General features: G+C 66.2%; 54 protein-coding genes (2 of these 54 cut by a window edge). 22 read left to right on the top strand and 32 right to left on the bottom strand.

Features of this window, described 5'->3' with window-relative positions; genetic code table 11:
* On the bottom strand, positions 1-503 hold the 5' end (the start) of the coding sequence (locus FHW58_RS16110) for a TonB-dependent receptor (protein ID WP_179674126.1). The gene continues 2,578 nt to the left of window position 1, outside the view; 503 of the gene's 3,081 nt are visible here — the first part of the coding sequence; it begins with the start codon at positions 501-503; its stop codon lies beyond the left edge, outside the window.
* Between the two features lie 332 nt (positions 504-835).
* Here FHW58_RS16110 and FHW58_RS16115 point away from each other — a divergent pair, with 332 nt between their 5' ends.
* Positions 836-1,432, top strand: coding sequence for a DUF1640 domain-containing protein (locus tag FHW58_RS16115; protein ID WP_179674127.1), 597 nt, complete (start codon positions 836-838; stop codon positions 1,430-1,432).
* Between the two features lie 6 nt (positions 1,433-1,438).
* On the opposite strand, the gene FHW58_RS16120 is transcribed toward FHW58_RS16115, so the two are convergent.
* The gene (locus FHW58_RS16120) at positions 1,439-2,725 is read right to left on the bottom strand and encodes a BNR repeat-containing protein (RefSeq protein WP_179674128.1); all 1,287 of its coding nucleotides are present in this window, start codon (positions 2,723-2,725) and stop codon (positions 1,439-1,441) included.
* 69 nt (positions 2,726-2,794) lie between these two features.
* On the opposite strand from FHW58_RS16120, the gene FHW58_RS16125 reads away from it, so the two are divergent.
* Entirely contained in the window at positions 2,795-3,259 is a 465-nt protein-coding gene (locus FHW58_RS16125) for a hypothetical protein (RefSeq protein ID WP_179674129.1), read from the top strand.
* On the opposite strand, the gene FHW58_RS16130 is transcribed toward FHW58_RS16125, so the two are convergent.
* Genes FHW58_RS16130 through FHW58_RS16140 form a run of 3 tightly spaced genes read right to left on the bottom strand, consistent with a single transcriptional unit; the run spans position 3,260 to position 6,467 of the window.
* Entirely contained in the window at positions 3,260-4,483 is a 1,224-nt protein-coding gene (locus tag FHW58_RS16130; RefSeq protein ID WP_229265346.1) for an ABC transporter permease, read from the bottom strand.
* A gap of 5 nt (positions 4,484-4,488) precedes the next feature.
* Positions 4,489-5,232: an ABC transporter ATP-binding protein gene (locus FHW58_RS16135; protein ID WP_373996685.1), complete on the bottom strand. Its 744-nt coding sequence runs from the start codon at positions 5,230-5,232 to the stop codon at positions 4,489-4,491.
* On the bottom strand, positions 5,229-6,467 hold the full coding sequence (locus FHW58_RS16140) for an efflux RND transporter periplasmic adaptor subunit (protein ID WP_179674130.1): 1,239 nt from the start codon (positions 6,465-6,467) through the stop codon (positions 5,229-5,231). The genes FHW58_RS16135 and FHW58_RS16140 overlap by 4 nt, the downstream gene beginning before the upstream one ends.
* A 126-nt stretch (positions 6,468-6,593) precedes the next feature.
* Between FHW58_RS16140 and FHW58_RS16145 the strand changes: the two genes are divergently transcribed.
* Both FHW58_RS16145 and FHW58_RS16150 read left to right on the top strand, forming a co-directional pair.
* Complete coding sequence (locus tag FHW58_RS16145; protein WP_179674131.1) at positions 6,594-9,995, top strand: MHYT domain-containing protein; 3,402 nt, start codon at positions 6,594-6,596, stop codon at positions 9,993-9,995.
* Positions 9,995-10,990 (top strand): two-component system response regulator, encoded by a 996-nt coding sequence (locus FHW58_RS16150; protein WP_179674252.1) that lies wholly within the window; start codon positions 9,995-9,997, stop codon positions 10,988-10,990. Before FHW58_RS16145 ends, FHW58_RS16150 begins: the two co-directional genes overlap by 1 nt.
* Here FHW58_RS16150 and FHW58_RS16155 read toward each other — a convergent pair whose 3' ends face one another.
* From FHW58_RS16155 to FHW58_RS16190, 8 genes are all read right to left on the bottom strand, one after another.
* A complete protein-coding gene (locus FHW58_RS16155) occupies positions 10,991-12,211 on the bottom strand; it encodes a pyridoxal phosphate-dependent aminotransferase family protein (RefSeq protein ID WP_179674132.1) in 1,221 nt (406 codons plus the stop codon).
* An 87-nt stretch (positions 12,212-12,298) separates the two neighbouring features.
* Positions 12,299-13,657 (bottom strand): HAMP domain-containing sensor histidine kinase, encoded by a 1,359-nt coding sequence (locus FHW58_RS16160; RefSeq protein WP_179674133.1) that lies wholly within the window; start codon positions 13,655-13,657, stop codon positions 12,299-12,301.
* Positions 13,650-14,360 (bottom strand): response regulator transcription factor, encoded by a 711-nt coding sequence (locus tag FHW58_RS16165; RefSeq protein ID WP_218892790.1) that lies wholly within the window; start codon positions 14,358-14,360, stop codon positions 13,650-13,652. Before FHW58_RS16165 ends, FHW58_RS16160 begins: the two co-directional genes overlap by 8 nt.
* 28 nt (positions 14,361-14,388) lie before the next feature.
* Positions 14,389-15,504 (bottom strand): glycosyltransferase family 4 protein, encoded by a 1,116-nt coding sequence (locus tag FHW58_RS16170; RefSeq protein WP_179674134.1) that lies wholly within the window; start codon positions 15,502-15,504, stop codon positions 14,389-14,391.
* Positions 15,505-15,509: 5 nt separating this feature from the next.
* Positions 15,510-16,676 (bottom strand): glycosyltransferase family 1 protein, encoded by a 1,167-nt coding sequence (locus FHW58_RS16175; RefSeq protein WP_179674135.1) that lies wholly within the window; start codon positions 16,674-16,676, stop codon positions 15,510-15,512.
* Positions 16,673-17,584, bottom strand: a complete 912-nt coding sequence (locus FHW58_RS16180; protein ID WP_179674136.1) for an NAD-dependent epimerase/dehydratase family protein — start codon at positions 17,582-17,584, stop codon at positions 16,673-16,675. Before FHW58_RS16180 ends, FHW58_RS16175 begins: the two co-directional genes overlap by 4 nt.
* Before the next feature lie 14 nt (positions 17,585-17,598).
* Entirely contained in the window at positions 17,599-18,642 is a 1,044-nt protein-coding gene (gmd, locus tag FHW58_RS16185) for a GDP-mannose 4,6-dehydratase (RefSeq protein ID WP_179674137.1), read from the bottom strand.
* Positions 18,643-18,845: 203 nt separating this feature from the next.
* Entirely contained in the window at positions 18,846-21,164 is a 2,319-nt protein-coding gene (locus tag FHW58_RS16190) for an NADP-dependent malic enzyme (protein WP_179674138.1), read from the bottom strand.
* 320 nt (positions 21,165-21,484) lie between these two features.
* On the opposite strand from FHW58_RS16190, the gene FHW58_RS16195 reads away from it, so the two are divergent.
* Both FHW58_RS16195 and thiL read left to right on the top strand, forming a co-directional pair.
* Positions 21,485-21,886: a hypothetical protein gene (locus tag FHW58_RS16195; protein WP_179674139.1), complete on the top strand. Its 402-nt coding sequence runs from the start codon at positions 21,485-21,487 to the stop codon at positions 21,884-21,886.
* Positions 21,887-21,903: 17 nt separating this feature from the next.
* The gene (gene thiL, locus FHW58_RS16200; RefSeq protein ID WP_179674140.1) at positions 21,904-22,884 is read left to right on the top strand and encodes a thiamine-phosphate kinase; all 981 of its coding nucleotides are present in this window, start codon (positions 21,904-21,906) and stop codon (positions 22,882-22,884) included.
* Here the strand turns inward: thiL and FHW58_RS16205 are convergent.
* Positions 22,869-25,484: an EAL domain-containing protein gene (locus FHW58_RS16205; protein ID WP_179674141.1), complete on the bottom strand. Its 2,616-nt coding sequence runs from the start codon at positions 25,482-25,484 to the stop codon at positions 22,869-22,871. The two genes, thiL and FHW58_RS16205, sit on opposite strands and share 16 nt — an antisense overlap.
* Positions 25,485-25,637: 153 nt before the next feature.
* Between FHW58_RS16205 and FHW58_RS16210 the strand changes: the two genes are divergently transcribed.
* The 3 genes from FHW58_RS16210 to FHW58_RS16220 all read left to right on the top strand — a co-directional run bounded on the left by FHW58_RS16210 (position 25,638) and on the right by FHW58_RS16220 (position 27,527).
* Positions 25,638-26,126 carry a CinA family protein gene (locus FHW58_RS16210; protein ID WP_179674142.1) on the top strand — a complete coding sequence of 163 codons (489 nt, stop codon included), beginning with the start codon at positions 25,638-25,640 and terminating at the stop codon, positions 26,124-26,126.
* Positions 26,127-26,207: 81 nt separating this feature from the next.
* Entirely contained in the window at positions 26,208-26,948 is a 741-nt protein-coding gene (locus tag FHW58_RS16215) for a hypothetical protein (RefSeq protein ID WP_179674143.1), read from the top strand.
* Positions 26,949-26,954: 6 nt separating this feature from the next.
* Complete coding sequence (locus tag FHW58_RS16220; protein WP_179674144.1) at positions 26,955-27,527, top strand: hypothetical protein; 573 nt, start codon at positions 26,955-26,957, stop codon at positions 27,525-27,527.
* Here FHW58_RS16220 and FHW58_RS16225 read toward each other — a convergent pair whose 3' ends face one another.
* A complete protein-coding gene (locus FHW58_RS16225; RefSeq protein WP_179674145.1) occupies positions 27,528-28,397 on the bottom strand; it encodes a LysR family transcriptional regulator in 870 nt (289 codons plus the stop codon).
* A gap of 102 nt (positions 28,398-28,499) precedes the next feature.
* On the opposite strand from FHW58_RS16225, the gene FHW58_RS16230 reads away from it, so the two are divergent.
* Genes FHW58_RS16230 through FHW58_RS16240 form a run of 3 tightly spaced genes read left to right on the top strand, consistent with a single transcriptional unit; the run spans position 28,500 to position 30,742 of the window.
* Positions 28,500-29,246 (top strand): SDR family NAD(P)-dependent oxidoreductase, encoded by a 747-nt coding sequence (locus FHW58_RS16230; RefSeq protein ID WP_179674146.1) that lies wholly within the window; start codon positions 28,500-28,502, stop codon positions 29,244-29,246.
* Between the two features lie 15 nt (positions 29,247-29,261).
* A complete protein-coding gene (locus FHW58_RS16235; RefSeq protein ID WP_179674147.1) occupies positions 29,262-29,666 on the top strand; it encodes a nuclear transport factor 2 family protein in 405 nt (134 codons plus the stop codon).
* Between the two features lie 20 nt (positions 29,667-29,686).
* Positions 29,687-30,742, top strand: a complete 1,056-nt coding sequence (locus FHW58_RS16240) for an aldo/keto reductase (RefSeq protein ID WP_179674148.1) — start codon at positions 29,687-29,689, stop codon at positions 30,740-30,742.
* On the opposite strand, the gene FHW58_RS16245 is transcribed toward FHW58_RS16240, so the two are convergent.
* Complete coding sequence (locus FHW58_RS16245) at positions 30,739-31,296, bottom strand: diguanylate cyclase (RefSeq protein ID WP_229265347.1); 558 nt, start codon at positions 31,294-31,296, stop codon at positions 30,739-30,741. The two genes, FHW58_RS16240 and FHW58_RS16245, sit on opposite strands and share 4 nt — an antisense overlap.
* A 169-nt stretch (positions 31,297-31,465) precedes the next feature.
* Here FHW58_RS16245 and FHW58_RS16250 point away from each other — a divergent pair, with 169 nt between their 5' ends.
* On the top strand, positions 31,466-31,792 hold the full coding sequence (locus FHW58_RS16250) for a helix-turn-helix transcriptional regulator (protein WP_179674255.1): 327 nt from the start codon (positions 31,466-31,468) through the stop codon (positions 31,790-31,792).
* Positions 31,789-32,820 carry a cation diffusion facilitator family transporter gene (locus FHW58_RS16255; RefSeq protein WP_179674149.1) on the top strand — a complete coding sequence of 344 codons (1,032 nt, stop codon included), beginning with the start codon at positions 31,789-31,791 and terminating at the stop codon, positions 32,818-32,820. The genes FHW58_RS16250 and FHW58_RS16255 overlap by 4 nt, the downstream gene beginning before the upstream one ends.
* On the opposite strand, the gene cysK is transcribed toward FHW58_RS16255, so the two are convergent.
* The 3 genes from cysK to FHW58_RS16270 form a co-directional block, all read right to left on the bottom strand.
* Complete coding sequence (cysK, locus tag FHW58_RS16260) at positions 32,817-33,749, bottom strand: cysteine synthase A (RefSeq protein WP_179674150.1); 933 nt, start codon at positions 33,747-33,749, stop codon at positions 32,817-32,819. The two genes, FHW58_RS16255 and cysK, sit on opposite strands and share 4 nt — an antisense overlap.
* A gap of 61 nt (positions 33,750-33,810) precedes the next feature.
* On the bottom strand, positions 33,811-34,305 hold the full coding sequence (locus FHW58_RS16265; protein WP_179674151.1) for an FKBP-type peptidyl-prolyl cis-trans isomerase: 495 nt from the start codon (positions 34,303-34,305) through the stop codon (positions 33,811-33,813).
* Between the two features lie 47 nt (positions 34,306-34,352).
* The gene (locus FHW58_RS16270) at positions 34,353-35,192 is read right to left on the bottom strand and encodes a ThiF family adenylyltransferase (protein ID WP_179674152.1); all 840 of its coding nucleotides are present in this window, start codon (positions 35,190-35,192) and stop codon (positions 34,353-34,355) included.
* Between the two features lie 76 nt (positions 35,193-35,268).
* On the opposite strand from FHW58_RS16270, the gene FHW58_RS16275 reads away from it, so the two are divergent.
* The 4 genes from FHW58_RS16275 to FHW58_RS16290 all read left to right on the top strand — a co-directional run bounded on the left by FHW58_RS16275 (position 35,269) and on the right by FHW58_RS16290 (position 40,073).
* Entirely contained in the window at positions 35,269-36,369 is a 1,101-nt protein-coding gene (locus FHW58_RS16275) for a hypothetical protein (protein WP_179674153.1), read from the top strand.
* Entirely contained in the window at positions 36,366-37,361 is a 996-nt protein-coding gene (locus FHW58_RS16280) for a DUF4034 domain-containing protein (RefSeq protein WP_179674154.1), read from the top strand. Before FHW58_RS16275 ends, FHW58_RS16280 begins: the two co-directional genes overlap by 4 nt.
* A 71-nt stretch (positions 37,362-37,432) precedes the next feature.
* On the top strand, positions 37,433-38,668 hold the full coding sequence (gene pdxH / locus FHW58_RS16285; RefSeq protein WP_179674155.1) for a pyridoxamine 5'-phosphate oxidase: 1,236 nt from the start codon (positions 37,433-37,435) through the stop codon (positions 38,666-38,668).
* A gap of 73 nt (positions 38,669-38,741) precedes the next feature.
* Positions 38,742-40,073 (top strand): cyclopropane-fatty-acyl-phospholipid synthase family protein, encoded by a 1,332-nt coding sequence (locus FHW58_RS16290; protein ID WP_179674156.1) that lies wholly within the window; start codon positions 38,742-38,744, stop codon positions 40,071-40,073.
* On the opposite strand, the gene msrA is transcribed toward FHW58_RS16290, so the two are convergent.
* A complete protein-coding gene (gene msrA, locus FHW58_RS16295) occupies positions 40,042-40,575 on the bottom strand; it encodes a peptide-methionine (S)-S-oxide reductase MsrA (RefSeq protein WP_179674157.1) in 534 nt (177 codons plus the stop codon). The genes FHW58_RS16290 and msrA overlap by 32 nt on opposite strands.
* Before the next feature lie 95 nt (positions 40,576-40,670).
* On the opposite strand from msrA, the gene FHW58_RS16300 reads away from it, so the two are divergent.
* Together FHW58_RS16300 and FHW58_RS16305 are read left to right on the top strand one after the other, a co-directional pair.
* Complete coding sequence (locus FHW58_RS16300) at positions 40,671-41,174, top strand: flavin reductase family protein (protein WP_179674158.1); 504 nt, start codon at positions 40,671-40,673, stop codon at positions 41,172-41,174.
* A gap of 92 nt (positions 41,175-41,266) precedes the next feature.
* Positions 41,267-42,451, top strand: a complete 1,185-nt coding sequence (locus tag FHW58_RS16305; protein WP_179674159.1) for an acyl-CoA dehydrogenase — start codon at positions 41,267-41,269, stop codon at positions 42,449-42,451.
* 114 nt (positions 42,452-42,565) lie between these two features.
* Here FHW58_RS16305 and FHW58_RS16310 read toward each other — a convergent pair whose 3' ends face one another.
* The 12 genes from FHW58_RS16310 to FHW58_RS16365 all read right to left on the bottom strand — a co-directional run bounded on the left by FHW58_RS16310 (position 42,566) and on the right by FHW58_RS16365 (position 55,608).
* Positions 42,566-43,246 carry an OmpW family protein gene (locus FHW58_RS16310; RefSeq protein WP_179674160.1) on the bottom strand — a complete coding sequence of 227 codons (681 nt, stop codon included), beginning with the start codon at positions 43,244-43,246 and terminating at the stop codon, positions 42,566-42,568.
* 28 nt (positions 43,247-43,274) lie between these two features.
* On the bottom strand, positions 43,275-44,651 hold the full coding sequence (locus FHW58_RS16315; protein ID WP_179674161.1) for an SGNH/GDSL hydrolase family protein: 1,377 nt from the start codon (positions 44,649-44,651) through the stop codon (positions 43,275-43,277).
* A 174-nt stretch (positions 44,652-44,825) separates the two neighbouring features.
* The gene (locus FHW58_RS16320) at positions 44,826-46,334 is read right to left on the bottom strand and encodes a lipase family protein (RefSeq protein WP_373996686.1); all 1,509 of its coding nucleotides are present in this window, start codon (positions 46,332-46,334) and stop codon (positions 44,826-44,828) included.
* A 208-nt stretch (positions 46,335-46,542) separates the two neighbouring features.
* Positions 46,543-47,628, bottom strand: coding sequence for an L-threonylcarbamoyladenylate synthase (locus tag FHW58_RS16325; protein WP_179674163.1), 1,086 nt, complete (start codon positions 47,626-47,628; stop codon positions 46,543-46,545).
* On the bottom strand, positions 47,625-48,833 hold the full coding sequence (locus tag FHW58_RS16330) for a 5-(carboxyamino)imidazole ribonucleotide synthase (protein WP_179674164.1): 1,209 nt from the start codon (positions 48,831-48,833) through the stop codon (positions 47,625-47,627). The genes FHW58_RS16325 and FHW58_RS16330 overlap by 4 nt, the downstream gene beginning before the upstream one ends.
* A gap of 1 nt (position 48,834) precedes the next feature.
* A complete protein-coding gene (gene purE / locus FHW58_RS16335) occupies positions 48,835-49,335 on the bottom strand; it encodes a 5-(carboxyamino)imidazole ribonucleotide mutase (protein ID WP_179674165.1) in 501 nt (166 codons plus the stop codon).
* A gap of 3 nt (positions 49,336-49,338) precedes the next feature.
* A complete protein-coding gene (locus FHW58_RS16340; protein ID WP_179674166.1) occupies positions 49,339-50,235 on the bottom strand; it encodes a phosphoribosylaminoimidazolesuccinocarboxamide synthase in 897 nt (298 codons plus the stop codon).
* A 210-nt stretch (positions 50,236-50,445) separates the two neighbouring features.
* Positions 50,446-51,510 (bottom strand): class II fructose-bisphosphate aldolase, encoded by a 1,065-nt coding sequence (gene fba / locus FHW58_RS16345; RefSeq protein ID WP_179674167.1) that lies wholly within the window; start codon positions 51,508-51,510, stop codon positions 50,446-50,448.
* Between the two features lie 120 nt (positions 51,511-51,630).
* Positions 51,631-53,079, bottom strand: a complete 1,449-nt coding sequence (pyk, locus tag FHW58_RS16350; RefSeq protein ID WP_179674168.1) for a pyruvate kinase — start codon at positions 53,077-53,079, stop codon at positions 51,631-51,633.
* A 175-nt stretch (positions 53,080-53,254) separates the two neighbouring features.
* Positions 53,255-54,469, bottom strand: coding sequence for a phosphoglycerate kinase (locus FHW58_RS16355; protein WP_304506274.1), 1,215 nt, complete (start codon positions 54,467-54,469; stop codon positions 53,255-53,257).
* Positions 54,470-54,536: 67 nt separating this feature from the next.
* Positions 54,537-54,869: an AzlD domain-containing protein gene (locus FHW58_RS16360; RefSeq protein ID WP_179674169.1), complete on the bottom strand. Its 333-nt coding sequence runs from the start codon at positions 54,867-54,869 to the stop codon at positions 54,537-54,539.
* On the bottom strand, positions 54,862-55,608 hold the full coding sequence (locus FHW58_RS16365; protein WP_179674170.1) for an AzlC family ABC transporter permease: 747 nt from the start codon (positions 55,606-55,608) through the stop codon (positions 54,862-54,864). The genes FHW58_RS16360 and FHW58_RS16365 overlap by 8 nt, the downstream gene beginning before the upstream one ends.
* Before the next feature lie 133 nt (positions 55,609-55,741).
* Between FHW58_RS16365 and FHW58_RS16370 the strand changes: the two genes are divergently transcribed.
* Both FHW58_RS16370 and FHW58_RS16375 read left to right on the top strand, forming a co-directional pair.
* Complete coding sequence (locus FHW58_RS16370; protein ID WP_179674171.1) at positions 55,742-55,942, top strand: zinc-finger domain-containing protein; 201 nt, start codon at positions 55,742-55,744, stop codon at positions 55,940-55,942.
* A gap of 17 nt (positions 55,943-55,959) precedes the next feature.
* On the top strand, positions 55,960-56,319 hold the 5' portion of the coding sequence (locus FHW58_RS16375) for a nuclear transport factor 2 family protein (protein ID WP_179674172.1). The gene runs 63 nt beyond the window's last position; only the first 360 of its 423 coding nucleotides appear in the window; its start codon is at positions 55,960-55,962; its stop codon lies off the right edge, out of view.

The raw sequence follows: 56,319 nt of genomic DNA on the forward strand, positions 1-56,319 counted from the left end.
TTGCTGACGGTCAGCTTGGTGAACAGGTCGGTCGGCAGCAGGTCGAGGTCGACCTCGCGGTTGGTGTTGGCGCCGTCGACCGGGCCGGACGAGGCGACCGCGATCGGTGCGCCGTTCAGCAGGATCTTGGTGAAGCTGGAGCCGAGGCCGCGGATCTGGATGGTGGCGCCCTCGCCGGTGACGTCGCGCGACACGCCCACGCCAGGAATGCGGCTCAGCGATTCGGCAATGTTCTTGTCCGGGAATTTACCGAAGTCTTCGGCGTTGATCGAATCCTGGAAGCCGACGGCTTCCTTCTTGTCCTTGGCGGATGACAGCAGCGAGTTGCGGTAGCCGTTGACCTGCACCACCGTCATCTGGGCGTCGTCTTGCTGGGCTGCGGGGGCGGTAGCGGTGGCTGGGGCGGTCTGGGCGTATGATTGCGCAATCAAACCTGCCATCACGGTCAGGCCGAACGCCATCTGCCGACCGGATTGCCGGGCTTTTTGGTGTTTCACTAACATTTGACAGTCTCCTTCGGAAATTATCCGTGGTTATTGTTATAAACCTCGCAAACAATCTCGAAATGGTTGCGCGATCATTTGAGTTTAAAAGCGAAGAAAAGTTGTTGTCAACAAAAATAAACTTTGAAATGTTATACGCTACCATTTCATACCAAAAAGCAAGCGCTTTGGCGGCGTGTGCAGAGGGACGGACAGCCAAACGGGCGTAGAATGGCACTGTGGCGCGATAGACACGCCCGCCGGGGGCGGCGCCCTGCCGCATACCTTTGCGCTATATCAAACGCCGCTCAGGCCGCGTTTTTAAGATGGATGCTCACCTCGCGGAGAGAGCCATGACCATTCTTTTCGACAATCATCAATACGCCAGGCGCCTGCAGGACGCCGGCATGCCGGCGGCGCTGGCCGACATTCATGCCGAAACCACCGGCGACATCATGAACGAGCTCAGCGCGCTCAATGCCAAGGTCGATCACTACGCGGCGGAGACCCACGCCAAGATCGATACAGTCCAATTCAAGCTCGATGCCAAAATCGATCGATCCGATACCAGTATCAACGGCAGGATCGAAGAAATGGACACCCGAATCAACGGCACGATCGAAGAAATGGACGCCCGAATCAACGGCAGGATCGAAGAAATGGACGCCCGAATCAACGGCAGGATCGAAGAAATGGATGCCCGAATCAACGGCAGGATCGAAGAAATGGACACCCGAATCAACGGCAGGATCGAGCAAGTGGATATCAGAATCAACGGCAAGATCGACCAGGTGGACATCAGGATCAATGGCCGAATCGATCAGGTCGAGGCTCGGTTGGAGGCAAAAATTGCCGACAGCCGGGCGGAGTTGATCCGCTGGGTGGTCGGCGTCGGCATCCTGCAATCCTCTCTTCTGTCCGCGCTGCTGCTCAAGATGATTCCGGCATGAGCGGCATCACGGCGCGGGTGTCCAGTCCAGCACCGTCACCGGCTGCGGCGGCACGCTGGCCTGGCCTTCGCCATCCACCTGCTGGACGTTTTGCACGAACAGGCTGAGGGTGCCGGTGCGGCGCCACAGCTCGGTGTCGTAGCTGGGCTCCCAGGCGCCGACCGAGGCATCCGTCAGATCCCGCACCTGCCACGCGCCGCGCGCAATGTCGGACGTGCTGGCGACAGACACTCTGCTGCCGCGCTCCTCGTCGCGGAACACCAGCAGCGCGCCGGCCTGGCCGACCATGATCTGCGGCCGCGCGATCGGAATGCGCTTGGTGCCCTGCCCGGCCAGCGAGAACGGCGTCTTGCGGAAGTCCAGCGCCCGCACCCGCCACGTCGCGCCATTGTGGTAGATCACGTGGTACTGCGGCACCGCCGGTCCGGCATCGCGCCAGTAGCTGGCAATGTAGGGATGACCGTCCTGATCGGCCGCCATCGAAGTCTGGTTGATCAACTCGCTGTTCTGCGGAATGTGCAGCGCATACTCGGCGCTGGCGGCGTTGATCGGCAACGCGTACGGCGTGCCGTCCGAGCGCTCCCACGTCACGCCGCCGTCGCGCGAGCGCGCATAAGCCATGTCATGGTTGCTGGCCACGTCCGGCGACTCGCGCCACACCCATGACAGGTGCAAGGTGCCGCGATGATCGAGAAACGCCTGCCAGTAGGCGTTGCGCTTGCCCTCGCCGCTGATCAGATTGGTGTGCAACCGCGTCCAGCGCCGCGTGGCGACGTCGTAGCGGTTGATGATCAAATCGCCGCGCCCCGATCCGCCCAGCCGGTAGAAGAACAGCAGACTGCCGTTCGGCAGCCGATAAAACTCGGGATAGGACACCTCGTCCTCATCCACCCCCACCATGGCCTGCCTAGGGCCCAGCTCCAGCGAGCCGGGCGCCACGCCGCGCGCATAGCGCAGCGGATTGTTGTGATGGTCCCACGCCACGTGCAGATAGCCGTCGCCGTCCACCATGATGCTGATGGCGTTGTGCGCATCGGCCGCGTTGCCCTGCCAGGCGCTGCGCAGCGTGGTCCACCGCGTGGTGCCCAGGCGGCGCTTGCCCAGCACCAGGTAGCGCTGCGCATCGTAGTAGGCCACGTACTGCGTGTCGCCATGCGTCACCAGCGAATTCTTGCGGAACACCACCGCGTTGACCGAATTGTTAGCCCAACCATCGCCCACCACCGAGACCACCGGCGCCGCCTGGCACGACGCGGCCAGCGCCAGCGCCGCCACCCATCCTCTGATTATCATCAACACCTCTTTAATTTCCACATGGAAAAATATGAGATAATTTCGCTAGCGCCCCAAACAACTGACGCTATGACCACCCCATACGACCACACTCCCTATCTCGACCAGGCCACCGAAGATCCCCACGCCTTCTGGGAATCGCGCATCCGCGCCAGCCGCTGGATGATCGTCAAGACATTCTGTCTGGGCGTGCTGGCGGCCGTGCTCGGCGTACTGGGCCAGGGCTGGCTTGAACACGCCGCGCCGATCTTCCCCTTCATCAGCCAGAACTACGGCCTGTGGCAGGCCGGCTACCTGCTGTCGCTGGTGCTGGTGTTCCTGCTGTGGGCCGCCGCCATGCTGCAGAAAGTCGGCCTGCTGCAAAACAGCAAACAGGGCCTGAAAACCCAGCAGCGCATCGACGAGCAGAACGCCCGCATCGAAGAGCGCCGCCGCGCCAACCGCGAACGGCGCGAGGCCGTCCGCAAGGAACGCGAGGAACACAGCATCTACTTCAAGGCCAGCGGCGGCACCAGCAAAAAGTTCGACTACTGATCACTCGTAGCGCAGGCAGTCCACCGGTAGCAGCCGGGACGCCCGGCGCGCCGGGTAGAAGCCGAAGAATACGCCCACCAGGCTGGAAAAGCCGCACGCCACGATCACCGCCTGCAGCGTGATGAACACGTCGAACTTGCCGGTGGCGGTAATGCCGGCCGCCGCCAGCGTGGCCAGCACGATGCCGAAGATGCCGCCCACCAGGCAGATCACCACCGCCTCCGTCAGAAACTGCAGCAGCACGTCGCGCGGCTTGGCGCCGATCGCCATGCGGATGCCGATTTCGCGCGTGCGCTCGGTTACCGACACCAGCATGATGTTCATGATGCCGATGCCGCCGACGATCAGCGAAATCGCGCCGATCAGGCCAAGCAGCGCGGCCAGGCCGGCGCTGATCTTCTGCGCCGTCTCGGCGAACGAGGCCAGGTTATCGATGCGGAAGTCGTCCGGCTGGTCGATCTTGATGTGGTGGCGGTCGCGCAGCGTTTCGCTGATGTCGAGTATCGCGTCCTGCAGGTTGCCGCCGGACCTGCCCTGCGCCACCACGTAGTGCACATTGCCGGGGAACGGCATCTTCACCAGGTTGGCCGCCGCCGCGGTGATCGGCACGATGACGTACTCGCTCAAGTCGCCGCCGTCCACCTGCTTGCCCTCGCCGTACAACACGCCCACCACCTGGAACGACACGTTCTCGATGCGGATGTATCTGCCCAGCGGGTCCTGCTTGTAGAAGAACTGGTCGGCGATCTTGCGGCCGATGACCACCATGCGCGCGGCGCCGCGCACGTCGGCATCGCTGAAGGCGCTGCCCTTGTCGACCTTCCAGCCACGGATCTTGAACATGGCCGGCGTGACGCCGTGCACCGTCTTCGACGCGTTCTCGTTGCCCACCGAGAGATTGAAGCCGCCCTGCAGCACCGGCGCGGCGCCGGCCAGCGACGGCAGCTCGTTGAGCGAGGCCGCGTCGGCGATGGTCATCGCCGGCTGCGCGCCGGTACGCATGCGTTGCTGCTGCGCGCGGTCGCCGCCGGGGGAGATGAACAGCATATTGGTGCCCAGCTGCTCCAGCTCCTTGGCGATGAAGCGCTTCATGCTGTCGCCCACCGCCAGCAGCAGCACCACCGAGGTGATGCCGATGATGATGCCCAGCATGGTCAGCAAGGTCCGCAGGCGGTTCGCCAGCATCGAGCGAAACGCCTCCACCACTATCTGTAAAGGATTCATATTGTTTATACCGTCACGGGTTCATGGCTTTGCGCCAGCTGGCGCAGCCCCTCGGCGGACGGGCCGTCGTACAGCACCCGGCCATCCTTGAGGCGCATCAGGCGCTTGCTGTAGGCGGCGATGTCCGGCTCGTGCGTCACCAGCAGGATGGTGATGCCGCGCTCCTGGTTCAGCTGCTGGAACGAGCGCATGATCTCGACGCTGGTCTGCGTATCGAGGTTGCCGGTCGGTTCATCGGCCAGGATCAGCGGCGGATCGCCCACCAGCGCGCGCGCGATCGCCACCCGTTGCTGCTGGCCGCCGGAGAGCTGGTTCGGCGTGCGTTTGGCCATCGCCGCCAGGCCCACGCGTTCCAGTTCTATCAAGGCCTTGGCATGCGCCTTGGCGCGCGACACGCCGGCGTAAATCAGCGGCAGCGCCACGTTCTCCGCCACGCTCATGCGCTTGATCAGGTTAAAGCTCTGGAACACGAAGCCGATGGTGCGGTTGCGGATGGTGGCCAGCTGGTTGCGCGACAGCGTCAGCGTGTCGACGCCGTCCAGCAGGTAGCTGCCGCCGCTGGCCTGGTCCAGGCAGCCGAAGATATTCATCAGCGTCGACTTGCCGGAGCCGGACTGCCCCATCACCGCCAGGAAGTCGCCGCGCGGCACGGCCAGGTCGATGCCGTGCAGGACTTGCGTCTCCACGCTGCCGGAGAAGTAGCTCTTGGTGACCTGGCGGATGTCGATCAACAGGCCGGGCGCGGTCACATGCCACCTTCTTTGTCGTTGCCGATGGCGCGGGTGATCACCTTGTCGCCCTTTTTCAGGTCGCCGGCCAGCACTTCGGTGTAGCGGAAGTTGGACAGGCCGATTTTCACGTCCTGCGCCTTGGGCTGGTTTTTCGCGTCCAGCGTGTAGATGCGGAAGCTGCGCGCCAGGTCGGCCTTGGTGCGGAACGAGGCGTCGTCGTCTTGCGCCGCGTCGGTGGCCGCGCTAGCGCTGGCACTTGCGCTGGCGCTGGCCGAGGCCGGGGCGGATGCCGCCGCCAGCTTCTTCTGCTTCTCGATCTCTTCGTCGCTGAGGCGGAAGCGCAGCGCGGCGGTCGGCACCCGCAGCACGTTCTGCCTGTTGCCCACCAGCAGACGCACCTGCGCCGTCATGCCCGGCTTGAGCAGCTCGTCCTGGTTGTCGACGTCCAGCACCACGTTGTACGTCACCACGCTGTTGACCACATTCGCGGCCAGGCGGAACTGGCGCATGCGGGCGTTGAATTCCTTGTCCGGATAGGCGTCCACCACGAAGCGCGCCTCCTGCCCCTCCTTCAGCGAGCCGACGTCCGCCTCCGACACGCTGGTGTCGATCTGCATCTTGGTCAGGTCGCGGGCGATCTGGAACAGCTGCGGCGTGGTGAACGACGCCGCCACCGTCTGCCCCAGGTCGACGGTGCGCTTGATGATCACGCCATCGATCGGCGAGCGGATCACCGAGTTATCCAGGTCGGCCTGGGCGCGCGCCAGCTGCGCCTGCGCCAGCTGGATATTGGCCTGCGCCACATCGACCTCGCGCTTGGACTGGTCCAGCGCCAGCGGCGAGATGTAGTTCTGCGCCAGCAGCGACTGATTGCGCTGGTGCGTGGCCTGCGCCAGCTTGAGCGAGGCGCGCGCCGACGCCAGTTGGGCGTCGGCCTGGCGGATCTGGGCGTTGAAGATGGTCGGGTCGAGCTTGAGCAGCACCTGGCCCTTGGTCACGTGGTCGTTGAAGTCCGCCTTCAATTCGCTCACCGTGCCGGACACCTGGGAACCGATGTTAATCAGCGCCACCGGGTTGATGGTGCCGGTGGCCGTTACCGTCTGCGTGATGTTGCCGGTGTCGACCGCCGCCGTGCGGAAGCGCGGCGCCTCCACCACCGGGGTCTTGCTTTTGGCGTAGTAGGCGGCCGCGCCGCCGCCGATCAGCAGCAGGCCGATGGCCAGCGCCATTTTCTTCTTCGTCAGGAAAGCCATTGTTGTCAAAGTATCCCATAGTGAGATCCGGCAAAATGCGGATCAGCCCGGCAAGTATCAAACATATTTGTCTTTAAAGCAATAACTGCATGGCGGCGCTTTTTTCTGTGATATGGTGTCCGCATCATGCTGGAACTCTTCACTTCTCCGGACGATCCGTCCCTGCTCCACTACGGCACGTATTCGCCGCCGCTGGTCATCCTCTCGATCCTGGTTGCCATCTTCTCATCATGGATGGGATTGCAAGTGGCGGCGCAGGCGCGCCTGGCCACCACGCGCGGGCTGCGCGCCACCATGCTCGGCACCGGCAGCCTGGCGCTGGGCTGCGGCGTGTGGTCGATGCACTTCATCGGCATGCTGGCGTTTAATCTGTGCACCGACGTCGATTACAACCACGAGCTGACGCTGCTGTCGGTGCTGCCCAGCCTGGCCGCGTCGTGGGTGGCGCTGTACATCATCAGCATGCGGCGCCTGAGCGCCATTTCGCTGGTCAGCGGCGGCGTGCTGGTCGGCGCCGGCATCGGCGCCATGCACTACACCGGCATGGCGGCCATGCAGACCGCGCTGCGGCTGCACTACGATCCCTTCATGTTCGGCCTGTCGATCGTGGTGGCGGTGGTGCTGGCCACGCTGGCGCTGTGGATACGCTTTGGCCTGCGCACGCTGCGCCTGCCGCGCCACGTGGTCGGCGCCATCAGCGCGGTGGTGATGGGCTGCGCCATCGCCGGCATGCACTACACCGGCATGGCGGCGGCGCGCTTCATCGGCCGGCTGCCGCTCGACGCCTCGCCGCAGCAGAACTCCACCTTCGTGGCGCTGGCACTGGCGCTGGTCACGGTGGCGGTCACCGTGTTCGCCATGGCCGCCAACGGCATGCTGCGCTACCGCGAGATGTACCGCCAGCAGGCCGAGAGCGAAGCCTGGATGCGCGCGCTGCTGACCACCACCGTCGACGGCGTCATCACCATCGACCGCGCCGGCGTGGTCCACGAATTCAACGCCTCGGCCGAACGCATCTTCGGCTGGGCGCGCGACGACATCGTCGGCCGCAACATCCGCCTGCTGATGGCCGACGTCGAGCGCTCGGAGCGCGACGGCCTGCTCAACTACCTGCGCACCGCAGACGCCGCCGTGCCGGGCAAGGGCAGCGAGGTGATGGCGCTGCGCAAGGACGGCAGCACGCTGCCGATCCGCCGCGCGCTGGGCCATGCCCGGCTGGGGCAGCGCGACCTGTTCGTGCTGTTCATTACCGACATCAGCGAGCGGCGCGCCATCATGCAGGCGCTGCGCGACAGCGAACAGCAGTTCCGCTCCCTGATCGGCAACATCCCCGGCATCTCCTTCCGCAGCAGCATGGCGTTCGACGCGCCGCCGGTGTTCGTCAGCGACGGCATCGAGCGGGTGGCCGGCTATCCGGCCAGCGATTTCGTCGGCGCCCGGCGCACCCGCACGCTCGGCTCGCTGATCTGCGAGGAAGACCGCGAGCGCGTGGCGGCCGAGATCGCACGCAGCGTCGCCGAGCTGGCGACCTACCAGGTCGAGTGGTGCCTGAACCACGCCGACGGCAGCCGGCGCTTCATGTGGGAACACGGCGCGGTCACGCAGGACGAGAGCAACCCGGCGATCCGCTGGATCGACGGCGTGATCCTCGACATCAGCGAACGCCGCGAGATGGAGCAGGAACTGCGCAAGGCCAAGGACACGGCCGAAAAGGCGGCCGCCGCGCGCGCCAGCTTCGTCGCCAACATGAGCCACGAGATCCGCACGCCGATGAACGCCATCCTCGGCTTCACCGACGTGCTGCTGGACACCGACCTCAACGCCGAGCAGCGCCGCCACCTGGACACGGTGCGCAAGGAAGGCCGCTCGCTGCTGCGGCTGCTCAACGAAATCCTCGACACCGCCAAGCTGGACAAGGGCGCGGTGGAGCTGGAACCGGACGACTACACGCTGCTCGGGCTGATCGACGAACTGGCGTCCACCTTCGGCAGCAACGCCCGCGCCAAGGGGCTGGTGATCGACATCGCCTACGACCCGGCGCTGCCGGCCTGGCTGCACGGCGACGAGCTGCGCATGCGCCAGATCCTCGGCAACCTGCTGGACAACGCCATCAAGTTCACCGCCGCCGGCAAGGTGTGCCTGCGCGCCGGCGTGCAACAGGGCCAGTTGCACATCGCCGTCGAGGACACCGGCATCGGCATCGCGCCGGAGCGCATCCACGCCATCTTCGATCCGTTCACGCAGGCCGACGCCTCGATGACGCGCCGCTTCGGCGGCACCGGCCTGGGCACCACCATCAGCCGCCAGCTGGTGGGCCTCATGGGCGGCAAGATCTGGGCCGAGAGCACGCCGGGCGTGGGCACCACCTTCCACGTGCTGCTGCCGCTGGAGCCGGCGCGCAACGGCCAGGCGCAGAGCAGCGAGCGCTTCGACTATCCGCTGCCGCCGCTGCGCGTGCTGGCGGCCGACGACGTGCCGCAGAACCTGGAGCTGCTGTCGCTGCTGCTAGCCAAGCGCGGCCACACGCTGGAGCGCGCGCACGACGGCATGCAGGCGGTGCGCATGTCGGCCGAACAGCGCTACGACGTGGTGCTGATGGACATGCAGATGCCGCTGATGGACGGCCTGGCCGCCACCCGCGCCATCCGCGCGCGCGAACAGCAGGGTGGCGGCGCCCGTCTGCCGATCGTGGCGATGACGGCCAGCGTGCTGGCCGCGCACCGCGAGGCGGCCGCGGTCGCGGGCATGGACGGTTTCGCCTCCAAGCCGGTGGACTGGCATGCGCTGTCGCACGAAATCGCCAAGGTGCTCCAGCTGCCGGCGCTGGCGTCGGCGCCGCCGCCGGCCGAGGCGCCGCGCCAGCGCGTGCTGAATCAGAAGGCTGGCCTGCAGCGCTGGGGCGACCAGGAGGCCGCCTATCACCAGGCGCTGCACCGCTTCGTGGCCGATTACGGCAGCGCCGCCGCCACGCTGGCCAAGCTGCTGGCCGGTGCCAGCGAGGCCCGCCTGGCCGAGGCGCAAGCCTGGAGCCACAAGGTGCGCGGCGTGGCCGCCAACATCGGCCTGGAACAGATCAGCGCCACGCTGGCGCAGATCGAGAAGCTGTGCGGCTCGCCGCAGCGCGGCGGCGACGATGACGGTGACGCCGACGGCGCCGCTGCCTCGGCCGCGCTGAAGACCGAACTGGCGCAGGCGCAGCGCACGCTGGCCGGCCAGATGGACGCGGCGCTGAGCGCCATCCACGCGCTGGCGCCGCCGCGCGGGGCGCGGCTGGAGGCGCCGCCGCCGGCCGCCGTGTTCGACCTGGCGATCGCCCGCCAGAAGTCGGCCGCGCTGCTGCCTTTCCTGCAGCGCGGCGCGCTGAACGACGCCGCCCTGACCGCGCTGCAGGCGGCGCTCACCGGCGCCCCGCCGCGGCTCGCGCAGCAGCTCGACGCGGTGCGCGACGCCTTGAACGATTTCGATTTTCCGCAGGCCCTGGCCGCGCTGCAAGCGCTGCAGGCCAGCCTGTCGATGGAGACGCCATGATGACCACCCACCCCGCCAACCAGCCGCAAATTCTTGTGGTGGACGACGAGGCCAGCAACCTGCAACTGCTGCGCCATATCCTGCAGGACCAGTACCGCCTGCTGTTCGCCAAGGACGGCCCGCGCGCGCTGGAGCTGGCGCGCTCCGAACAGCCGCAGCTGATTCTGCTGGACGTGATGATGCCGGGCATGACCGGCTACGAAACCTGCCGTTTGCTGAAGGCCGACGCGGTCACCGCCCACATCCCGGTGATCTTCGTCACCGCCCTCAACGACACCGACGACGAAGTGATCGGCTTCGAGGCCGGCGCGGTCGACTACATCACCAAGCCGGTCAGCCCGCCCATCGTGCGCGCGCGGGTGCGCACCCACCTGTCGCTGGTGGGCGTGGGTGAGCTGAAGAAGACGCGCCTGGAAATCGTCCAGCGCCTCGGCCTGGCGGCCGAATACAAGGACAACGAAACCGGCCTGCACGTGATCCGCATGAGCCACTACGCGCGCATCCTCGGCCTGGCCATCGGCATGAGCGAGGCCGAGGCGGAGGACCTGCTGCACGCGGCGCCGATGCACGACGTCGGCAAGATCGGCATCCCGGACAGCATCCTGCGCAAGCCCGGCCCGCTGGACCCGGAGGAATGGCAGGTGATGCAGTCGCACGCCAGCATCGGCGGCGACATCATCGGCCAGCACCCGGCCGGCATGCTGGCCATGGCCTACGACGTCGCCATGAGCCACCACGAGAAGTGGGACGGCAGCGGCTATCCGAACGGCCTGCAAGGCGAGGAGATCCCGCTGGTGGGCCGCATCGTCGCCGTGGCCGACGTGTTCGACGCGCTGACCTCGGCCCGCCCCTACAAGGAGGCGTGGCCGGTGGAGAAAGCGGTGGAACACATGCTGGCGCAGCGCGACCGGCATTTTGAAGGACGCCTGGTCGACGTCTTCATTGAACAGATGCCCGCGCTGCTTGAAATCAAGGAGCGCTGGGCAGAGCGTTGATTACGCCACCAGGCGTTCGCCGCGGCCGGCCAGGCGCGCCATCACGCTGACCGCGTGGTCGATCTGCGCCCGGGTGTGGCCGGCATTCATCATGAAGCGCAGGCGCGCCTGGCCCACCGGCGCGGCCGGGAACTGGATCGAATCCACGTGCACGCCCTCGGCGCGCAGCGCCATCGCGTAGCGCTGGCAGGTTTCGGCGTCGCCGATCAGCACCGGCAGGATCGGCGTGGCGGTCGAGATGATGGTGTAGCCCAGCGGCGCCATGCGCTCGATGAAGTAGCGCTGGTTGTCCCACAGGCGCTGGCGGCGCTGCGGCTCGTCTTCCAGGATGTCCAGCGCGGCCAGCAGCGCCGCCGCCTGGTCCGGCGGCGGCGGGCAGGTGAAGCCGTAGGCGGAGCTGGTCAGGCGGATCACGTCCGCCACTTCCTTTTCCACCGCCACAAAGCCGCCGATGCAGCCGAGCGCCTTGCTCAGCGTCCCCATCTGCATGATGTTGGTGCTGTAGCAGTTGAAGTGCTCCGAGGTGCCGCCGCCGGTGGCGCCCAGGATGCCGGTGGCGTGGGCATCATCGATGTACAGCAGCGCGCCGAAGCGCTCGGCCAGCGCCACCAGCTCCGGCAGCGGCGCGATGGTGCCCTCCATGCTGAACACGCCGTCGCTGACGATGATCGGCGTGGTGCCCTCGGCGGCGCCGGCCTGCAGCAGCGACTCCAGGTGATTCATGTCGCAGTGGCGGTAGTTGTAGCGCAGCGCGCCGGACATCTGGATGCCCTCGCGGATCGAGATGTGATTGAACTCGTCCGAGTAGTAGGCATACTTGTGGCGCTTCTTCGAGCGGAAGCCGTGCAGGCGCGCCAGCGTGGCCGCCTTGACGATGGACGACAGCACGCCGATGTTGGTCATGTAGCCGGTCACGAACAGCACCGCGTCGCTCTTGTGTTTGAGCGCGCCGAGGCGGTATTCCAGTTCGCGGTAGACTTCCAGGTCGCCGCCCAGCAGGCGCGACTCGCAATTGCCGACGCCATAGCGGTCCAGGCCCGCCTTGGCCGCCGCCACCAGGCGCGGATGGTTGGCCAGCGCCAGGTAGTTGTTGGTGCTGAACGACACCACGCTCTCGCCCTCGGTGACGAAGGTCGGATCGGGCAAGGTGCTGTGCACCGACGAGTCATGGTAGATGGGATGATGGCGCAGCCAGCTGGCGATATCGCTTAAGTCGTGCATGATGTGGAAGACCGAAAAGGAACAGCTCATCATAGGGCTGCGCGGCTTTCCACAAGCTTGCGGTCACATTACGAATTGGATAGCCGCTCAATTCACGGCCAAGGGCAGCACGATGCGCGCCACCAGCCCGGGCGCGCAGTCCTCCAGCACCAGCTTGCCGTCATGCGCCTTGGCGGTGGCGCTGACGATCGACAGGCCCAGGCCATTGCCCGGCATGTGGCGGCTCTTGTCGACGCGGTAGAAGCGCTGCGTCACCTTTTCGCGCTCGCCGTCCGGAATGCCGGGGCCATTGTCGTGCACCGACATCGCCGCCTGGCCATGGTGCAGGCCGGCGCGCACGTGGATCACCGCGCCCGGCCCGGCGTACTTGATGGCGTTGTCCAGCAGGCTGGCGAGCGCGCTGGCCAGCAGGTTGCGGTCGCCGTCCACGTACAGCGAGGCCGGGGCATCGACCGTCAGCGTGATGTTGCTGTCCTCGGCGATGGCCTCGTACATTTCGCCGATGTCGGCCACCACCCGGCCCAGGTCGAGCCGCTCGAACAGGCGCGCGCGCATGCCGGATTCCGCCTCGGCGATCTGCAGCAGGCGCTCGAACAGGCGGATCAGGTCGTCGATGTCGTCGATGGCGTCGTGGGCGGCGGTGGCCAGGCGCGGCACCGTCATGTCGTGGCGCAGCGCATCGTCCAACCGGCCGCGGATGCGGCTCAGCGGCGTGCGCAGGTCGTGGGCGATGGCGTTGGAGACGTTGCGGATGCCCTCCATCAGCAGCTCGATGCGGTCCAGCATGCGGTTGATGTCGCGGTTGAGCAGCGCGAACTCGTCGTTGCCGGTGACCGGAATGCGCGGACTGAGGTCGCCGGCCTCGATCTGCGCGGCGGTGCGGCGGATCTCGCCCAGCCGCGCCTCGATGCTGCGGCGGAACAACATGGCGCCGGCGATGGTCAGCATCAGCGACACGCAGGCGCCAGCCGCCAGCGCGCGCCAGATCACCTCGCGCACCGCCTCTTCCTCACTCAGGTCGCGGCCGACGATCAGCACCCCGCCCTGCGCCAGCGGCCGCAGGTACAGGCGCGCCGGCGCGCTGCGGCCGTAGCGCAGCACGGTGGTGGTCACCAGGTCGGGGGCCTGGTCCACGCCGGGCCAGGAGCCGAGATTGCCGGCCAGCGCGGTGCCGTCGGCGTCCAGCAGTTCGAAGATTTCGCGGTCGTTGTCGACGCCGTCGGTCAGCAGGCGGTGCACCTCGGCCTTCAGCGCCTCGCGGCTATTGCCGTTAACCTTGTCCAGCATGCGCTCGGTCTGCGACATGATCTTGCCGTCGATGTTCTGGTCGATGACGCCGATGGTGCCGCTGTAGAACACCACCGATACGGCCACGATCGAGGCGATGCCGAGCAGGCCGTAGCCCAGCACCAGCTTGGCCGCGATCGAGGTGCGCAGCTTAAACAAGCGGCTCCGCCTCGTCCGGCGGCGTCACGCCCATGCGGTAGCCGACGCCGCGCAGCGTGTGGATCAGCATCACCGGGAAGTCCTTGTCCACCTTGGCGCGCAGGCGCGAGATCTGCACGTCGATCACATTGGTCTGCGGGTCGAAGTGATAGTCCCACACCGATTCCAGCAGCATGGTGCGGGTCACCACCTGGTTCTCGTTGCGCATCAGGTATTCCAGCAGGCGGTACTCGCGCGGCTGCAGCGTGATGACCTTGTTGCCACGCGTGACGCGCAGCGTGCGCAGGTCCAGCCGCAGATCGGCCACCTGCAGCTGGGTGCTGTCGGCGCCGGGCGCGCTGCGGCGCAGCAGCGCCTCGACCCGCGCCAGCAGCTCGGAGAAGGCAAAGGGTTTGGACAGGTAGTCGTCGGCGCCGCCGCGCAGGCCGGTCACGCGGGCGTCGATGGTGGTCAGCGCGCTGACGATGATGACCGGCGTCTGCTTGCCCAGCGCGCGCAGCTTGTCGACGATGGACAGGCCATCGATGCGGCCCGGCAGCATGCGATCGAGGATGATGATGTCCCAATCCTCGCTGGTGGCGTAATCCAGTCCGTCCGGACCGTTGGCGGCGGCGGTCACCACATAGCCGGCCTCGCGCAGGCCCTTGCAGATGTAGCTGGACGTTTCGGCTTCGTCTTCAATCACCAGGCAGCGCACGCGCATCTCCGCAAAATCGTGGGTAAAGCCTATTTTACCTTGGCCGCGCCACCAGCTCACGGTACAGCGCATGATAGTTCTGCGCCATCTTCTCGGCGGTGAACAGCTCCCAGTAGCGCGCCTCGGCGCGGCGCCCCATGGCGGCCGCGCGCGCCGGGTCCTCCCACAGCGCGCGCATGGCCGCGCCCAGCGCCGCCGGATCGTCCGGCGGCACCACCAGGCCGGTGTCGTTGTCGATGTTGATGTAGGTGGTGCCGGTGCCGATTTCGCTGGAGATCATCGGCTTGCCGAACATCGCCCCTTCCAGCAGCGAGATGCCGAAGGCTTCCGAGCGCAGGTGCGACGGGAACACCATGGCGTAGCTCAGCTCCAGCAGCGCCGCCTTGTCCTCCTCGTCCACCGCGCCGATGAACTGCACATGGGTCAGGCCGAGGCGGCGGGCGTGGGCCTTGAGCTCCTGCTCGATCGGGCCGGCGCCGACGATCACCACCGGGTAGTCGACATTGGCCATGGCGTCCAGCAGGATGTGCAGGCCCTTGTAGTAGCGCAGCACGCCGACGAACAGGAAGAAGCGCTCACCGCACTGGGCGCGCCACTTGGCCTTCAGCGCTTCCGACGGTTTCGGATAGATCGATTTATCCAGGCCATAGGTGATGGTGCGGGTCTTGTGCGCGAAGCGCTTCAGCACCGGCGACGAGGCCAGGTAGTTGGGCGAGGTCGCCACCACCGTGTCCACGCTGTGCAGGAAGCGGCGCTTCAGCGGGCCGTACACGCGCAACAGATTCTTCTGGCGCACGATGTCGGAGTGGTAGGTCACCACGCTCGGCTTGTCGATGCGCGCCATGAAGTGCGCCAGGTCCATGAACGGCCACGGGAAGTGGTAGTGGATCACGTCCGCCTTGCGCGCCAGGCGCGCCAGCTTGCGGATGGCGGCGAACGAGAAACCGGTCGAGGCGATCTCGAAGTCCAGCGGCACGCGGTGCACGGTGTGCCCTTCGATGTCGATTTCGGAGGGACCGCCGCGGCTCAGCGTCAGCACCTCGTTGGTGACGCCAAGGCGGCCGGTGCCCACGCACAGCTGGCGGATCACCTGCTCGATGCCGCCCCAGGTGTCGGGATAATAGGTCTTGTAGAAATGGAGGACGCGCATGGTGTTCAGCGGGACAGTACTTGATGATAAACGGCGGCGGTGCGGCGCGCCGCGGCGTCCCACGTGAGTTCCAGCGCGCGCCGTTCGCCGGCGGCGATGCAGCGCGCACGCACGCTGTCGTCGCGCGCCAGCGTGGTCATGGCGGCGGCGATCTCGCCCACCGACAGCGGATCGAATTCCAGCGCGGCGCCGGCCGCCACTTCCGGCAGCGAGGTGGCGTTGGCACAGGCCACCGGCACGCCGCCGGCAAAGGCTTCCAGCACCGGCAGGCCGAAGCCTTCGTGCAGCGACGGGAAGATGAAGGCGCCGGCGCCGGCATACAGGTGGCGCAGCTGGCGCTTGTCGGTCAGCTTGTCCAGCCAGGCCACGTTCTCGCCCTTCTGTTGCGCCGCCTTGATCTGCCTGACCAGTTCCTCGCTGTGCCAGCCCTGGGCGCCGACGATCACCAGCTGGCGCGCGGAGCGCAGCACCGGCGGCAGCGTCAGGTATGCCTCCAGCAGCCGCCCGACGTTCTTGCGCGGCTGCAGGGTGCCGACAAACAGGAAGTAGCCTGCGCGCAGCTGGTGTTGCGCCAGCGTGGCGTCGCGCTCTTCGGCAGACGGGCGTTCGTGCCACTCGGCGCCGACACCGGAATGCACAACGCTGATGCGCTGCTCATCGACGCCGAAATGCTCGACCAGCTCGCGCACCGCGTAGTGCGACACGGCGATCACATGCTGCGCCTTGCGCGCGGCACGCACCTGCAGCCAGTTTTTCAGCTTGCGCATCTTCGGGCTGGCCCACTCGGGACGCGCCACCGGCACGGCGTCGTGCAGCGTGGCCACCACCGGGCAGTCCATGCGCACGATGCGGTAGTCGGTGGCGTGGAACAAGTCCAGCGGCGCAGCGCCCTTGCCCAACGCGGTCCGTGTGCTGAGGTGCACCGATGACGGCAGCAGCATGTCGCCGATCACCGCCAGCGGGAATGACAGCGGCAAGGCGCGGCCGGCGCTCAGGCGGCGCGCATCGCCGGGCGGCGCGAACGACAGCGGTTGGACATCGACGCCGGCCTGCGGCAGGTGTTCCATCAGCGCTTGCGTGTAGACCCCGATGCCATCCATGCGGCCGCCGGTCAGCGCCGGCTCGATGGTGGTGGCGGACAGGCCGACGCGCAGGGAGGCGGCACCTGTCATGCGGAATACATCCAGCGCAGCGTGTCGGCCAGCGGCACAATGTCCAGCGGGCCGGCCACCGACTGCAGGCGGCGGTTGTCGCCGACCAGGCGCACCACTTCGTTGGCGCGCACGAAGGCCGGGTTGACATGCACATTAATCTTGTAGCCGGCGATGTCGGCCATCATGTCCAGCGCCTCGCCCAGCGAATAGCCGTGACCGGAGCAGATGTTGAAGGTGTGGCCGATCGCCACGCCGGCCGGCGCGGCCAGCAGCTTGCGGTAACTGGCGGCGACCATGCGCACGTCGGAGAAATCACGCCACACGTGCAGGTTGCCCAGTTCAATGTCGGCCGCCTTGCGGCGGAAGTGCGCGACGATTTTCGGCAGCAGGAAGTTCTCGTGCTGGCCCACGCCGGTGTAGTTGAAGGGACGTACGACGATCAGCGGCAGCTTGTCCTGCCACAGGCGCGCCATGTACTCCATCGACAGCTTGCTGACGGCGTAGTCGTTGGCTGGCGCCGCCGGCACGTCTTCGTGAATCACGCCGACGTCGGTATTGCCGTAGATATTGGCGCTGGAGGCCAACAGCACGGCCGACGGTTGGTGCTCCGCGCCAGCCAGCGCTTCCAGCAGATTGCGGGTGCCGACCACGTTGACGCGGTAGACCTGATCAACGTCGCCATGGGCCACAAAGGCGATGGCGGCCAGGTGCGCCACCACATCTGGCCGCACCTGCGCCACCACTTCGGCCAGGCCGGCCCGGTCCAGCAGATCGACGGCGAACTCGCCCTCGCCGGCCGCGTGGCCGGGGGTGATGGTGCCGAAGACCTGGTAGCCGGCGGCGCGCAACTCCTGCGCGACGTAGCGGCCGGTGAAGCCGGACAAACCGGTGATCAGGGCGCGTTTGCCCTCGCCTTCAGCCGCCATGGGTACTCCTTGAATCAGAACGAGAAACCGGCCTTGTTGCGGCGCAGGTCTGCCTCCACCATCATCTGGCACAGCTGTTCCAGCGTGGTCGATGGCTTCCAGCCCAGCTCTTTCTGCGCCTTGGCGGGGTCGCCGATCAGCAGCTCGACTTCCGCCGGGCGGTAGAATTTCGGATTGACGCGCACCAGCACCTTGCCGGTTTTCTTGCAGGTGCCGATTTCGTTGTCGGCCGAACCGCTCCACTCCAGCGCCACGTCGATTGCCTTGAAGGCCATGCTGACGAAATCGCGCACGGTTTCGGTCCGGTTGGTGGCCAGCACATAGGTGTCAGGCTGATCGGCCTGCAGGATGCGCCACATGCCCTCCACGTACTCCTTGGCAAAGCCCCAGTCGCGCTTGGCGTCCAGGTTGCCCAGTTCCAGCACCTCCAGCTTGCCCAGATGGATCTTGGCCACCGAGTCGGTGATTTTGCGGGTGACGAACTCGCGGCCACGCAGCGGCGACTCGTGGTTGAACAGGATGCCCGACGAACCGAAGATGCCATAGGACTCGCGGTAGTTAACGGTCATCCAGTGGGCATACAGCTTGGCCACGCCATACGGGCTGCGCGGGTAGAACGGCGTATCTTCCTTCTGCGGCACGGCCTGCACCTTGCCGAACATTTCCGAGGTCGACGCCTGGTAGAAGCGGATCTTCGGATTGACGATGCGGACGGCTTCCAGCAGGTTGACCGGGCCAACGCCGGTGATTTCGGCGGTGGTCACCGGCTGCTCGAACGAGACGCCGACAAAGCTTTGCGCGGCCAGGTTATAGATCTCGTCCGGCTGCACGTTCTGCAGCAGGCGGATGCTGGCGCCCAGGTCGGTCAGGTCGTATTCGACCAGTTTCAGATTTGGATGCGCCTGGATACCCAGTTCCTCAATACGCCAGAAATTAACCGAGCTGGTGCGACGATAAGTGCCGGTGACTTCATAGCCTTTGCCCAGCAACAGTTCCGCCAGATACGCGCCATCCTGGCCGGTAATGCCCGTAACCAGGGCTTTTTTTGTTGTTTGCATGATGAGTACTATCCAAATCGTGGGTAATCTTAGTAGCCCGACATTGTAACAGAGCGCTACAAAGCGATTTCTATCGAAAACGCTCGTTTTACATCACTTACATCTTGTTACAGGAGAAATAAAAACCGGGGTCAGTGCCGACATTCGGACATTTCTCATGGAAAATGTCCGAATGTCGGCACTGACCCCGGTTGGGGGTGGGGTTAGGCCTTGCGCTGGGCGACCGCGTCCACCACGCACAGCGCGGTCATGTTGACGATGCGGCGTACCGTGGCCGATGGCGTCAGGATGTGCACCGGCTTGGCGCAGCCGAGCAGGATCGGGCCGACCGCAATGCCGTTGCCGGACGAGGTCTTGACCAGGTTGTAGGCAATGTTGGCCGATTCGATGTTCGGCATCACCAGCAGGTTGGCGTCGCCGGTCAGGGTCGAGCCGGGCATGATCTGGTTGCGCAGTTTCGAGTCCAGCGCGGTGTCGCCGTGCATCTCGCCGTCCACTTCCAGCGACGGATCGCGCTGCTTGATCAGTTCCAGCGCCGCCCGCATCTTGCGCGACGAGGCGTTGTCGGACGAGCCGAAGTTGGAGTGCGACAGCAGCGCGGCGCGCGGCGACAGGCCGAAGCGGCGCATCTCGTCGGCCGCCATGACGGTGATCGCGGCCAGCTCGTTGGCGTCCGGATTCTCGTTGACGTGGGTGTCGACCATCACCAGCTGGCGCTGCGGCAGCACCAGCACGTTCATGGCGGCGTACACGCAGGCGCCCTCGCGCCGGCCCAGCACCTGGTCGATGTAGTGCAGGTGCAGCTGGGTGGTGCCGAAAGTGCCGCAGATCATGCCGTCGGCGTCGCCCTTCTTGATCATCATGGCGCCGATCAGCGTGTGGCGGCGGCGCATTTCCAGCTTGGCGTATTCCTGCGTCACGCCCTTGCGCGAGGTCAGCTCGTAGTAGGCGTGCCAGTAGTCGCGGTAGCGGTCGTCATGGTCGGGGTTGATGACGTCGAAGTCCACGCCCAGCTTCAGGCGCAGGCCAAACTTGGCGATGCGCGATTCCAGCACGGCCGGACGGCCCACCAGGATCGGCCGCGCCAGCTTTTCGTCGACCACCACCTGCACCGCGCGCAGCACGCGTTCCTCTTCGCCCTCGGCGTAGACGATGCGCTTGACGTCCAGCGGCGCCTTCTTGGCCACCGCGAACAGCGGCTTCATGAAGGTGCCCGAGCGGTAGACGAACTGCTGCAGGCTTTCCTCGTAGGCGACCAGGTCCTTGATCGGCCGGGTGGCGACGCCCGATTCCTCGGCGGCCTTGGCCACGGCCGGCGCGATCTTGGTCAGCAGGCGCGGGTCGAACGGCATCGGGATCAGGTAGTCCGGGCCGAACGACAGGTTGGTGAAGCCGTAGGTGGTGGCGACGATGTCCGATTGCTCGGCGTGCGCCAGCTCGGCGATCGCGTGCACCACGGCGATTTCCATTTCGCGGGTGATGGTGGTGGCGCCGCAGTCCAGCGCGCCGCGGAAGATGTACGGGAAACACAGCACGTTGTTGACCTGGTTCGGGTAGTCCGAGCGGCCGGTGCACATGACGGCGTCGCCGCGCACGGCCTTGACTTCCTCCGGCAGGATTTCCGGATTCGGGTTGGCCAGCGCCAGGATCAGCGGGTTCGGCGCCATGGCCTTGACCATGTCCTGCTTCAGCACGCCGCCGGCCGAGACGCCAAGGAAGATATCCGCATCCGGAATGACTTCGGCCAGCGTGCGGGCCTCGGTGTCGCGGGCGAAGCGTTCCTTGTCCGGGTCCATCAGCTCGGTGCGGCCCTTGTAGACCACGCCGGCCAGGTCGGTGACATAGATGTTTTCCAGCGGGAAGCCGAGGTCGACGATCAGGTCCAGGCAGGCCAGCGCGGCCGCGCCGGCGCCCGACACCACCAGCTTGCACTTCTTGATGTCCTTGCCGACCAGCGAGATGCCGTTCAGGATGGCGGCGCCGACGATGATGGCGGTGCCGTGCTGGTCGTCGTGGAACACCGGAATCTTCATGCGCTCGCGCAGCTTGCGCTCGATGGTGAAGCATTCCGGCGCCTTGATGTCTTCCAGGTTGATGCCGCCGAAGGTCGGTTCCAGCGCGGCGATCACGTCCACCAGCTTGTCCGGGTCCTGCTCGTTGATTTCGATGTCGAACACATCGATGCCGGCGAATTTCTTGAACAGCACGCCCTTGCCTTCCATCACCGGCTTGGCCGCCAGCGGGCCGATATTGCCCAGGCCCAGCACGGCGGTGCCGTTGGTGATGACCGCGACCAGGTTGCCGCGCGCCGTGTATTTATAGGCGTTGGCCGGATCGATGACGATTTCTTCGCATGGCGCGGCCACGCCCGGCGAGTAGGCCAGCGCCAGGTCGCGCTGGTTGGTCAGTTGCTTGGTGGGCGTTACGCTGATCTTGCCTGGTGTCGGGAACTCGTGGTACTCCAGCGCCGAGGCGCGCAGTTGTTGACGAATTGCTTCTTTTTTCTCAGGGGACGAATCCATGCTGTACTGCCTTCCTATTTTTGCGATCGAAGGCCTGTGATTTTAGCAGAGCGGTTCTGGCGCAGAACTAGGTATTTTCACCAACAGCAATAAACGTTATCAGCATTTTTTATGAGGCAAGACGGGCGTTAGCCGAATTTTTGCGCCGGTTGCGACGCAATAGCCGCAACATCATCAATTTTCCGCCCTCATTACGTTTGACTATCACATGACGAAATATGATTGAAATTATCAATATTTCACCATGCGAAGCGGCGCGCTGCGCAAGCGGCGGCGTTTCGGCTAAGCTGATACCGTCAACCGTTCATCAGGAGAATTCCATGTCCGCCTTGATTGTGTCCAAACGTCTTCCCGAACCGGCCGGCGCCTCGCCGCAGGGCGCCGCCTGGCAACAATTGCTGCGCTGGCAGGCGAGCGGCCAGCCGCTGGCCTTCGTCTACACCCGCTCCCAGGGCGGCCTGATCCACACCGGCCAGGGCAAGCTTGACCAGTTGACGCTGGACGCCGCCACCATCGAAGCCGGCGCCAGCCGGCTGTACATCGTGCTGGCCGGCGCCTCCTACGAGGCCGGGCCGCAGCTGTTCTTCACCCCCAACCTGCTGAGCCGTTTCCACGTCAACGGCGTGGCGGTGCGGCTGGCCAACCATGACTGGCTGTTCCTGTCGGACGAGTCGCTGCCGGCGATCGGCATGCAGGACCTCATCAAGCGGCTGCAAGCGTAGCGGGTACAATGCCGCCCATGCTCTCCGAATTCGATCTCATCAAGGAATACTTCCAGCGTCCCCAGCATGCCGTCCCGCCCCAGGTGGCGCTGGGCATCGGCGACGATTGCGCGCTGATCGCGCCCACGCCCGGCCTGCAGACCGCCATCTCGTCCGACATGCTGGTCGAGGGCCGCCACTTCTTCGCCGGCGAGGACCCGCTGCGGCTGGGCCACAAGGCGCTGGCGGTCAACCTGTCCGACCTGGCGGCGATGGGCGCGCGCCCGCTCGGCTTCACGCTGGCGCTGGCGCTGCCGGCCGCCGACCGCGGCTGGCTGGCCGGCTTTGCGCAAGGGCTGTTCGCGCTGGCCGACGCCTTCAACATCGCGCTGATCGGCGGCGACACCACCAAGGGTCCGCTCACCATCTGCATCACCGTGTTCGGCGAGCTGGCGCCGGGCCAGGCGCTGCGCCGCGGCGCCGCCCGCCCGGGCGACGACATCTGGATTTCCGGCACGCTGGGCGACGCCCGCCTGGCGCTGGCCGGTTACCGGCTGGAACTGGCGCAGCCGCTGGACGCCGACAGCCAGCGCGCCGCCGCCGTGCGCATGCACACGCCGGTGCCGCGCGTGGAACTGGGCATGCAGCTGGCCGCGCAGGGCGTGGCCCATGCGGCCATCGACATCTCCGACGGCCTCGTCGGCGACCTCGGCCACATCCTGGCGCGCTCCGGCGTGGGCGCCACGCTGGACGTCGACGCGCTGCCGGCCGGCGACATCCTGGCCACGCAGCCGGCCGCGCTGCGCCGTGCCTACAGCGCCGCCGGCGGCGACGATTACGAACTGTGCTTCACCGCCCCGGTGGCGTCGCGCGAGGCCATCCTGGCCATCGCCGCCAGCGTGGCCACGCCGGTCACGCGGGTCGGCCGCATCGAGGCCCAGCCCGGCCTGCGGCTGGTGGACGCCGCCGGCGCGCCGCTGGATTTGCAGCTCGGCGGCTTCGATCACTTCACTTCCTGAAGCGTCGGCAAGGCCGTCACGTCCTCGCCGGGCTGGCCGGCCAGCTTGCCGCTGCCGTGCATCAGCCAGTAGTGGTGGAAGGCCAGGCGGATGTTGTCGCGCAGCTGGGTGTCATCCCACGGCTTGGTGTAGAAGCGGTAGACGGCGCCGCGGTTGATGGCGTCCAGCACCGCCTCCAGCCCGGTGTAGCCGGACAGGATGATGCGTATCGTCTCCGGATACATCTCCTTGACCTGGCCGAGGAACTCGGTGCCGCTCATGGCCGGCATGCGCTGGTCGCAGACGATGACCTGCACCGCGTGCAGCGCCAGCAGCTCGAACGCCTCGGTCGGCGAGGCCGCCGTCAGGATCTGGTAGCCGTCGCGGCGGAACAGCCGGTGCAGCGCCGCCAGCACGTTGACGTCGTCGTCGACGATCAGCAGCGTCTGCGCCGGCGGGCTGGCCTCGCCCGGCGCCGGCGGCAGCGGCTGCGCCGCGCGCACCAGCTGGCTCAGCGCCTCCGGCGCCAGCGGCCGGCTGTAGAAATACCCCTGCACCTCGTCGCAGCGGCTGCGCCGCAGGTATTCCAGCTGGGCGCGCGTTTCCACCCCCTCCGCCACCACCTGCAGCTTGAGGCTGTGCGCCATGCTGATGATGGCCAGCGCGATGGCGGCATCGTTGGGGTTGATGGTGATGTCGCGCACGAAGGCGATGTCGATCTTCAGCTTGTCGATCGGGAAGCGCTGCAGGTAGGCCAGCGACGAATAGCCGGTGCCGAAGTCGTCGATGGCGACCTTGATGCCCAGCGCCTTCAGGCTTTTCAGCACGGTGATGGTGCGCTCGGCGTTGGACATCAGCGAGGTTTCGGTCAGCTCCAGCTCCAGCAGCTCGGGCGGCGTGTGGTGGCGCGCCAGCGCGTCGCGCACCAGCGCCTCCAGGTCGCCCTCGACAAACTGGCGGCTGGCGACGTTGACCGCCACCCGCACCGGCCCGGTGCCGTCGCCCAGCCAGGTGCTGATCTGGCGGCAGGCGGCGTCGATGATCCAGGCGCCGACGCGCACCACCAGCCCGGTGTCCTCCAGCACCGGCACGAACTCGGCCGGGTAGACCAGGCCGAAGCCGGGCCGCTCCCAGCGCAGCAGCGCCTCGGCGCCGGCGAAGCCGCCGGTGTGCAGGTTGACCTTGGGCTGGAAGTGCAGGCGCAACTCGTCGTTGTCGAAGGCGCGGCGCAGCGCCAGTTCCATGTCCAGCCGCGCCAGCACCTGCACGTTCATGCCAGCGGTGAAGAACCGGTAGCCGTCGCGTCCGGCCTGCTTGGCGCGTTCCATCGCCGTGTCGGCGTACTTGACCAGCGATTGCGGGTCGGTGGCGTCGTCCGGGTACATCGAGATGCCGATGCTGGCGCTGAGGATGGCCTGGTGGCCGTCCAGCTCGAACGGCTGGCGCAGCGCCTCGCGCACCTCGTTGGCGGCGTTGACGGCGTCCTGCTGGTCGCGGCTCATGGTCAGGATCAGCGCGAACTCGTCGCCGCCGACGCGGCCGACGGTGTCGCGGATGCGCGCGGTCTGCACCAGCCGGTTGCTGAACTGGCGCAGCAGGTCGTCGCCCAGCACGGTGCCCAGCGAGTCGTTGATGTTCTTGAAGCGGTCCAGCCCGATCATCAGCACGGCGATGCGGCGCGACTTGTCCTGCGCCACGCTGATGGCGTCGGCCACGATCTTGAAGAACAGCGTGCGGTTCGGCAGGCCGGTCAGGCTGTCGTAGTGGGCCATGTGCTGCAGCAGTTCCTCGGCCTGGCGCCGCTCGCTGATGTCGCGCGCCACGCCCAGCATCACGGCCGGCTGGCCGGGGCGCTGCAGCAGTTGCCAGTACAACTCGACCGGCACGGCGATCAGGTCGCGCCGCATCAGCTCCAGCTCGTGCAGCTCCGGCGACCGGGCCGGGCCGATGGCGGCCGCGTAGTCAGCCAGCCGCTCGGCCTGGGCGCGCAGCGCGCCCGGCTCGCCCAGGCCGAGGCGGCTGGCACTTTCACCCAGCAGCTCGCCGCGCGGGTAGCCCAGCATGCGGCAGGCGCCGTCGTTGACATCGACCAGTTCGGCGTTGGCGGCGTCCAGCAGGAAGATGGCGTCGGCGGTGGCGTCCATGGCGCTGCGGAAGCGCTGCAGCTCGGCGGTGCGCTCGCGCACGGTCTGCTCCAGGCGGGCGGCATAGTTGCGCTCGCGGTTGTGCAGCAGGCGCATCTCCAGCATGTTGCGGATGCGGGTCAGCGTCTCTATCGGATCGAAAGGCTTGCTGATGAAGTCGCGCGCGCCGGTTTCGAAGGCGCGCAGCTTGTGGTCCGGCTGGGCGGTGACCACCAGCACCGGCAGCCAGCCGTCCGGCTCCAGCGGCTTGAGCGCGTCCATCACCTCGAAGCCGCTCATGCCGGGCATTTGCAGGTCGAGGATGATCAGGTCAAACCGGTGTTCCTGGTGCCAGCCGGCCACCACGCGCGGGTCGGTGGTCGAGCGCACGTCCTTGTAGCCCGTCGAGGTCAGCAGGTATTCCAGCAGTTCGACATTGACCGGCTGGTCGTCGACAATCAGGATGCGGGCGTGTTGGATGTCGGTCTGGCTGATCATTGAGCCTCCGCTCGATACGTACTCTTCAATAAGCTTACCAGCCTGCGCAGAAAGTGGCGCACAACAGCGCGCATTTTTGCAGGATTGCGACGATGGCAAGCTGCATGGTACAGTGGCAGCAAGCCACTCAGCACCATCCCGGAAGGAGCAGCCATGAGCAACAGCGACACCATCCTCGACCTCGCCGCGCAAGTCGGCAAAGCGCTACACGACAAGGGGCTGATCCTGGCCACCGCCGAATCATGCACCGGCGGCGGCGTGGCCCAGGCCATCACCGAGATCGCCGGCTCCACCGCCTGGTTCGACTGCGGCTTCGTCACCTACTCCAACGCCTCCAAGACCGAGATGCTGGACGTGTCGGCGGCGCTGATCGCGCAGATGGGCAGCGTCTCGGAGGAAGTGGCCGGCGCCATGGCCAGCGGCGCGCTGGGATCCAGCAACGCCCACATCGCCGTGTCCACCACCGGCATCGCCGGCCCCACCGGCGCGGTGCCGGGCAAGCCGGTCGGCACCGTCTGCTTCGGCTGGGCCAACGCCGACACCGTCCATACCGAACGGCTGGTGTTTGCCGGCGACCGCCGCGCGGTGCGCGAGCAAACCGTGATCCACGCGCTGCAGGGCCTGCTCCGCTTCATCAATTAAGCTTTCGCTTCGTACCAGGTTGCCTTTAGACCACAAACCTATTACTCTCGCCCCATTGCACATTGCGTTTCGGGAGTGGTAATGCAAAACACGGTACATTTTATTCTCCAGGGTAAAGGCGGCATCGGCAAGACGCTGGTGTCGACCATCCTTGCGCAGTGGATCGCCAGCAAGGACGTGGCCGAGGGCCAGCAGCCGCTGCGCTGCTACGACACCGACCAGGAGAATCCGACCTTCTCGCGCTACAAGGCGATGAACGTCAAGCATGTGCCGGTGATGACCGACAGCCGCACCATCGATCCCAAGCGCTTCGACGCGCTGATGATCGACCTGCTGGAGGAGGAAGGCAACTGCGTCATCGACAACGGCGCCAACACCTTCTCGCCGCTGATGGGCTACCTGATCGAGAACGACTGCTTCGCGCTGCTGCAGGAGTCCGGCCGCAAGGTCTACATCCACACCATCGTCGGCGGCGGCGACACGCTGCATGACACCGCCACCGGCTTCGTCTCCACCGCCAAGGCCACCAACGTGCCGCTGGTGCTGTGGGAGAACGAGCACTTCGGCCTGCTGCAATCGGCGTCCGGCAAGCAGTTCATCGAATCGCAGACCTACGCCGACAACGCGGCCCGCGTGATCGGCCGCGTGGTGCTGACGGCGCGCAACGCCGATACCTTTGGCGCCGACCTGAAGAAGATGAACACGGCGCGCCTGACCGCCGCCGAGGTGCGCGAGAGCGACCGTTTCAACGTCATGGAAAAGCAGCGCATCAAGGTGGTGTTCCGCGACCTGTTCGAGCAACTCGACCAAGTGCAGTGGTAAGCGGCCATGGATCAGCACAAGCTGCGCAGCCTGGTATTTGACAAGACCGGCGTCCGCATCGACGTCGACGACCCGGTGTTCGCGCTGGTGGCGCTGAACGAGGCGGTGCTGGAGGAGGCGGTGGAGCGCCACGTCGCCCGCATCGACGCCGCCTCGCACGAGCTGGCCCGGCTGGCCGGCGCGGCGCCCGCCGCATCGCCCCCTGTCCACGGCGGCCACCGCGCACACGACGCCGCCCATGACAGCCCGCGCGAACCGGCGGCCCACGGCCACGCGCCGCACGGCGCCGCCCACCCGCCCGGCTACGTGCCGACGCCGCCGGCCGGTGCGGTGCGGCCGATTTCCACCCAGTCGCCGCTGATCACGCCGCGCGAGCTGCGCCTGCTGGCGGCCGCCGCCGGCATCGCCATCCTCAGCGCGCTGATCGTGCTGGGCGGCCAGGCGCTGTTCCGCACACCAGCGCCAGCACTGAGCGCCGACCAGGCGCAAGCGCTGCAACGCGCCGAGCGGCTGGAACAGGCCCTGCACAACCTCGACCCCAAGCTGCGCGCCCAGTTGCCGGCCGAACTGCAAAAATAATCAGCGGAAGGTCGGCGCGACAATCTCCGCCAGGAAGGCGGACACCGCCCGCACCCGCGCCGACGCGCTCAGGTCGGCATGCGTCACCAGCCAGACGCCGTTGCTGAACACGCGCTCGGCCGGCACCACCCGCACCAGCTCCGGCGCGGTGGCCAGAAAGTCCGGCACGATGGCCAGCCCCACGCCGGCGCACACCGCCGCGATCTGCGTCGGCAGGCTGGAGGTGGCCAGCACCACCTGCTCCGGCGCCACGTTCTTCGCCCACCATTGCGCCGCCGGCAAATGGCCGCGCGCCTCGTCCCAGGTGATCACCGCCCGCCCCGCCAGCGGATCGCTGCCGGTCTGCGGATAACGTTCCAGGTAATCGCGGCTGGCGTACACGCTGTAGCTCATGCTGCCCAGGCTGCGCATCTTGACGTTGCCGCTGTTCGGCCGGATCACGCGCAGCGCCAGGTCGGCCTCGCGCCGCCCCAGCTCCACCGTGCTGGTGGTGGTGACGATCTCCAGCCGCAGATTCGGATGGCGCCGCATGAAGGCCGGCAGCGCTGGAATCACCAGGTCGCAGGCCAGGTTTTCCGATGTTGCCAGCCGCACCGTGCCGCTGACGTTGGCGTCCAGCGCCGCGGCGCCGCGCTCCACCGCCAGCATGCCCTCCTCCACCGCCTCGGCGCGGCGCAGGATTTCCTCGCCCTCGTCGGTCAGCAGGTAGCCGCTCTGGTGCCGCTCGAACAGCCGCGCGCGCAGGCTGTCCTCCAGCTCCGCGATGCGCCGCGCCACCGTCGACTGGCTGGTGCGCAGGCTGGCCGAGGCACGCGTCAGGCTGCCGGTGCGGGCCACCGCGAGAAAGAATTTGAGGTCGTTCCAGTCCATGGCATTTTCTATTTTTGGAAAATGATCCACCGATTATTGGCATTTTCACGGCAAAAATCAATGCCTATATTGGAGGCATCCCAACTTCAAAAGGCAATCAACATGCAACGCTTGCACAACAAGGTCGCCGTGGTGACCGGCGCTTCCAAGGGCATCGGCGCCGCCATCGCCCGCCGTTTCGCCGCCGAGGGCGCGGCCGTGGTGGTCAACTACGCCAGCAGCCGCCAGGCCGCCGACACGGTGGTGGCCGACATCCTGCACGCTGGCGGCCAGGCCATCGCGGTCCAGGCCGACATGCGCGACGCCGCCCAGGTGGCGCAGATGTTCGCCCGCAGCGCCGAGGTGTTCGGCCGCGTCGACATCCTGGTCAACAACGCCGGCGTGTACGACTTCCAGCCGCTGGAAAACCTGACGCCGGACCTGTTCCAGCGCCACTTCCAGCTCAACGTCTATGGCTACCTGCTGGCCATCAAGGAAGCCGTGCCGCACATGCGCGACGGCGGCAGCATCATCAACATGAGTTCGACCGTCACCGAGTTTGGCCCGGCGCAGTCGTCGGTCTACACCGCCAGCAAGGGCGCCATCGACGGCCTGACGCGCGCGCTGGCGACCGAACTGGGCCCGCGCAAGATCCGCGTCAACGCCATCAAGCCGGGCGTGGTGGATACCGAGGGCGTGCAGGCCGGCGGCTTCCTGCACACCGACTTCGGCCCGCGCATCACGGCGGCCACGCCGCTGGGCCGCCTCGGCGTGCCGGACGACATCGCGCCGGCGGCGGTCTACCTGGCCTCCGACGAGTCGGCCTGGACCACTGGCGAAACCATCACGCTGGCCGGCGGCCACCGTTAATCCAGGGAGCACATCATGAAGAAACCGACTCCGGCCCAGGTGGTCCAGCATTATCTGGACACGTTTTTCGCCAAGGACGTCGAGCGCACGCTGGACTGCCTGACCGACGACGTGGTGTGGAAAGTCCAGGGCGCGGCCGAGGTGCCGACCATCGGCCTGCGCCAGGGCAAGGACGCGGTGCGCGCGTGGCTGGCGGCCTTTCCGCAGCACTTCAAGCCGCTGGCCTTCCGCATCGACCGCATGTTCGAGAATGGCCAGCAGGTGGTGGTGACGGGCGACTTCACGCACCAGATCCTCAGCACCGGCCGCACCTTCAGCAGTGATTTCGCCGCGGTCTGCACGGTCCGCGACGGCAAGATCAGCGCCTACGCCTTCCTCGAAGACTCGTACGCGCTGTGGCAATCCTTCCAACCCGTTTAACTCACGACAGGAGCAACATCATGCAATACAAAACTCTCGGCAACACCGGCCTGCTGGTTTCGCAACTGTGCCTCGGCACCATGACCTTCAGCAATGGCGCCGGTATCTACAAGCACATCGGCAATGTCGGCCAGCAGGAAGCCGACCAACTGGTGCGCACCGCGTTCGACGCCGGCGTCAACTTTTTTGACACGGCCGACGTCTACTCGGGCGGCGCCAGCGAGGAGACGCTGGGCCAGTCGTTCAAGAACCTCGGCATCGCCCGCTCGGACGTGGTGCTGGCCACCAAGGTCTACAGCCGCATGGGCCAGGGCCGCAACGACGTCGGCGCCTCGCGCGGCCACATCATGGACGCGGTCGAGGCCAGCCTGCGCCGCCTGCAGACCGACCACATCGACCTGTACCAGATCCACGCCAACGACAGCGTCACGCCGGTGGACGAAACGCTGCGCGCGCTGGACGACCTGGTCACGCAGGGCAAAGTGCGCTACGTGGGCGTGTCCAACTGGCAGGCATGGAAGATCGCCCGCTCGCTCGGCACCTCGGCGCAGAAAGACCTGGCGCGCTTTGAAACCGTGCAGGCCTACTACTCGCTGGCCGGGCGCGACGTCGAACGCGAAATCGTGCCGCTGCTGGAGGCCGAAAAGATGGGCCTGCTGGTGTGGAGCCCGCTGGTCGGCGGCCTGCTGTCCGGCAAATTCACGCGCGACAACCAGAAGCCGGGCGACTCGCGCCGCTCCGAGTTCGACTTCCCGATCGTCGACAAGGACCGCGCCTGGAACATCATCGACGTGCTGAAGCCGATCGCCGAGGCGCACCAGTGCACGCCGGCGCGCGTGGCGCTGGCGTGGCTGCTGTCGCGGCCGGTGGTGACGTCGGTGATCATGGGCGCCAAGCGCGTCGACCAGTTGCAGGACAACCTGGCCGCCGCCGAGCTCAAGCTCAGCGCCGAGGAACTGCGCCTGCTGGATGAGGTCAGCGCCCTGCCGCCGGAATATCCGGGCTGGATGCTGGCCACCCAGGGTGCTGACCGCCTCGGCCCGGTCGACCTGTGGGCCCAGGCCGTCAACTCCTAAGCGGCGCGCCGCACCTTGCGCTGCCAGCGGCCGCGCAAGGTGCGCAGGAATTCCTCGCCATACGGCAGCAGTTCAAACAGCACGATGGCCACCATCAGCCACACCACGTACTGGCGCGGCAGCGGGGACGCCTTCCAGCGCAGGCTGAAGTCCGCCGTCTCCGGGCCCATGCCCAGCAGCGCGGTGAACTGCGGCCAGTGCAGCAGCGCCACCATCGACACCGCCATCAGCGGCAGCATTTCCAGGAAGCTGTGGATGTGCTGCTCCAGCGGCGTCACCACGCGGCGCGTGACGGCGTAGCTGACGTCCCACATGGCCGTGGCCTCATGCACGAAAAAGGCCACGATCATGAACAGCAGCACCAGCGCGTTCACCTGCAGGAACAGCGCCGCCAGCACCGGCAGGCCCATCTCGGCCAGCATCAGCAAGTGAATCATCGACTCCTTCGGCCCGCTGTTATGTTCGATGCCGGCGCGGCGGTGCATGATCCAGTCCGCCACCCCGGCCGCCAGCCACAGCGGCACGATGAAGTACATCAGGTATTGTTCGCTCAATTGACTCAAATCCGTCGGCACGGCAGTTCTCCCATGGTGTTGTTGTTGCTGCCATGCTAAGACGCACGATTGCAGCCCGCCATAGGATGGTGCGCCGCACCAATGTCAGACTATGCCGCCGTGGCCGATATCTGCTAACATGTGAACACCTATTCATACGTTAGCCATGATGAGCTGCCAACACGACTATTCCACTTGCGATCCGCAGATCGCGCAACTGGCTGATTTGTTTCATTTGCTGGGCGATCCGACCCGGCTGCGCATCGTGCTGGCCTGCATGCCAGCGCCGATTGCCGTCTCCGAGATCGCGTCTACACTGGAACTGAGCAGCTCGCTCGTGAGCCACCATCTGCGCCTGCTGCGCGCCGCCCGCATCGTCAAGTCCGAGCGCCAGGGCAAGCAGGTGTTCTATTCCGCCGCCGATGCCCACATCAGCGGCGTACTCAACGATATGCTGGAACATATCGCCGAACCTTCCACCGGGACCGAAGCATGAGCAAGCACCACGATCACCACCAGCATGACCATGCGCACCATGATCATGACCATGGACACCATCAGCACGGCCACCACGGCCACAGCCATGATCACGGTCACGGCCATCACCACCACCACGGCGATCCCAACACCATGGGCCGCGCCTTCGCCATCGCCATCGTGCTCAACACGGCCTTCGTGGCGGTCGAGTTCTTCTACGGTTTCCTGGCCAACTCCACCGCGCTGATGGCCGACGCCGGCCACAATCTGTCGGACGTGCTGGGCCTGATGCTGGCCTGGGGCGCGGCCATCCTGGCCAAGCGCCTGCCCAACCAGCGCTACACCTACGGCCTGCGCGGCACCTCGATGCTGGCGGCGCTGTTCAACGCCATGCTGCTGATGGCGGCCTGCGGCGGCATCGCCTGGGAAGCGGTGCTGCAGTTGCTGCATCCGGACCCGGTGGCCGGCATCACGGTGTCGGTGGTGGCCGGCATCGGCATCCTGATCAACGGTTTCTCGGCCTGGTTATTTATGTCCGGCAGCAAGGACGACATCAATGTCCGCGGCGCCTATCTGCACATGGCGGCCGACGCCGCCATTTCGCTGGGCGTGCTGGTGGCCGGCCTGATCGTGCGCTACACCGGCTGGAACTGGCTGGACCCGCTGGTCAGCATGGTCATCGTGGTGTTCATCGTGGCCAGCACCTGGTCGCTGCTGACGCAGTCGCTGCGCATGATGGTGGCGGCCGTGCCGGACAATGTGAACCGCGCCGAGATCGAGCAGTTCCTGCGCCGCCAGCCGGGCGTGAGCAAGGTGTGCGACCTGCACATCTGGGCCATGAGCACCACCGAGAACGCGCTGACGGCGCAGCTGGTGACGCCGGCCGGCTATCCGGGCGACGGCGTCATCGACGCCATCAGCAAGGAATTGCGCGAGGCATTCTCCATCCAGCACAGCACGCTGCAAATCCGCACCGCCGACGCGGCGCTGGAGTGCTGCCTGCAAGCGCCGGCACCGGCGCCCGCCGCCCACGCCCATGCGCACTAATCCGCCAGGCCGGCGTACAGCGCGGTACTCAGGTAGCGCTCGCCGAACGAGGGGATGATGGTGACAATCAGCTTGCCGGCGTTCTCCGGCCGGCGCGCCACCTGCAGCGCCGCCCACAGCGCGGCGCCGGACGAAATCCCCACCAGCAAGCCCTCCTGGCTGGCCGCGCGGCGCGCGGTGTCAAACGCCTCCTCGTTGCCGACGCCGATCACCTCGTCGTAGACGGCGGTGTTGAGCACGGCTGGCGCGAAGCCGGCGCCAATGCCCTGCAGCGGATGCGGCCCCTTGACGCCGGTGGACAGAAACGGCGACGCCGCCGGCTCTACCGCCACGCAGCGGAAGGCCGGCTTGCGCGCCTTGATGACCTCGCCCACGCCGGTGATGGTGCCGCCGGTGCCGATGCCGGCCACCAGGATGTCGACCTGGCCGTCGGTGTCGCGCCAGATTTCCTCGGCCGTGGTGCGCCGGTGCACCTCGGGATTGGCGGGATTGTTGAATTGCTGCGGCATCAGGTAGCGCGGGTCGGACGCGGCCAGCGCCTCGGCGCGGCGGATCGCGCCCAGCATGCCCTCGGCGCCCGGTGTGAGGATCAGCTCGGCGCCGTAGGCGCGCAGCAGCATGCGCCGCTCGCGGCTCATGGTGTCCGGCATCACCAGCGTGCAGCGGTAGCCGCGCGCCGCGCACACCATGGCCAGCGCGATGCCGGTGTTGCCGCTGGTCGGTTCAAGGATGATGGTGTCGGGGTGGATCTGGCCGGCCGCCTCGGCCGCCTCGATCATCGCCAGGCCGATGCGGTCCTTGACGCTGTGGGCGGGGTTGCAGTATTCCAGCTTGGCCAGCACCTGGGCGCCGCTGCCCTGGGCCAGGCGGTGGATGCGTACCAGCGGGGTACGGCCGATCAGTTCAGTAACGTTGTTGGCTACTTGCATGACAACCTCCGGCGAACGGGGAAGAACCGTCAGTCTACCCCGGTTCGCGCGGCGGCTGCGATTATTTGACGCCGACCAGTTCGACGTCGAATATCAGCGCCGAGTTCGGCGGAATGCCGCTGCCCGGCGTCGGCCGCGAGCCATAGGCCAGCTCGGCCGGGATGATCAGCGTGCGCTTGCCGCCCACTTTCATGCCGACGATGCCCTGGTCCCAGCCCTTGATGACGCGGCCGGCGCCCAGCACGAACTCGAGCGGCTCGCCGCGCGGAATCGACGAGTCGAACAGCTTGCCGTGCATCTGCTTGGCCAGCGGGCGGTACAGCCAGCCCGAGTAATGCATCGAGACGGTGGCGCCGGGCGTGGCCTCGGCGCCGGTGCCAAGCTTGGTGTCGGTGACGATCAATTGCTCGGCGGCCGGACCCGGCGTGGCGGAGCCCACCACCACCGGCGCCGCCTCGGGCTGGGCCGGCTGGGCGGCCGGCTGGGCCTGCGGCGCCTGGGCCTGGGCCAGCGTCGCGGCCAACAACATCGCAACAAATACGGAACTACGCTTCATGTGGCTTCTTTCAATGAGGTCGGTAGACAGCTCGCCATGATAGCAAACTAGGCGGCGTCCGGGGCGCTTGTTGCCAGAGCGTCATCGGCCAGCCGGCGCAGCGCGTGGCCGGCCGCCACCATGCCGAAGGTGGCGGTGACCACCATCGCCGAGCCGAAGCCGGCGCAATTGAGGCCGGTCACGCCGCCGCCGCGGTCGTCGCCGTCGACGCTGCACGCCTCGCCGCTTTCGGGGAACTTCAGCGGCTCCATCGAGAACACCGCGTCGATGTGGAACTTGGTCTTTTCGCCGCGCGGGAAGCCATACTGCGCGCGCATGATCTTGCGCACTTTTTTCAGCAGCGGTTCCTGCTCGGTCTTGGCCAGGTCGCGCACCGAGATCTGCGCGGCGTCGGTCTTGCCGCCGGCGCTGCCGATGGTGATCACCGGCAGGTTGTGCTGGCGGGCCCAGGCCAGCATGGCGGCCTTGGCCTTGACGGCGTCGGTGGCGTCGATCAGGTAATCGAAGCGGCCGCCGCCCAGCATGGCCTCGAGGTTGTCCGGCTCGACAAAGTCTTCCACCTGGTGCACCTGGCAGAACGGATTGATCTGGGCGATGCGCTCGGCCAGCGCGGTGATCTTGGCCATGCCGACGGTGCTGCTCAGCGCCTGGATCTGGCGGTTGATATTGGACTCGGCCACGTTGTCGAGGTCGATCAGCGTCAGCTGGCCGATGGCGCTGCGCGCCAGCGCCTCGACGATCCACGAGCCGACGCCGCCCACGCCCACCACGCAGACGTGGGCGGTGCGGAAGCGTGCCAGTGCATGGGCGCCATACAGGCGCGCGATGCCGCCGAAGCGGCGGTCAAAGTCGACTTCATCGAAGTCTGGAGAAGTAATGCTGTTCATCCCGCCATTTTAACGGACTGCGGGCAAATCAATGTTAATATCAAATTTGATAACATTCTGAACAGAAAGGAATGCCATGCGTGCCTGCTTACCGCTGCTGCTGTGCTGCGCCACGGCGCTGGCCGCGCCGGAACCGCCGCAGCAAACTTCGCTGGATGGCCTGCGCAACGGTCTGGCGCGCAGTTTCGTGCTGCCGGCCGAGCTGCCGCTGGACCAAACGCTGCGCCGCGCCGCCGACGAGATCAGCGCGGCGCACGTCGCCCGCATCCAGGCCCTGCTGCCGGCGTGGCTGGAGGAGGAAAACCAGTTCAATCACGCCTCCGGCAAGAAGACCGCGCCGTGGGAACCCTATATCGCCGTCTGGGCGCGCTTGCTGAACGAACTGGGGCTGTGGCAGCTGGAGCCGGGCGACGCCGCCTATGAAGACACCACGCTGGCAATCCTGCGCGGCACAACGCCGTTCTGCAGCCTGCAAAGCGACCCGCGTGCAAGCGATTTCGCCGCCCGCATCGCGCGCATCCAGACGCTGCCGGAAGCCCAGCGCCCCGCCATGCTGGCGGCCGAACGCGAGCTGCTGGCGCACTGGGGCCGGCCGCGCGCCAAGCTGGCCGCCTGGCCCCGGCCGCTGCCGCAAGACGCCGCGCTCATGCTGCTCAAGACCGGCAAAGCGGCGCAGCGGCCGGCGCTGACGCCGGTGCTGGCGTCCGAGCTGCTGGGCGAGCGCAAAACCTACCAGGACTTGCCGCAGGTCGAGCAATGCATGCTGCAGCAGTGGTGGTTCAAGTACAGCCTGCAACAGGGCGTGGCCCCGGCCACGGCGCTCAACGCTTACCGCTATGGCACCATGATCAACGTCACCGAGCGCCTGGCCGGCGTGGCCGACCAGCCGGACGACAGCGGCGCCTCGCCCTTCCCCATCCTGGCCGCGCGCTTCCAGGCGCATGGCGCCTCGATTGTCGAAGTGCAGCTAGACGCCAACGGCAAGCTGCAACAGGCCAGCATGGCTGAACGCAAGGTCGAGGTGCCAGGCATCCGCGGCGTGCGGCCGGTGGCATTTGAAACCCTGTTCGACCGCCCGGCGCTGCAGTATGCGGCGGCTCACGCGCAGCGCCAGCCGAGCGGCCAAAACCCGTACAAATTCCAACTGGTGTGGACCCTGCCGGAGGCGCCCCAATGACACGACGTTTGCTGCGCCTGCTGCCGGCGCTGGCGCTGTGCGCGGCCACCCTGGCCGGCGCCGCCGAACCATCGCCGCTGAGCCAGCAGGCCACCACGGACTTCTGGCTGGGCGACTTCGCGGCGCTGGAACGGCAGAACGCGCTGCTGCGCCAGCCCGGCCACGTCCGCGCCGACGGCGTGCTTGAAATCGAGCTGTTCCGCATCGGCCTGAACAAGGTCACCGGCGCGGCGCCGAAAGACCAGGAAGCCTACCTGAACGAACTGGAAAAACTGACGCTGCAATGGACGGTCGAGCATCCGTCGTCGGCGCTGGCGCACGTGCTGTACGCGCGCACGCTGACGGCCCATGCCTGGTCGTATCGCGGCGGCGGCTACGCCAAGGATGTGCCGCCCGCGGCGTGGAAGCAATTCGACGCCTATCTGCGGCGCGCCGCCCAGTATCTGCTGGACCATGCCGAGGTGGCGATGACCGACAGCTATGCCCATATCTCGCTGCTGGAAATCGGCAAGGCCCTGGGCTGGGACGACACGCAGACCTGGGCCATCATCGACGATGGCCTGAAGCGCAATCCGGACGACATCGACCTGTACCTGACCGCGCTGACGCAGATGCTGCCCAAATGGGGCGGCGACGCCCGGCGGCTGGACCAGTTCATCCGCCGCGCCACCGAGCAAAGCAAGGCGCAGTTCGGCACCGGCATGTATGCGCGGCTGTATTCGTCGGCGGCGGAACAGGATTATGGCCACGCGCTGTTCCAGAGCAGCCTGGTGGACTGGCCGACGCTGAAACGCGCCTACCAGGATATGCAGCAGCGCTACCCGAGCGACACGCGGCGCAACCGCTACGCCTACATGGCCTGCCTGGCCAAGGACAAGCCGACCATGCAGGCCCAGCTCGACGCACTGGGCGACCAGCTGGACGCCTCCAGCTGGGGGCCGAATCCGCAGCGCAGCCTGGAGGGCTGCCTGCGCTGGGCCAGGGAGGGCTAATCCTTTCCCCATCCATCCCCGGTTCGGCGAAGTAATCTAGAATGACGGTGTTACCAGCCAGAGTCCACGCCATGAGCAACGCCTTGATCGACACCGCCCCCGACTTCAGCCAGCCGATCGCCGTGCTGAAGCATTGTCACGACCGCATCCGCAAGCAGCTGCAGACGCTGCAGAACCTGCTGTCCCACCTGCCCCAGCACGGCGCCGATGTTGACGCGCAGAAAGCCGCGCAAGCGGTGCTGAAATACTTCAACCACGCCGCCCAGCTGCACCACGAGGACGAGGAGCACAACCTGCTGCCGATGCTGCAGGCCACCGCGCGCGGCGCCGACGCCTCCCTTCTGGCAGAGCTGGTTCCCGCCATCATGGCCGGTCACAAGCAAATGGATACGGACTGGTCTATAATCAAAACGCAACTTGAGCAGATCGCCAACGGAACCAGCACCGTGCTGTCGACCAGCGATGTCGCACGTTTTTGCGACACCTACGCGGCCCACATGGTGATGGAGGAAACCCATATCGCGACCATGGCCAAGCGGCTGTTCAGCGCCGAACAGATGGCGCAACTGGGCAGTGCGATGCAGGTCCGGCGCGGCATTCTCCCCGGCCTGCCGCGCAGCCAGGTGCCGGAGCAGACCACCATCGCCGTCAACCATGCGGTGGCCGACGGCGTGGTGCTGGCCGACCTGCGGCTCGACTACGGCCGCGCCAGTCTGACGGAGCAGGACGTGCTGGACGATCCGATCGCCCAGTTCGGCAAGTGGTTTGAGGAGGCCCTGCATGCGAAGGTCAATGAACCCAACGCGATGAGCGTGGCCACGGTGGACGCGGACGGCAAGCCCAGTTCGCGCATCGTCCTCATCAAGCAGTACGACCAGCGTGGCTTCACCTGGTACACCAATTATGACAGCCAGAAAGGGCAACAGCTGCGCGCCAATCCGCATGCGGCGCTGCTGTTCTTCTGGAGTGAACTCGAACGCCAGATTCGCATCGAAGGTAAGGTGGTGCCAACCAGCGCCGAGGAAAGCGACAAGTATTTTTACAGCCGGCCGGTGAAAAGCCAGATCGCCGCGATCGCCTCGCGGCAGAGCGCGCCCATCGCCAGCCGGGAGCAGATGGAAGCCAATTACGACGCCGCCGCGGCAGCCAGCGGCGAGCAGCCGGTGCGGCCGGCGCACTGGGGCGGTTACCGCCTCGACCCGGTCCGCATCGAGTTCTGGCAGGGACGCCGCTCGCGGTTCCATGACCGGATCGTGTACGTGAAACAAGCCGATGGCAGCTGGGTGAAGGAACGCCTGCAACCGTAAGCAGGCCGCCTCCGTTCGGATCCCCAGACCATCGCTTGCGGTGGTCTTTTTATTCCTGAACTCGGAGGTTATCTTGTTCGTACAGAATCAGTTAAGCAATTGGATCTCGGGTGTCCGCGAACAGCTGTCGCTGCCGCTGCGCATCGAGCTGTGGAACGGCCAGCAGGTCGACCTGTCCAGCGAAACGCCGCGCGTGACCATCCGGCTGCCGAACATGGCGGCCGCGCGCTACCTGCTGACGCCGTCGCTGTCCAACCTGGGCACCGCCTATGTCGAGGGCGCCATCGAGGTCAAGGGCAAGGCCAAGGACATGATCGCCGTGGTCAACGCGCTGGCGCGCGGCACGCTGAAGGCCGAGGGCAAGTTCGCGCGCATGGTGCGCACCATCAGCCACAACAAGCAGAAGGACGCCGAGGCGATCCGCTACCACTACGACGTCTCCAACGAGTTCTACCAGCAGTTCCTCGACCCCAACATGGTGTACTCGTGCGCCTACTTTGAAAACGGCGACGAGGACCTGGCCACCGCCCAGCTCAAGAAGATCGACCACATCCTGCGCAAGATCGAGCTGCGGCCCAACCAGACGCTGCTGGACATCGGCTGCGGCTGGGGCGCGCTGGTGATCCGCGCGGCGCAACAGTACAACGCCCGCTGCGTCGGCGTCACGCTGTCGGAAAACCAGTACGCGCTGGCCAGGGAGCGCGTGCGCGCCGCCGGCCTCGAGCACCTGGTCGAGATCCGCCTGCAGGACTACCGCGACGTGCGCGGCCAGTTCGACCGCATCACCAGCGTCGGCATGTTCGAGCATGTCGGCATCCGCCACCTGCCGGAGTACTTCGCCGCCATAAACAGCCTGTTGGCGCCCGAGGGCATCGTGATGAACCACGGCATCACCTCCACCGACCCGGACAACGGCGAGACGCCGTACGGCGGCGGCGAGTTCATCGAAAAATACGTGTTCCCGCACGGCGAGCTGGCGCACATCGGCCATGTGCTCAAGGCCATGCAGCAGGGGTCGCTGGAGGTCAGCGACGTCGAGAGCCTGCGCCGCCACTACGCCCGCACCTGCGCCATCTGGACCGACAACTTCGAGGCCAACGGCGAGCGCGTGCGCGCGCTCGGCGGGGACAAGCGCTACCGCATCTGGCACGTCTACCTGGCCGGCTGCGCCTACGCCTTCGAGCAGGACCTGATCAGCCTGTACCAGATCGTCGGCCGCAAGGCCGGCCAGCGGGCCTCGGTGCTGCCGTGGTCGCGCAAGCACATGTATCCGTCGGCCGACAGCGCGCCGGCGCCGGCCGCCGCGCCGTACGCGCTGGGCGACGGCGGCGTGCCGGCGTTCGCCGTGCTGGGCGAGGACGGCGCGCCCGCGCTTACCTCAGCCGGCTCGCATACGTCTTCCTGAACTTGTCGAGCTTGGGCGCCACCACGAACGCGCAATAGCCCTGCAACGGATGCAGGCGGAAGTAATCCTGGTGGTAGTCCTCGGCCTTGTAAAAGGTCTGCGGCGGCGCCAGCTCGGTGACGATGGGCGCGTCCCACACGTGCGCCATCTCGGCGATGACCTGGCGCGCCGTGGCTTCCTGCTGCGGCGACTGGTGATAGATGACCGAGCGGTACTGGGTGCCAACGTCGTTGCCCTGGCGGTTGAGCGTGGTCGGATCGTGGATGGTGAAGAAGATTTCCAGCAGGTCGCGGTAGCTGACGACGGCCGGGTCGTAGGTCAGCCGCACCACTTCCGCGTGGCCGGTGGCGCCGGTGCAGACCTGCTCGTAGGTCGGATCGGCCACCTCGCCGCCGCTGTAGCCGGACTCCACCGACGTCACGCCCTTGACCTCCAGGTACACGGCCTCGGTGCACCAAAAACAGCCGCCGCCCAGTATCGCCGTTTCCATATTGCCAGCCATGACTCCCCCTGCGTAGAAGACTTGCCCATCTGCTCACTGTAACGCAAACCGGGGTAATCCGCTATGACGGTACGAATCTTTGGCATAATGGCTCCATGAACACGACTTCCCCCCGCGCCGGCGAGCGCACGTTCGACACCGCGCACTTCCGCCAGGCGCTGGGCCAGTTCGCGACCGGCGTGACCATCATCACCACCCGGCTGGCGGACGGCAGTTTCCGCGGCCTGACCGCCAGTTCCTTCAATTCGGTGTCGCTGGACCCGCCGCTGGTGCTGTGGAGCCTGGCCAATGGCGCCAACAGCATGCCGATTTTCACCGGCAACTCGCATTATGTGATCAACGTCTTGAACGCCGAGCAAGCCCACCTGGCCAAGCGCTTTGCCACGCGCGGCATCAACCCGTGGGACGGCGTGGAGTACGAGCTGTCGCGCACCGGCCAGCCGATCATCAAGGGCGCCTCGGCCTGGTTCGAGTGTCATAACCGTAGCCGCTATCCCGAGGGCGACCACGTGATTTTTGTCGGCGAGGTGGAATTCTGTGCATTTTCGCCGGCGCCGCCGCTGATTTTCCACAGCGGCCAGTTTGCCGGCCTGGGGTAAAAACGGAAATTGGTGTCGCTCTTTGAAAAGCCGGCACCGGGGCGCGGGCATAGAATGCTGGCAGCATTGATCACCATAACGAGAGACTATCTATGAGCCAAGCCCGCGCCCAATTCCACTGGGATGACCCGCTGCTGCTGGACCAGCAGCTGACCGACGACGAGCGCATGGTGCGCGACGCCGCCGCCGCCTACTGCCAGGACAAGCTGCAGCCGCGCATCCTCGACGCCTTCCGCCATGAAACGATGGACACCTCGATCTTCCGCGAGATGGGCGAGATGGGCCTGCTCGGTCCGACCATCCCGGAACAATACGGCGGTCCCGGCCTGAACTACGTGGCCTACGGCCTGATCGCGCGCGAGGTCGAGCGCGTCGACTCCGGCTACCGTTCGATGATGAGCGTGCAGTCGTCGCTGGTGATGGTGCCGATCTACGAGTTCGGCACCGAGGCGCAAAAGCAGAAATACCTGCCCAAGCTGGCCAGCGGCGAATGGATCGGCTGCTTCGGTCTGACCGAGCCCAACCACGGCTCCGACCCCGGCTCGATGATCACCCGCGCCAGGAAGGTGGCGGGCGGCTACGCGCTGACCGGCGCCAAGATGTGGATCACCAATTCGCCGGTGGCCGATGTGTTCGTGGTGTGGGCCAAGGATGACGAGGGCGCGATCCGCGGCTTCGTGCTGGAAAAAGGCATGGCCGGCCTGAGCGCGCCCGCCATCCACGGCAAGTTCGGCCTGCGTGCCTCGATCACCGGCGAGATCGTCATGGACAATGTGTTCGTGCCGGAAGAGAACGCCTTCCCGGACGTGCGCGGCCTGAAGGGCCCGTTCACCTGCCTGAACTCGGCGCGCTACGGCATCGCCTGGGGCGCGCTGGGCGCGGCGGAAGCGTGCTGGCACACGGCGCGCCAGTACGTGATGGACCGCGTGCAGTTCGGCCGTCCGCTGGCGGCAAATCAGCTGATCCAGAAAAAGCTGGCCGACATGCAGACTGAAATCACCATGGGCCTGCAAGGCTGCCTGCGCCTGGGCCGGATGAAGGACGAGGGCACGGCGGCGGTCGAGATCACCTCGATGATGAAGCGCAACTCGTGCGGCAAGTCGCTGGACATCGCCCGCATGGCGCGCGATATGCTGGGGGGGAATGGTATTTCGGATGAGTTTGGCATCATCCGGCACATGGTCAACCTGGAGGTGGTCAACACCTACGAGGGCACGCACGACATTCACGCGCTGATCCTCGGCCGGGCCCAGACTGGCATTCAAGCGTTCCAATAAACAAGGGGTACGGCGTGCGCGGCACCCGCGCACCCCGCACACCGCTGCGGCCAGGGACTCGGCGTCCCCGTCTGACCCCGTACGGGGTCAGACCCTTTCGTTTGGGGGTACGCCCTAGAAGCCCTTGAACGCGTAGCCGATGCTGAAGTTGACCGCCAGCGGATCCAGCCGCACTTCCTGGGCCTGGCCGGTCGAGTAATGGGCCGTGGTCTTCAGCTTGGTCTTGATGACCGACGCGTCCAGGAACCATTTCTCGTTGATCTTCACCGTGCCGCCGATCTGGAAGCTGGCGGCCGCCTTGTCATCCAGCTTGAAGGTGGCGCCCGGGCCGCCGGTGTTCAGCACCGCCGTCAGCTGGCCCGAACCGCGCTCCTTCTGGAACATGGCATAGGTGAAGCCCAGGCCGACATACGGACGGAACATCGAGTCCGCATTCAGGAAGCGGTACTGGATGAAGGCCGTCGGCGGCAGCACTTCCGCCGTCGCCAGCTTGCCGGTGCCGTTGATCGACCCCGCACCGAACAGCTCGTGCTTGTACGGCAGGCCCAGATCCAGCTCGGCCGAGATATTGTCGGTGAACAGATAGCCTATCGTGAAGCGCGGCTTGGTGTCCGAACCGACGTCGGTCTTGGTGCCCGGCAGCGCCGGCGCCGACACGTCGCCCGACTCCACTTTTGGCGTGATCTTGTTCACACCCAGCGTGCCCAGCCAGGTGCCAGCGGTTTGTTGTGCCGAGGCGGCCGAGGCCACCGTCATCGCGGCGGCCAGCGCCAGCAGTTTTACCGTGTTCTTCATATCGTCTCCAGATATCGGTTGGCCTGAATTACAGCCAGCCCTTGGTTACCATGGCCTTGGACACATAACGCGCCAGCAGCAGGTTGTTGTACGGGGTCGGGTGCACATCGTCGGCGAACGACCAGTGGCTGACATCGCCCGATTTCAGGTTGCTGCCGTTGCACGTCAGCGAGCTGCCCAGCGGGTTCTTGGCCGTGCTCAGGTCGCACGCGGTTTCGGAGACGTTGGTCAGGCCGTACGGGCCGGGATTGGTGGCCTGGTCGTGGCTGACGGCAAACACATCCACCAGCAACACTTTCGATTCGCTCGACAGGCCGCTGCTCAGCGCGCTGTTGAAGGCATTGACCATGGCGTTGATCAGCGCCTGGGTCGAGGCATCCTTGGCGCGGCCGGCCGGCGTGGTGGCCACGTCCGGCAGGTTGTTGACCACCACGTAGTTGGCGCCGTTGGCGATCAGCTGGGTTTTGACCAGCGCCACCAGCTCGGTGCCGGCTTGCGCCATGGCGGCGACCAGGTCGGGACCGTGGGCGGTGGCGTAGTCGGCGCCGGCTTTCTGGCCGGCGGCGGTGGCGTCGGCGGTGGCCTTGGTCACCATCGGACCGTACACGGTCGGCGCGGCGACCGCCGAGTTACCCGGCTGCACGGCGGCGGCGCCGATGGCGGCCTGGGTGATGGTGGTCTGGGTCGCGCCCGGTTGCGCGGCGGCGGTCTGGGCGGCCAGGCCGATCGCTTGCGCGGCGGTCTGCGGATTGGTCGCGCCGGCGGCCAGCTGGCCGACCAGGCTGGTGACGTAGGCAGTGTTGCCGGCAGCGGTGCCGGCAGCGGTGGCGGCGCTGCTCAGCACGCCCAGCTGGAACAGCGCGTCGTTACCGCCAGCCATCACCAGCACCAGCTCGTCGCCCTTGAACTTGCCGCCCACGGTTTTCAGGTGGTTGGCGATCTGGGTGGCGACCGGGTAGGTCAGCGCGCCCAGCGCGCTGCCGGTCAGCTTGTTGTTCGGACCAACAGGGTTGGTCACACGCGAACCGCCCATCGCATAGCCATAGCAACCCGCGTGCGGCGTGGCCGGCACCGAGAAGCCCTTGGTGGCGTCGCCGTCCAGGCCGGTCACGGCAGCGCATGGCGCCGGCAGACCCAGCTGGGCAGCGGTCAGCTCGGTCCAGTTCTTGCCGGTCAGGGTGGCGTTGATCGCGGTGTTGTCGCCATTGATGGTGAACTTGCCGCCCTTGAGCGCGGCCACGGTGCCGACATTGTACGAGCCGACGTCGGACAGGCTGTCGCCGAACGATACCTGGGCGCTGTATTTGACTTTGACGGATTGGTCGCCGGGGGCCGGATCGGTGCCGCCGCAAGCCGCAAGGACGGCCAGGGCCATTGCAGCAAGTGCAAGTTTGGTGTGACGCATGTTGTCTCCTAAGAATATTTTTTAGCTTTGTGATACGAACGGCCGTGCTATTCGCAACCCGACTAATATGCCATTCCCATTACTTCTTGTATAGAGGAACACCCCTAAAAACAGATGGTTGTGAGAAAAAAAGAACGCTTGCTCGGCGTTTATTACGCTACATCAAAGGGGCGTTCACCGCGATGGTGCAGAATCAAGGAAGGCGCGCGCCTCGCGCAGGCAGAACGGCGCCACCAGGCCGGCGTGGTAGGCATCCTTGACGGCCTGGTCGGCAGCGGCGGCGCTGCCGGTCTGGTTCAGCGTCAGGCGGCGCAGGGCCTCCTTGGCGGCGGCGAATTCGGTGCGGGTGGTCAGCGACGGTCCGCCCAGCGACAGATCATCCACGTTCAGCACCGTCAGCTGCAGGCCGGCGCCGCCCTGCGCGCGGAAGTAGGCCGCCGTGCTGGTGGTGTTGGCGTACGGGACCACCGGATCCTCGTCGCCGCCGCACAGGAACAGCGGCACGCCGGGCACATAGGTGCGCAGGTCGTTCTTCAGCAGCCACTTGCGCAGCGGCTGGGCCGGCGCGCAGGACTGCGGCGTGCCGTTGCTGGCGTTGCAGGGGTTGGCTTTGAGGTCGGCCAGATAGGCATCGCGGTAGCTGGTCTTGATCAGGTGGTCGGGGCCGAAGAAGCTGGCGTAGCCGGACGACTGCGGCAGCGAGTCGGCGGCGAACAGCACGTCGTTCGGCAGCTTGCCGGCCGCCACCAGGTCGCCCAGGCCCTGGGTGCCGGGCAGCAGCGTGTCGATGCCGCTGGCGTATTTCGGCTCGTAGATGTCGCCGAGGCTGGTGTACAGCGCCGCGCCGGCGCGCTGGCCAGCGTTGATCAGCATCGGCATGAAGCCGGACGAGCCGACCGTGGGCGCGCCGTTGAAGATGGTGTCGCCGAACAGCGTCAGCGCGTACGGGCCGGACAGCGGCGCGGCGGCCGTCACGGCGAACTCGGACGCATACTGCGTCTGCATGGCGCGCTGCGTGGCCAGCGCCACGAAGCCGCCTTGCGAATAGCCGGTCACCATCAGCCGGCTGGAGGCGCCGGCGCCGATGCCGCTGAAGACGCTGCGGGCGGCGCGCAGCGCGTCGATCATGTCGGCCGACTGCTGCTGGGCGTCGAGGTAGGGATGGTAGCCGGCGGTCGAGCCCGCGTAGCCGACGTAGTTGGGCGCCACCACGATGTAGCCCTGCGCCGCGAACATGGCGGCGATCAGGCGCGGCTCGGAGGCGGACAGGTTGGCCATGTCGGTGCTCTTCAGCACCGAGGTGCCGTGCGCGTACAGCAGCACCGGCCGGCCGCCCTGGCAGGCCGGGTTGCTGCCGGACGGCACGATGATGGCGGTGTTGGCGGGCGTGTCGGCGCCGGCCGAGTCGATGGTGTGGTATTTCAGCGTGTAAGTGGTGATGGCGCAGGTGGGCGTGCCGGTGACGGCGCTGCCGAAGTCGGTGCCGGCGTCGACCAGGGCTTTCAGCGTGGCCGGGTCGACGGTATTGACGCTGCCGCCGCTGGTGGCGACCGGCACCAGCGTGGCGCCGCCGATGGCTTGGCCGCGCAGTTGTTGCGGCGGTGGCGGTGGCGAGGTGACGACCGTGCCGCCGGTGTGGTCGGCACTGCCGCCGCCTCCGCAGGAGGCCAGGAGTAATGCCACGGGGATCAGAGCCAGCCGCACGTTGCGCATGTCGCTTCCTTGCAAGATGGCCGGGCGGAGTCGTCGGCCGGCAACAGGGTCATCTTAGCAAATCAGGGACGGCATGCGCGCGCTTTAGAGCGGACGGCACCGCTGGAACCCGCACACCGCTGGGCCGGGGTCTGACCCCGTACGGGGTCAGACCCCTTCGTTTGGGGTGAAAGCAAGCTCAGCTTTGTAGCAGCGTTTCTATGACGCCGGCAGACCCGAACACCGACCGCCGCAAACGGTCGTTGACGCCCAGCCACGCGGCATCCTGCGGCGGGGTTTCCACCAGGATCAGGCCGGCGCCGGTCTGGTCCATATCGCGCAGCGCGGCATACAGGCCGTAGGCGTAGCCGGCAGCGTCGGCGGGCAGCATGCGCTGCGCATGCGCGGCGCCGGTCAGCGCGGACGGCAACGCATGACCGATCAACGCCACCTTGATACCTTTCGCGTGCAGCTTGCCCAGCGTTTCCGCCAGCGCCCCGGCCGCCAGCATGGTCACCGGCGTGCGTGGCGCATAGTGCGACTCCAGCGTGCCGGAAGCGCGCGGCGCAGCCTGGTCCGGCGCGGCCGGCAGCATGCCGATCACATCGGCAATCTGTTGCGCGCTGATGTGGCCCGGACGCAGCAGCACCGGTCCATGCGTTGCCAGCCGCGACATGTCGACAATCGTCGATTCAATGCCGACCTCGCTCGAACCGCCCTCCAGCACCATGCCCAGCGGACCGGCCGAGCAAGCCTCACCGCCGTTGAGCGCGCCGTCGTCGTGCGCGTCCATGCCGAACTCGTCGCGCACGTGCTGCGCGGTGGTCGGGCTGACGTTGCCGAACTTGTTGGCCGAGGGCGCCGCCACGCCGCCCTTGCCGCCCTTAAAGGCCTGCAACAGCGCGATGGCGACCGGGTGCGACGGGCAGCGCATGCCGACCGTATCCTGCCCGGCCGATACCGCATCCGGAATATCCGGATTGCGCTTCAGTATCAACGTCAGCGGCCCCGGCCAGAAGGCTTGCACCAGCTGGCGCGCCGCTTCCGGCACGTCGGTGGTCCAATGGTCGAGGTCAGCGCCGGGCGCGACGTGCACGATCACCGGGTGGTCGTGCGGCCGGCCCTTGGCTTCGTAGATGCGCGCCACGGCGGCCGGGTTTTCCGCGTCCGCGCCCAGGCCGTAGACGGTCTCGGTCGGGAACGCGACCAGGCCGCCCTCTTCCAAAATGGCCGAGGCGGCGGCGATATCCGCCGCGCTGGCGACGCTTGCGGCTGGCTGCTTCACGGCGCCGCCCCGACGTCGATGCCCAGCACGGCGCAGGCGGCGTTTAGCTGTTGCTGCGCTTGCTCCAGCGTCGGCGCGATGAAGGTCAGGTGACCCATCTTGCGCGCGCGGCGCGGATCGTCCTTTCCGTACAGGTGCAGATTGGCGCCCGGCAGCGCGAGGATTTCATCCCACGCCGGTTCGCGTGGCGTGTCGCTGTCGCCCTCGAACCAGACGTCGCCGAGAATATTCAGCATGACGGCCGGCGAATGCTGGCGCACGTCGCCCAGCGGCAGGCGCGCCATGGCCCGCACCTGCTGCGCGAACTGGCTGGTGACGCAGGCGTCGATGGTGTAGTGGCCGCTGTTGTGCGGGCGCGGCGCCATCTCGTTGACCACCAGCGAACCATCGGTCAGCACGAAGAACTCGATGCACAGCACGCCCACGTAACCGAGCTCGGCCACGATGGCCTGCGCCGCCTTCTGCGCCTTCAGTGCGCTCTCGTCCGACACATGCGGGCCGGGCACGGTGGTGGTGAACAGGATGCCGTCGCGGTGCACGTTTTCGGCGATCGGGTAGACCACCGATTCGCCGTCATGGCCGCGCGCGGTCAGCACCGACACCTCATACGCCAGCGGCAGCATCTTCTCCAGCAGGCAAGTCACCTTGCCCATGGATTCAAACGCCGCCTGCACGTCGGCGCGCGACTTGACACGCACCTGGCCCTTGCCGTCGTAACCCATGCGCACGGTTTTCAGGATGCCCGGCAGCAGCTCGTCGCCGATGGCGTCGATGTCTTCCTGCGAAGCGATCACCTTGTGCGGCGCCGGCATCACGCCCGATTTATCGGCGCAGCTGACGAAGAACGATTTCTCGGCGATGCGGTCCTGCGCCACCGACACGCCATGCGCGTTGGGCGCCACGAACACCGATTGCGCCAGGCGCGACAGGCTGTCCGCGGGGACGTTTTCAAACTCGGTGGTGACGGCGGCGCATTGCGCGGCCAGCGCGTCGAGGCCGGCGGCATCGCTGTAGCCGGCGTTGACCAGGCGCTGCGCGACCTGGCCGGCCGGGCAGTCTTCCGACGGTTCCAGCACGGCAACCTGGTAACCCATGGCCTGCGCGGCCTGGGCAAACATGCGGCCCAGCTGGCCGCCGCCCATCACGCCCAGCCAGGCGGGCGGATTGGCTTGCGGCAGGATGGCCTTGTACTTCGGATCAGTCATCTTATTCCAGCGGCAGTTTCATGGCCTTGGCGGCCTCGGTTTGCGACACGCGGAAGGCTTCCAGCTTGTCGGCCAGCGCGGCGTCGGTCGACGCGATCATGGCCACGGCGGTCAGCGCCGCATTGGCCGCGCCCGCTTCGCCGATGGCGAAGGTGGACACCGGCACGCCCTTCGGCATCTGCAGGATCGACAGCATGGAGTCTTCGCCGCGCAGGTACTTGGACGGCACCGGCACGCCCAGCACCGGCACGATGGTCATGGCCGCCACCATGCCCGGCAGGTGCGCCGCGCCGCCGGCGCCGGCGATGATGGCGCGCAGGCCGCGCGCGCGCGCGCTCTTGGCGTAGGCGTACATCTCATCCGGCATGCGGTGCGCGGAAATCACCTGCGCTTCAAACGGCACGCCGAACTGCTTGAGGATGTTGACGGCGTTCTGCATCACGTCCCAGTCCGAGGACGAGCCCATGATGACGCCGACCAGTGGCTTCTGTTGATCGCTCATCGCTCAGGCCTTCAGCTTTTCGCCGGTCAGGCGTTCGATGGCTTCGAAGTACTTGGCCTGGGTCTTGGCGATGACGTCGGCCGGCAGCGCCGGCGCCGGCGCAGTCTTGCCCCAGTCGGTCAGGGTTTCCAGGTAGTCGCGCACGAACTGCTTGTCGAACGATGGCGGCGAGATGCCGGTGGCGTACGAGTCGGCCGGCCAGAAGCGCGACGAGTCGGCGGTCAGCACTTCGTCCATCAGGTGCATGACGCCGTTTTCGTCCAGGCCGAATTCGAACTTGGTGTCGGCGATGATGATGCCGCGCGAGGCGGCGTATTCGGACGCTTCGGTGTACAGCTTGATGGCAACGTCGCGCATCTTGGTGGCCAGTTCGGTGCCGATGCGTTTTTCCATGTCCTCGAAGCTGATGTTTTCGTCGTGCTCGCCGATGTCGGCCTTGGCGGCCGGCGTGAAGATCGGCTGCGGCAGCTTCTCGGCCTGCTTCAGGCCTGCCGGCAGCTGGATGCCGCAGATGGCGCCGGTGGCCTGGTAGTCTTTCCAGCCCGAGCCGATGATGTAGCCGCGCACCACCGCTTCCACCAGGATCGGCTTCAGGCGCTTGGCGACCACGGCGCGGCCTTTGACCTGCTCCACCTCGTCCGGCGCCACCACGGATTCCGGCGCCACGCCGGTCAGGTGGTTCGGCACGATGTGGCCCAGTTTCTCGAACCAGAAATCGGTCATCTGGTTCAACACCATGCCCTTGCCGGGAATCGGTTCATTCATGACAACATCGAAGGCCGACAGGCGGTCGGAGGTGACGATGAGGATTTTGTCATCGCCGACAGCGTAGTTGTCGCGGACTTTGCCGTGGCCGAGGAGTGGCAGGGACTTGATGGAGGACTGGTAGAGGCTGTTCATAGCAGGGGAATGTAATGAAAAAGCAAAAACCGGCGGGAGGAAGCCTCGATCGCCGGTCGAAAGAGTCGGCCAGACCCGCGCCACCACCACCGTCATTCCCGCGCAGGCGGGAATCCATAGCACCGCTGAGCAGAGTCAGCATGGATTCCTGCTTTCGCAGGAATGACGGGGTGTGTGGCGCGGGCCTTAAAGCCGTTCCAAAACGAGATTTTACTTCACAATCTGGGCCAACTCGCCGGCCTTGTAGCGTTCCGCCATTTTTTCCAGTGGAATTGGCTTGATTTTCGACGCCTGGCCTTCGCAGCCAAACGCCTGGAAGCGCGCGCGCACCACTTCCTCGGCGGCGGCGCGGGCCGGCTTGAGGAAGTCGCGCGGGTCGAACTTGGACGGGTTCTGGAACATGTACTTGCGCACGGCGGCGGTCATGGCCAGGCGGATGTCGGTGTCGATGTTGATCTTGCGCACGCCGTGACGGATGCCTTCCTGGATTTCTTCGACCGGCACGCCGTAGGTTTCCTTCATGTCGCCGCCAAATTCGCGGATGATGGCCAGCAGTTCCTGCGGCACCGACGACGAGCCGTGCATCACCAGGTGGGTGTTGGGGATGCGCGCATGGATTTCCTTGATGCGGTCGATGGCCAGGATGTCGCCGGTTGGCTTGCGGGTGAACTTGTAGGCGCCGTGGGAGGTGCCGATGGCGATGGCCAGCGCGTCGCACTGGGTTTTCTGCACGAAGTCGGCGGCCTGGGCCACGTCGGTCAGCAGTTGTTCGCGGGTCATGGTGCCGTCGGCGCCGTGGCCGTCTTCCTTGTCGCCCTTCATGGTTTCCAGCGAACCGAGCACGCCCAGCTCGGCTTCCACCGTCACGCCGATGGCGTGCGAGAACTTGACCACTTCGCGCGACACGTCGACGTTGTATTCGTACGAGGCGACCGACTTGCCGTCGGCTTCCAGCGAACCGTCCATCATCACCGAGCTGAAGCCCGAGCGGATGGCGGCCATGCAGACCGCCGGCGACTGGCCGTGGTCCTGGTGCATGACGACCGGAATGTGCGGGTAGGCTTCGATGGCGGCGTCGATCAGGTGGCGCAGGAACGCTTCGCCAGCGTACTTGCGGGCGCCGGCCGACGCTTGCATGATGACCGGCGCGTTCAGCGCGTCGGCGGCAGCCATGATGGCCTGCACTTGCTCCAGGTTGTTGACGTTGAACGCAGGGATGCCATAGCCGTTTTCAGCGGCGTGGTCCAGCAGTTGACGCATGGATACGAGGGACATGGTAATACTCCAATCACAATAAAAAAACCTGTCACCGCCGCCCCGGCGAACGCCGGGGCCCATACGTCGGCTGCCATTCAGGCGCAGCATGGGTGCCGGCTTGCGCCGGCACGACGGGTGTTAACTAAATTCGCCAACCTTCACGATCTTCAGCGCATTGGTGCCGCCGGCCTGGCCCATCGGCGAGCCCCAGGTGACCACGATCAGGTCGCCCTTCTTGACTACGCCCTGCGCGACCAGCAATTCCTCGGCTTTCTTCAGCACCGCGGTGCTGCTGCCTTCCTGGAGCAAATTGTATGCCTTCACGTTGCGATACAGCGATACTTTACGCAGCGTGGTGGTCGACGGCGTCAGCGCGTAGATCGGCGTGTCGATGTTGTGGCGGCTCATCCACAGTGCGGTCGAGCCCGACTCGGTCAGCGCCACGATGGCCTTCACCGCCAGGTGGTGCGCGGTGAACAGCGCGCCGTAGGCGATCGACTGGTCGATGCGGGTAAAGGTCGCGTTGAGGAAGTCGGCGTCCAGCTTGTTGTACTCGGAACGCTCGGCTTCCACGCAAATGGCGGCCATCATTTCCACCGTTTCGATCGGGTAGCGGCCCGAGGCGGTCTCGGCCGACGTCATCACGGCGTCGGTGCCGTCCAGCACGGCGTTGGCCACGTCCGACACCTCGGCGCGGGTCGGCACGGCGTTGAAGATCATCGACTCCATCATCTGGGTCGCGGTGATCGCCAGCTTGTTCGATTCGCGCGCCATGCGGATCATGCGCTTTTGCAGCGCCGGCACCGCCGCGTTGCCCACTTCCACCGCCAGGTCGCCGCGCGCCACCATGATGCCGTCCGAGGCGTCGAGGATCTCCTGCAGCAGCGGGATCGCTTCGGCGCGCTCGATCTTGGCGATCATCATCGGCTTGTGGCCAAAGGCCTCGCCGGCGATGTTGGCCAGCTGGCGCGCCATTTCCATGTCGGTCGCGCTTTTCGGGAACGAGATCGCCAGGTAGTCGGCCTGGAAACTCATGGCCGTCTTGATGTCTTCCATGTCCTTGGCGGTCAGCGCCGGCGCGGTCAGGCCGCCGCCCAGGCGGTTGATGCCCTTGTTGTTGGACAGCTCGCCGCCGATCTTGACGACGGTGTAAATCTCGCTGCCCACCACTTTTTCCACCACCAGCACGATCAGGCCGTCGTTCAGCAGCAGCTGGTCGTCCGGACGCACATCCTGCGGCAGCGCCTTGTAGTCGAGGCCGACGCGCTCCTGGTTGCCCAGTTCGCCGTTCTCGCCCCACTTGGCGTCCAGGATGAACTTGTCGCCCTTGGCCAGCTCGATCTTGCCGTTCTCAAACTTGCCGACGCGGATTTTCGGTCCCTGCATGTCCGCCATGATCGCCACCTCGCGGCCGCACTCGGCGGCGGCCTCGCGCACCAGGCGGGCGCGGTCGATGTGGTCCTGCGCCTTGCCGTGCGAGAAATTCAGGCGCACGACATCGACACCGGCACGTATCATTTTGACCAGTACGTTGAAGTCGGTAGAAGCTGGGCCGATCGTGGCGACAATTTTGGTGCTACGAGACATAGTATTCCTTAGCGATAGGTCATGCGAACAGTTCCCGCAGGGGCGGAAACCCGGGTTTTATTGTGGTTAAGACATCAAATCTGTAAATCTGTTACAGATTTGACGCCCTTCCCAGGCATTACCTGGATTCTACTGTTAATTTGCTACAAAGCACGACCGTGCTATTTTCTATACTTTACTTCGCCGCGCGCTGGGTCAGGATCTCGACCGCCGGCAGGGTCTTGCCTTCCAGGAATTCCAGGAAAGCGCCGCCGCCGGTGGAGATGTAGCCGACCTGGTCGCCGATGTGGTACTTGGCGATTGCCGCCAGCGTATCACCGCCGCCGGCGATCGAGAACGCTTTCGATTGCGCGATGGCCAGCGCCAGCGTCTTGGTGCCTTCGGCGAACTGGTCGAATTCAAACACGCCCACCGGGCCGTTCCACACGATGGTGCCGGCGGCGCCGATCTGCTGCGCCAGCTGGGCGGCGGTTTGCGGGCCGATATCCAGGATCATGTCGTCATCGGCGACATCCTTGACGTCCTTGACGGTGGCGGCGGCGGTCGGCGAGAACTCCTTGGCGCACACCACGTCCACCGGAATCGGCACTTGCGCGCCGCGCTTGGCCATCTTCTCGATGATGCTCCTGGCGTTGGCCACCAGATCCGGCTCGGCCAGCGATTTGCCGATCTTCAGGCCGGCGGCCAGCATGAAGGTGTTGGCGATGCCGCCGCCGACGATCAGGTTGTCCACCTTGTCCGCCAGCGATTCCAGGATCGACAGCTTGGTCGACACCTTGGAACCGGCCACGATGGCCAGCAGCGGACGGGCCGGCGCGCCCAGCGCCTTGCCCAGCGCGTCCAGCTCGGCGGCCAGCAGCGGGCCGGCGGCGGCGACCGGCGCAAACTTGGCGATGCCGTGCGTCGAGGCTTCCGCGCGGTGCGCGGTGCCGAAGGCGTCGTTGACGTAGATGTCGCACAAAGCGGCCATTTTCTGCGCCAGTTCGTCGCTGTTCTTCTTTTCGCCCTTGTTGACGCGGACGTTTTCCAGCAGCACCACCTGGCCGGCCTGCAAGCCTTCCAGGCCGGCGCCGTCGACCCAGTTCTGCTTCAGCTCAACCGGCTGGCCCAGCAGTTCGGACAGGCGCTTGGCGACCGGCGCCAGGCTGTCTTCCGGCTTGAACTCGCCCTCGGTCGGACGGCCCAGGTGGGACGTGACCATGACCTTGGCGCCAGCGGCCAGCGCTGCCTTAATGGCTGGAACTGACGCGCGGATGCGGGTATCTTCGGTGATATTGCCGGCATCATCCTGCGGCACGTTCAGGTCGGCGCGGATGAAAACACGCTTGCCTTGCAGCGCGTTTTGATCAATGAGGTCTTGCAGACGGATGAAGTTCAGAACAGCGGACATGGCTACCCAAGGTCGAGTTGTTGGAAGATCGCTATTTTACCTGAACCGCAACGTGATTTTTCTGTTATTAAGTTACAGAAATCAGCCTCAACGCGGTAAAGAACACCATGCCGAAGATGATGGTTTCCAGCATATTGCGACGCAGCAAATAATAGATCGTCGCAGCAATGCCGGCCAGCAGCTTGTAATTGCTGGCATCCAGCACCGCCTGGCCATCGGCGGCCAGGATCAGGTCCGGCGCCACGATGGCCGCCAGCGCGCAGGCCGGCGCGTAGCGCAGCATCTCCTGCACCCGCTTGGGGATGGTGATGTGGTGGCCGACCAGCCAGAAGGCGCTGCGCGTGGCGGCGGTGGCCAGCGCCAGCACAAAGATCACCACCCAGATTTCCCAGTCAGCCACGCTTGCCTCGCCATTTTTCCGAAGTTTCTTCAATCAGCATCGCCGTCAGCATGCCGATCAGCACCGCCGCCAGCAGGCCCAGCTTGTACGGCAGCGCATGCGCCAGCACCGACACGGCGCCGGCCACCAGCACGCCGCACAGCGCCGGCCGCCCTGCCGTCAGCGGGATCATCACGCAAATAATCGCCAACGTGCCGGCAAAACTCAGGTTCCACTCCGGCGGCACCGCGCTGCCGAGGAAAATGCCGGCAATCGAGCCGATCTGCCAGGACGCCCAGTTGGGGTACAGCAGCCCTTTCAGGTACGACAATTTGCCCAGCTGCGGCGCTTCGGAAGGAAATTTTTGCAGGAACAGCGCCACTGAAATGTCGCCCGACACATAGCCCAGCATCAGGCGCTGGCGCCACGGCAGATGGGAAAAATGCGGCGCCAGCAGCGCGGAAAAGATCACAAAGCGCAGATTGACCACCAGCGCGGTCACGAAAATGACCCAGATCGGCGCGCCGGCGGCGATCAGCGGCAGCGAGGCCAGTTGGGCGGAGCCGGCAAACACCACCAGCGTCATGCCCAGCGCCTGCGGTATCGTCAGGCCGGACTTGACCATGGCGATGCCCACCACCAGGCCCCAGGCGCCGATGCCAAACAGCGACGGCAGGCCGGTCTTGACGCCGGCGCGCCAGGACGGTTCGTGGTGGGTGTCCACGCTGGGCGGCGCGGCTGTGCTGCTCGATTCGGTCATGATGGTTGTGGCATTCCTGCCACATGGCGGGCTGGGCCGGTGTTGTAGAGGCGCTATTTTACCGACGATTTTTGCCAAATGCGCGAATCCGTTAAAATCGTGCTTTTCTCTCAGCCATCCGGAGCCACCAGACATGACCAACCCAAACACCGCCGCAAACGCAGTTGAACTCGATGGCAAAGACCTGCCGGCCCACTGCCCGAACCCTGCCATGCCGCTGTGGTCGTCGCATCCGCGCGTGTTCCTGGAATTCGACGCCCACGGCGTGGCCAAGTGCCCTTACTGCGGCACCGCCTACCGCCTGAAGCCAGGCACCGTGGTCGGCCACCACTAATCCAGCGTCGGCCCGCCATGCCATCCAAGAAAACGCACAACGGCAGCGCCGCTGAGACCGAAGCCGCTTTCTACGACGCCCTCAACCGCGCCGACCTGGAAGCCTTGATGGCCTTGTGGGCGGACGACGACGAAATCGTCTGCATCCATCCGGGCGGCGTGCGCCTGATCGGCCACGCAGCCATCCGCGCCTCCTGGGCCGCCATCCTCGAACATGGCGGCCTGCACATCCTGCCGTCGCAGTTGCACGAGACGCACACCTTGATGAGCTCGGTCCACACGGTGGTCGAGGGCACCACCGCCGCCAGCGGCGAACCGGCGCACCTGCTGGCCACCAATGTGTATGCGAAAACGCCGAAAGGCTGGCGCATTGTGCTG

The organism is Duganella sp. 1224 (genome assembly GCF_013408245.1).
GTDB lineage: Bacteria > Pseudomonadota > Gammaproteobacteria > Burkholderiales > Burkholderiaceae_D > Rugamonas.

Coding starts and splice junctions, on each gene's coding strand:
- gmd (WP_179674137.1), bottom strand. CDS start 18,642: ATGCAAACAACAAAAAAAGCCCTGGTTACGGGCATTACCGGCCAGGAT.
- FHW58_RS16175 (WP_179674135.1), bottom strand. CDS start 16,676: ATGACAGGTGCCGCCTCCCTGCGCGTCGGCCTGTCCGCCACCACCATC.
- FHW58_RS16150 (WP_179674252.1), top strand. CDS start 9,995: ATGACCACCCACCCCGCCAACCAGCCGCAAATTCTTGTGGTGGACGAC.
- FHW58_RS16305 (WP_179674159.1), top strand. CDS start 41,267: ATGAGCCAAGCCCGCGCCCAATTCCACTGGGATGACCCGCTGCTGCTG.
- thiL (WP_179674140.1), top strand. CDS start 21,904: ATGCTCTCCGAATTCGATCTCATCAAGGAATACTTCCAGCGTCCCCAG.
- FHW58_RS16355 (WP_304506274.1), bottom strand. CDS start 54,469: ATGTCCGCTGTTCTGAACTTCATCCGTCTGCAAGACCTCATTGATCAA.
- FHW58_RS16310 (WP_179674160.1), bottom strand. CDS start 43,246: ATGAAGAACACGGTAAAACTGCTGGCGCTGGCCGCCGCGATGACGGTG.
- FHW58_RS16265 (WP_179674151.1), bottom strand. CDS start 34,305: ATGAAGCGTAGTTCCGTATTTGTTGCGATGTTGTTGGCCGCGACGCTG.
- FHW58_RS16280 (WP_179674154.1), top strand. CDS start 36,366: ATGACACGACGTTTGCTGCGCCTGCTGCCGGCGCTGGCGCTGTGCGCG.
- FHW58_RS16250 (WP_179674255.1), top strand. CDS start 31,466: ATGAGCTGCCAACACGACTATTCCACTTGCGATCCGCAGATCGCGCAA.
- FHW58_RS16340 (WP_179674166.1), bottom strand. CDS start 50,235: ATGAACAGCCTCTACCAGTCCTCCATCAAGTCCCTGCCACTCCTCGGC.
- pyk (WP_179674168.1), bottom strand. CDS start 53,079: ATGTCTCGTAGCACCAAAATTGTCGCCACGATCGGCCCAGCTTCTACC.
- purE (WP_179674165.1), bottom strand. CDS start 49,335: ATGAGCGATCAACAGAAGCCACTGGTCGGCGTCATCATGGGCTCGTCC.
- FHW58_RS16190 (WP_179674138.1), bottom strand. CDS start 21,164: ATGGATTCGTCCCCTGAGAAAAAAGAAGCAATTCGTCAACAACTGCGC.
- FHW58_RS16145 (WP_179674131.1), top strand. CDS start 6,594: ATGCTGGAACTCTTCACTTCTCCGGACGATCCGTCCCTGCTCCACTAC.
- fba (WP_179674167.1), bottom strand. CDS start 51,510: ATGTCCCTCGTATCCATGCGTCAACTGCTGGACCACGCCGCTGAAAAC.
- FHW58_RS16365 (WP_179674170.1), bottom strand. CDS start 55,608: ATGACCGAATCGAGCAGCACAGCCGCGCCGCCCAGCGTGGACACCCAC.
- FHW58_RS16275 (WP_179674153.1), top strand. CDS start 35,269: ATGCGTGCCTGCTTACCGCTGCTGCTGTGCTGCGCCACGGCGCTGGCC.
- FHW58_RS16170 (WP_179674134.1), bottom strand. CDS start 15,504: ATGCGCGTCCTCCATTTCTACAAGACCTATTATCCCGACACCTGGGGC.
- FHW58_RS16130 (WP_229265346.1), bottom strand. CDS start 4,483: ATGAATCCTTTACAGATAGTGGTGGAGGCGTTTCGCTCGATGCTGGCG.
- FHW58_RS16315 (WP_179674161.1), bottom strand. CDS start 44,651: ATGCGTCACACCAAACTTGCACTTGCTGCAATGGCCCTGGCCGTCCTT.
- FHW58_RS16240 (WP_179674148.1), top strand. CDS start 29,687: ATGCAATACAAAACTCTCGGCAACACCGGCCTGCTGGTTTCGCAACTG.
- FHW58_RS16225 (WP_179674145.1), bottom strand. CDS start 28,397: ATGGACTGGAACGACCTCAAATTCTTTCTCGCGGTGGCCCGCACCGGC.
- FHW58_RS16125 (WP_179674129.1), top strand. CDS start 2,795: ATGACCACCCCATACGACCACACTCCCTATCTCGACCAGGCCACCGAA.
- FHW58_RS16155 (WP_179674132.1), bottom strand. CDS start 12,211: ATGCACGACTTAAGCGATATCGCCAGCTGGCTGCGCCATCATCCCATC.
- cysK (WP_179674150.1), bottom strand. CDS start 33,749: ATGCAAGTAGCCAACAACGTTACTGAACTGATCGGCCGTACCCCGCTG.
- FHW58_RS16255 (WP_179674149.1), top strand. CDS start 31,789: ATGAGCAAGCACCACGATCACCACCAGCATGACCATGCGCACCATGAT.
- FHW58_RS16210 (WP_179674142.1), top strand. CDS start 25,638: ATGAGCAACAGCGACACCATCCTCGACCTCGCCGCGCAAGTCGGCAAA.
- FHW58_RS16330 (WP_179674164.1), bottom strand. CDS start 48,833: ATGACTGATCCGAAGTACAAGGCCATCCTGCCGCAAGCCAATCCGCCC.
- FHW58_RS16235 (WP_179674147.1), top strand. CDS start 29,262: ATGAAGAAACCGACTCCGGCCCAGGTGGTCCAGCATTATCTGGACACG.
- FHW58_RS16165 (WP_218892790.1), bottom strand. CDS start 14,360: ATGCGCGTGCGCTGCCTGGTGATTGAAGACGAAGCCGAAACGTCCAGC.
- msrA (WP_179674157.1), bottom strand. CDS start 40,575: ATGGCTGGCAATATGGAAACGGCGATACTGGGCGGCGGCTGTTTTTGG.
- FHW58_RS16115 (WP_179674127.1), top strand. CDS start 836: ATGACCATTCTTTTCGACAATCATCAATACGCCAGGCGCCTGCAGGAC.
- FHW58_RS16220 (WP_179674144.1), top strand. CDS start 26,955: ATGGATCAGCACAAGCTGCGCAGCCTGGTATTTGACAAGACCGGCGTC.
- FHW58_RS16215 (WP_179674143.1), top strand. CDS start 26,208: ATGCAAAACACGGTACATTTTATTCTCCAGGGTAAAGGCGGCATCGGC.
- FHW58_RS16300 (WP_179674158.1), top strand. CDS start 40,671: ATGAACACGACTTCCCCCCGCGCCGGCGAGCGCACGTTCGACACCGCG.
- FHW58_RS16120 (WP_179674128.1), bottom strand. CDS start 2,725: ATGATAATCAGAGGATGGGTGGCGGCGCTGGCGCTGGCCGCGTCGTGC.
- FHW58_RS16370 (WP_179674171.1), top strand. CDS start 55,742: ATGACCAACCCAAACACCGCCGCAAACGCAGTTGAACTCGATGGCAAA.
- FHW58_RS16180 (WP_179674136.1), bottom strand. CDS start 17,584: ATGGCGGCTGAAGGCGAGGGCAAACGCGCCCTGATCACCGGTTTGTCC.
- pdxH (WP_179674155.1), top strand. CDS start 37,433: ATGAGCAACGCCTTGATCGACACCGCCCCCGACTTCAGCCAGCCGATC.
- FHW58_RS16230 (WP_179674146.1), top strand. CDS start 28,500: ATGCAACGCTTGCACAACAAGGTCGCCGTGGTGACCGGCGCTTCCAAG.
- FHW58_RS16270 (WP_179674152.1), bottom strand. CDS start 35,192: ATGAACAGCATTACTTCTCCAGACTTCGATGAAGTCGACTTTGACCGC.
- FHW58_RS16140 (WP_179674130.1), bottom strand. CDS start 6,467: ATGGCTTTCCTGACGAAGAAGAAAATGGCGCTGGCCATCGGCCTGCTG.
- FHW58_RS16205 (WP_179674141.1), bottom strand. CDS start 25,484: ATGATCAGCCAGACCGACATCCAACACGCCCGCATCCTGATTGTCGAC.
- FHW58_RS16195 (WP_179674139.1), top strand. CDS start 21,485: ATGTCCGCCTTGATTGTGTCCAAACGTCTTCCCGAACCGGCCGGCGCC.